Source organism: Gluconobacter sp. P1C6_b, from assembly GCF_018811945.1.
Lineage (GTDB): Bacteria > Pseudomonadota > Alphaproteobacteria > Acetobacterales > Acetobacteraceae > Gluconobacter.
Genome location: NZ_JACRVU010000012.1, coordinates 1 through 56230, shown reverse-complemented (window position 1 = coordinate 56230; position 56230 = coordinate 1). Strand labels below are relative to the sequence as shown.

The 56230-nt window shown below is 59.6% G+C and carries 55 protein-coding genes and 1 pseudogene (1 of these 56 cut by a window edge); 30 read left to right on the top strand and 26 right to left on the bottom strand.

Annotated elements, in window-relative coordinates:
• From KP701_RS09900 to KP701_RS09890, 3 genes are all read right to left on the bottom strand, one after another.
• Positions 1 to 706: the 5' portion of an ABC-2 family transporter protein gene (locus KP701_RS09900; protein ID WP_215747056.1), read on the bottom strand. The gene continues 119 nt to the left of window position 1, outside the view; the window shows 706 of its 825 coding nt (coding positions 1–706); the start codon lies at positions 704 to 706; its stop codon lies off the left edge, out of view.
• Positions 703 to 1683, bottom strand: a complete 981-nt coding sequence (locus KP701_RS09895) for an ATP-binding cassette domain-containing protein (protein ID WP_215747055.1) — start codon at positions 1681 to 1683, stop codon at positions 703 to 705. Before KP701_RS09895 ends, KP701_RS09900 begins: the two co-directional genes overlap by 4 nt.
• 106 nt (positions 1684 to 1789) lie before the next feature.
• Entirely contained in the window at positions 1790 to 2218 is a 429-nt protein-coding gene (locus KP701_RS09890; protein ID WP_215747054.1) for an Lrp/AsnC family transcriptional regulator, read from the bottom strand.
• 121 nt (positions 2219 to 2339) lie between these two features.
• Between KP701_RS09890 and KP701_RS09885 the strand changes: the two genes are divergently transcribed.
• Positions 2340 to 3416: a saccharopine dehydrogenase C-terminal domain-containing protein gene (locus KP701_RS09885; protein ID WP_215747053.1), complete on the top strand. Its 1077-nt coding sequence runs from the start codon at positions 2340 to 2342 to the stop codon at positions 3414 to 3416.
• A gap of 6 nt (positions 3417 to 3422) precedes the next feature.
• On the opposite strand, the gene KP701_RS09880 is transcribed toward KP701_RS09885, so the two are convergent.
• Positions 3423 to 4475, bottom strand: coding sequence for a YeiH family protein (locus tag KP701_RS09880; protein ID WP_371818946.1), 1053 nt, complete (start codon positions 4473 to 4475; stop codon positions 3423 to 3425).
• Between the two features lie 111 nt (positions 4476 to 4586).
• Here KP701_RS09880 and KP701_RS09875 point away from each other — a divergent pair, with 111 nt between their 5' ends.
• Complete coding sequence (locus KP701_RS09875) at positions 4587 to 5501, top strand: LysR family transcriptional regulator (RefSeq protein ID WP_215747051.1); 915 nt, start codon at positions 4587 to 4589, stop codon at positions 5499 to 5501.
• 54 nt (positions 5502 to 5555) lie between these two features.
• On the opposite strand, the gene KP701_RS09870 is transcribed toward KP701_RS09875, so the two are convergent.
• Together KP701_RS09870 and KP701_RS09865 are read right to left on the bottom strand one after the other, a co-directional pair.
• Entirely contained in the window at positions 5556 to 5762 is a 207-nt protein-coding gene (locus KP701_RS09870; protein ID WP_024717199.1) for a cold-shock protein, read from the bottom strand.
• Positions 5763 to 6034: 272 nt separating this feature from the next.
• Positions 6035 to 6694, bottom strand: coding sequence for a TetR/AcrR family transcriptional regulator (locus KP701_RS09865; protein WP_215747050.1), 660 nt, complete (start codon positions 6692 to 6694; stop codon positions 6035 to 6037).
• A 339-nt stretch (positions 6695 to 7033) separates the two neighbouring features.
• Here KP701_RS09865 and KP701_RS09860 point away from each other — a divergent pair, with 339 nt between their 5' ends.
• The 14 genes from KP701_RS09860 to KP701_RS09795 all read left to right on the top strand — a co-directional run bounded on the left by KP701_RS09860 (position 7034) and on the right by KP701_RS09795 (position 23960).
• The gene (locus KP701_RS09860; protein WP_215747049.1) at positions 7034 to 8530 is read left to right on the top strand and encodes an aldehyde dehydrogenase family protein; all 1497 of its coding nucleotides are present in this window, start codon (positions 7034 to 7036) and stop codon (positions 8528 to 8530) included.
• Entirely contained in the window at positions 8530 to 10125 is a 1596-nt protein-coding gene (locus KP701_RS09855; protein WP_215747048.1) for a GMC family oxidoreductase, read from the top strand. Before KP701_RS09860 ends, KP701_RS09855 begins: the two co-directional genes overlap by 1 nt.
• 117 nt (positions 10126 to 10242) lie before the next feature.
• Entirely contained in the window at positions 10243 to 11814 is a 1572-nt protein-coding gene (locus tag KP701_RS09850) for an acyl CoA:acetate/3-ketoacid CoA transferase (protein WP_215747047.1), read from the top strand.
• A 40-nt stretch (positions 11815 to 11854) separates the two neighbouring features.
• Positions 11855 to 13117, top strand: coding sequence for a glycerate kinase (locus tag KP701_RS09845; RefSeq protein ID WP_215747046.1), 1263 nt, complete (start codon positions 11855 to 11857; stop codon positions 13115 to 13117).
• Between the two features lie 110 nt (positions 13118 to 13227).
• Positions 13228 to 14370: an acyl-CoA dehydrogenase family protein gene (locus KP701_RS09840; protein WP_062495289.1), complete on the top strand. Its 1143-nt coding sequence runs from the start codon at positions 13228 to 13230 to the stop codon at positions 14368 to 14370.
• Complete coding sequence (locus KP701_RS09835) at positions 14367 to 15134, top strand: 3-ketoacyl-ACP reductase (RefSeq protein WP_215747045.1); 768 nt, start codon at positions 14367 to 14369, stop codon at positions 15132 to 15134. Before KP701_RS09840 ends, KP701_RS09835 begins: the two co-directional genes overlap by 4 nt.
• A gap of 8 nt (positions 15135 to 15142) precedes the next feature.
• Positions 15143 to 16294 (top strand): dihydrodipicolinate synthase family protein, encoded by a 1152-nt coding sequence (locus KP701_RS09830; protein ID WP_215747044.1) that lies wholly within the window; start codon positions 15143 to 15145, stop codon positions 16292 to 16294.
• Positions 16294 to 17151, top strand: coding sequence for a sugar phosphate isomerase/epimerase (locus KP701_RS09825; RefSeq protein WP_215747043.1), 858 nt, complete (start codon positions 16294 to 16296; stop codon positions 17149 to 17151). Before KP701_RS09830 ends, KP701_RS09825 begins: the two co-directional genes overlap by 1 nt.
• A gap of 14 nt (positions 17152 to 17165) precedes the next feature.
• Positions 17166 to 17927 (top strand): electron transfer flavoprotein subunit beta/FixA family protein, encoded by a 762-nt coding sequence (locus KP701_RS09820; protein WP_215747042.1) that lies wholly within the window; start codon positions 17166 to 17168, stop codon positions 17925 to 17927.
• Entirely contained in the window at positions 17927 to 18853 is a 927-nt protein-coding gene (locus KP701_RS09815) for an electron transfer flavoprotein subunit alpha/FixB family protein (protein ID WP_215747041.1), read from the top strand. Before KP701_RS09820 ends, KP701_RS09815 begins: the two co-directional genes overlap by 1 nt.
• Positions 18854 to 18896: 43 nt before the next feature.
• Positions 18897 to 20546, top strand: a complete 1650-nt coding sequence (locus tag KP701_RS09810) for an electron transfer flavoprotein-ubiquinone oxidoreductase (protein WP_252345534.1) — start codon at positions 18897 to 18899, stop codon at positions 20544 to 20546.
• Positions 20547 to 20654: 108 nt separating this feature from the next.
• Positions 20655 to 22055, top strand: coding sequence for a sugar porter family MFS transporter (locus KP701_RS09805; protein ID WP_215747040.1), 1401 nt, complete (start codon positions 20655 to 20657; stop codon positions 22053 to 22055).
• Positions 22056 to 22123: 68 nt separating this feature from the next.
• Positions 22124 to 23143: a type I glyceraldehyde-3-phosphate dehydrogenase gene (gene gap / locus KP701_RS09800; RefSeq protein ID WP_215747039.1), complete on the top strand. Its 1020-nt coding sequence runs from the start codon at positions 22124 to 22126 to the stop codon at positions 23141 to 23143.
• 97 nt (positions 23144 to 23240) lie between these two features.
• Positions 23241 to 23960, top strand: coding sequence for an NUDIX domain-containing protein (locus tag KP701_RS09795; RefSeq protein ID WP_215747038.1), 720 nt, complete (start codon positions 23241 to 23243; stop codon positions 23958 to 23960).
• Here KP701_RS09795 and KP701_RS09790 read toward each other — a convergent pair whose 3' ends face one another.
• Positions 23961 to 25586, bottom strand: coding sequence for an inorganic phosphate transporter (locus tag KP701_RS09790; protein ID WP_215747037.1), 1626 nt, complete (start codon positions 25584 to 25586; stop codon positions 23961 to 23963).
• A 308-nt stretch (positions 25587 to 25894) separates the two neighbouring features.
• Between KP701_RS09790 and atpD the strand changes: the two genes are divergently transcribed.
• The 11 genes from atpD (at position 25895) to KP701_RS09735 (ending at position 35362) form a co-directional block, all read left to right on the top strand.
• Positions 25895 to 27355, top strand: a complete 1461-nt coding sequence (gene atpD, locus KP701_RS09785) for a F0F1 ATP synthase subunit beta (protein ID WP_215747036.1) — start codon at positions 25895 to 25897, stop codon at positions 27353 to 27355.
• Positions 27352 to 27768: a F0F1 ATP synthase subunit epsilon gene (locus KP701_RS09780; protein WP_215747035.1), complete on the top strand. Its 417-nt coding sequence runs from the start codon at positions 27352 to 27354 to the stop codon at positions 27766 to 27768. The genes atpD and KP701_RS09780 overlap by 4 nt, the downstream gene beginning before the upstream one ends.
• Positions 27765 to 28055, top strand: a complete 291-nt coding sequence (locus KP701_RS09775) for an AtpZ/AtpI family protein (RefSeq protein WP_215747034.1) — start codon at positions 27765 to 27767, stop codon at positions 28053 to 28055. The genes KP701_RS09780 and KP701_RS09775 overlap by 4 nt, the downstream gene beginning before the upstream one ends.
• Entirely contained in the window at positions 28048 to 28362 is a 315-nt protein-coding gene (locus KP701_RS09770; RefSeq protein WP_215747033.1) for an ATP synthase subunit I, read from the top strand. Before KP701_RS09775 ends, KP701_RS09770 begins: the two co-directional genes overlap by 8 nt.
• The gene (locus KP701_RS09765) at positions 28359 to 29060 is read left to right on the top strand and encodes a F0F1 ATP synthase subunit A (RefSeq protein WP_215747032.1); all 702 of its coding nucleotides are present in this window, start codon (positions 28359 to 28361) and stop codon (positions 29058 to 29060) included. The genes KP701_RS09770 and KP701_RS09765 overlap by 4 nt, the downstream gene beginning before the upstream one ends.
• The gene (locus KP701_RS09760; RefSeq protein ID WP_215747031.1) at positions 29057 to 29302 is read left to right on the top strand and encodes a F0F1 ATP synthase subunit C; all 246 of its coding nucleotides are present in this window, start codon (positions 29057 to 29059) and stop codon (positions 29300 to 29302) included. Before KP701_RS09765 ends, KP701_RS09760 begins: the two co-directional genes overlap by 4 nt.
• Positions 29303 to 29306: 4 nt before the next feature.
• Positions 29307 to 30041: an ATP synthase F0 subunit B gene (locus KP701_RS09755; protein ID WP_215747030.1), complete on the top strand. Its 735-nt coding sequence runs from the start codon at positions 29307 to 29309 to the stop codon at positions 30039 to 30041.
• Entirely contained in the window at positions 30028 to 31551 is a 1524-nt protein-coding gene (locus KP701_RS09750) for a F0F1 ATP synthase subunit alpha (protein WP_215747029.1), read from the top strand. Before KP701_RS09755 ends, KP701_RS09750 begins: the two co-directional genes overlap by 14 nt.
• Positions 31548 to 32423 (top strand): F0F1 ATP synthase subunit gamma, encoded by an 876-nt coding sequence (locus KP701_RS09745; protein ID WP_215747028.1) that lies wholly within the window; start codon positions 31548 to 31550, stop codon positions 32421 to 32423. Before KP701_RS09750 ends, KP701_RS09745 begins: the two co-directional genes overlap by 4 nt.
• A 71-nt stretch (positions 32424 to 32494) precedes the next feature.
• On the top strand, positions 32495 to 32662 hold the full coding sequence (locus KP701_RS09740) for a hypothetical protein (RefSeq protein ID WP_165919968.1): 168 nt from the start codon (positions 32495 to 32497) through the stop codon (positions 32660 to 32662).
• 222 nt (positions 32663 to 32884) lie between these two features.
• Entirely contained in the window at positions 32885 to 35362 is a 2478-nt protein-coding gene (locus KP701_RS09735; RefSeq protein WP_215747027.1) for a phosphocholine-specific phospholipase C, read from the top strand.
• 12 nt (positions 35363 to 35374) lie between these two features.
• Here the strand turns inward: KP701_RS09735 and KP701_RS09730 are convergent, their stop codons facing one another.
• The 10 genes from KP701_RS09730 to KP701_RS09685 form a co-directional block, all read right to left on the bottom strand.
• On the bottom strand, positions 35375 to 35656 hold the full coding sequence (locus tag KP701_RS09730) for a hypothetical protein (protein ID WP_215747026.1): 282 nt from the start codon (positions 35654 to 35656) through the stop codon (positions 35375 to 35377).
• A complete protein-coding gene (locus tag KP701_RS09725; protein WP_215747025.1) occupies positions 35653 to 37116 on the bottom strand; it encodes a PepSY domain-containing protein in 1464 nt (487 codons plus the stop codon). Before KP701_RS09725 ends, KP701_RS09730 begins: the two co-directional genes overlap by 4 nt.
• Complete coding sequence (locus KP701_RS09720) at positions 37113 to 37415, bottom strand: hypothetical protein (RefSeq protein WP_252345533.1); 303 nt, start codon at positions 37413 to 37415, stop codon at positions 37113 to 37115. The genes KP701_RS09725 and KP701_RS09720 overlap by 4 nt, the downstream gene beginning before the upstream one ends.
• A complete protein-coding gene (locus tag KP701_RS09715) occupies positions 37399 to 39588 on the bottom strand; it encodes a TonB-dependent siderophore receptor (RefSeq protein WP_215747023.1) in 2190 nt (729 codons plus the stop codon). Before KP701_RS09715 ends, KP701_RS09720 begins: the two co-directional genes overlap by 17 nt.
• A 185-nt stretch (positions 39589 to 39773) precedes the next feature.
• Complete coding sequence (locus tag KP701_RS09710) at positions 39774 to 40547, bottom strand: SDR family NAD(P)-dependent oxidoreductase (RefSeq protein ID WP_215747022.1); 774 nt, start codon at positions 40545 to 40547, stop codon at positions 39774 to 39776.
• A gap of 18 nt (positions 40548 to 40565) precedes the next feature.
• A complete protein-coding gene (locus KP701_RS09705) occupies positions 40566 to 41669 on the bottom strand; it encodes an ABC transporter ATP-binding protein (protein ID WP_215747021.1) in 1104 nt (367 codons plus the stop codon).
• 53 nt (positions 41670 to 41722) lie between these two features.
• Positions 41723 to 42550 (bottom strand): carbohydrate ABC transporter permease, encoded by an 828-nt coding sequence (locus tag KP701_RS09700; RefSeq protein WP_041112346.1) that lies wholly within the window; start codon positions 42548 to 42550, stop codon positions 41723 to 41725.
• A gap of 1 nt (position 42551) precedes the next feature.
• On the bottom strand, positions 42552 to 43475 hold the full coding sequence (locus KP701_RS09695) for a carbohydrate ABC transporter permease (RefSeq protein ID WP_215747020.1): 924 nt from the start codon (positions 43473 to 43475) through the stop codon (positions 42552 to 42554).
• A gap of 27 nt (positions 43476 to 43502) precedes the next feature.
• Positions 43503 to 44831 (bottom strand): sugar ABC transporter substrate-binding protein, encoded by a 1329-nt coding sequence (locus tag KP701_RS09690; protein WP_215747019.1) that lies wholly within the window; start codon positions 44829 to 44831, stop codon positions 43503 to 43505.
• A 78-nt stretch (positions 44832 to 44909) separates the two neighbouring features.
• A complete protein-coding gene (locus KP701_RS09685) occupies positions 44910 to 46556 on the bottom strand; it encodes an FGGY-family carbohydrate kinase (protein WP_215747018.1) in 1647 nt (548 codons plus the stop codon).
• Positions 46557 to 46839: 283 nt separating this feature from the next.
• Here KP701_RS09685 and KP701_RS09680 point away from each other — a divergent pair, with 283 nt between their 5' ends.
• Together KP701_RS09680 and KP701_RS09675 are read left to right on the top strand one after the other, a co-directional pair.
• Positions 46840 to 47610 (top strand): SDR family oxidoreductase, encoded by a 771-nt coding sequence (locus KP701_RS09680; protein ID WP_215747017.1) that lies wholly within the window; start codon positions 46840 to 46842, stop codon positions 47608 to 47610.
• Between the two features lie 131 nt (positions 47611 to 47741).
• Positions 47742 to 49085 carry a gluconate:H+ symporter gene (locus KP701_RS09675; RefSeq protein WP_215747016.1) on the top strand — a complete coding sequence of 448 codons (1344 nt, stop codon included), beginning with the start codon at positions 47742 to 47744 and terminating at the stop codon, positions 49083 to 49085.
• Between the two features lie 225 nt (positions 49086 to 49310).
• On the opposite strand, the gene KP701_RS09670 is transcribed toward KP701_RS09675, so the two are convergent.
• Positions 49311 to 49910, bottom strand: a complete 600-nt coding sequence (locus tag KP701_RS09670; protein ID WP_215747015.1) for a biliverdin-producing heme oxygenase — start codon at positions 49908 to 49910, stop codon at positions 49311 to 49313.
• 206 nt (positions 49911 to 50116) lie between these two features.
• Between KP701_RS09670 and KP701_RS09665 the strand changes: the two genes are divergently transcribed.
• Positions 50117 to 52441, top strand: coding sequence for a TonB-dependent hemoglobin/transferrin/lactoferrin family receptor (locus KP701_RS09665; protein WP_252345532.1), 2325 nt, complete (start codon positions 50117 to 50119; stop codon positions 52439 to 52441).
• Positions 52442 to 52698: 257 nt separating this feature from the next.
• Here KP701_RS09665 and KP701_RS09660 read toward each other — a convergent pair whose 3' ends face one another.
• The 8 genes and pseudogenes from KP701_RS09660 to KP701_RS09625 all read right to left on the bottom strand — a co-directional run.
• Positions 52699 to 53472, bottom strand: coding sequence for a hypothetical protein (locus KP701_RS09660; RefSeq protein ID WP_215747014.1), 774 nt, complete (start codon positions 53470 to 53472; stop codon positions 52699 to 52701).
• Complete coding sequence (locus KP701_RS09655; RefSeq protein ID WP_215747013.1) at positions 53469 to 54002, bottom strand: hypothetical protein; 534 nt, start codon at positions 54000 to 54002, stop codon at positions 53469 to 53471. Before KP701_RS09655 ends, KP701_RS09660 begins: the two co-directional genes overlap by 4 nt.
• A complete protein-coding gene (locus tag KP701_RS09650; RefSeq protein WP_215747012.1) occupies positions 53999 to 54553 on the bottom strand; it encodes a twin-arginine translocation signal domain-containing protein in 555 nt (184 codons plus the stop codon). Before KP701_RS09650 ends, KP701_RS09655 begins: the two co-directional genes overlap by 4 nt.
• Entirely contained in the window at positions 54546 to 54848 is a 303-nt protein-coding gene (locus tag KP701_RS09645) for a hypothetical protein (protein WP_215747011.1), read from the bottom strand. Before KP701_RS09645 ends, KP701_RS09650 begins: the two co-directional genes overlap by 8 nt.
• 120 nt (positions 54849 to 54968) lie before the next feature.
• On the bottom strand, positions 54969 to 55301 hold the full coding sequence (locus KP701_RS09640; protein ID WP_215747010.1) for a hypothetical protein: 333 nt from the start codon (positions 55299 to 55301) through the stop codon (positions 54969 to 54971).
• Between the two features lie 90 nt (positions 55302 to 55391).
• Positions 55392 to 55694: a hypothetical protein gene (locus KP701_RS09635; protein ID WP_215747009.1), complete on the bottom strand. Its 303-nt coding sequence runs from the start codon at positions 55692 to 55694 to the stop codon at positions 55392 to 55394.
• Positions 55695 to 55696: 2 nt separating this feature from the next.
• A complete protein-coding gene (locus KP701_RS09630; RefSeq protein WP_215747008.1) occupies positions 55697 to 55921 on the bottom strand; it encodes a hypothetical protein in 225 nt (74 codons plus the stop codon).
• Positions 55922 to 56119: 198 nt separating this feature from the next.
• Positions 56120 to 56230: pseudogene (locus KP701_RS09625) on the bottom strand (IS5/IS1182 family transposase); the annotation flags it as partial.

Sequence of the window (56230 nt, the reverse complement as noted above, 5' to 3'; positions counted from 1 at the left end):
TGGGCGTTCCGAGATAGATGCGGATGGGGATGTCCGTAATGCCGGCGAAAGGCTGTGCGAGCAGGAAAGGCCGGATCCAGTCGGGGTAGAGCGGCAGAGGTAGCAGCATTCCCGACAGCAGGACGGCGAGTGGGGTTCCAACGGCATAGCTCCCCAGAGGCGAAAGGGTACGGGCCGTGAGGATATTCCACCACATGACGATGGTCGCGGAGAGCAGGGCGCCGAGTGCGATGGAGACAAGGGCCAGAGTTGCGGAGATAAGGCTGGCGGGTCCGGCAAGGCTCCAGGCGCCGAGCCCGACAAGCATCGCGAGAGGACCGGCCACGCAGGCCAGCAGGACAGCGCGGGGGACGGCATTGCCCAGCAGTCGCGCCAGGCTGGCGGAGAGCCACCAGTTCCACATATCGACCGGACGCAGGAGATCATAGACGATGGCGCCTGTGCGGGCGGCGTCTCCGATGGCGGGCAGGCATCCGAGCGGCAGCAGCGTGAAGAGCGACTGCTGGATCCAGGTGTAGGTCATGGCCTGCCGCAGTGAGAGCGGAGCCTGCACATCCGGCGCGGCGTGGTACACCGAGGCGTAGGCCATCAGCGTCACGGCGCCGAACCACATCTGCGCCACCAGTCCGGCGACGACAGCGATGCGATATCGCAGCCCGATCTTCCATTGCAGACCGAAGGCCGTGAGATAGGGGCGCAGGCTCATGCGGCGTGATCCGCGTAGAAACGCGTGATGATCTCGTCAATCGAGGGGCGGCTGATCCGCAGATCATCGAGACCGGGCAAATGGCCGACATGCGCGACGAGGGCCGGGGCCGGGATCTGGCGCGGGTCGAAAGTGATCGTGAGGCTGCGGGGCTCTCGCGCGGTTTCGCTGGCGCCAGCGGGAAGAGTCAGTTCGGGAGGCGTGTCATGGAAATCAAGTTCGAGAATGCGCTCTGACAGCGTCGTGGTGCGAAGATCCTCGAACGGGCTGTCCGCAAGAATACGACCATGACCGATGACGATCACACGTTCTGCGAGCGCTTCGATATCGTGCATGTCATGGGTTGTCAGCAGGACGGTCGTCCCCCGGTCCCGGCAGAGTTCATGCACGAAGGCCCGGACGGCGAGCTTGGATGGCGCATCCAGGCCGATCGTGGGTTCATCCAGAATGAGGATGTCCGGATCATGGATGAGAGACGCCGCAATTTCGGCGCGCATTCTCTGCCCGAGCGAAAGCTGGCGGACGGACTGGTCCATGATTCCGCCCAGATCCAGCGCATCGGCCAGACGGGCGCGGTTGCGGGCAAAACGCTCCGGTTCCACGCCGTAGATGTCGCGCAGCAAGGCAAGGCCTTCCGCGACCGAAAGATCCCACCAGAGCTGGGTCCGCTGCCCGAACACGACGCCGATCCGTGCCACATGGGCGATGCGGTTCGTCCAAGGCACCAGACCATTGACCTGCACCTCTCCCGACGTGGGACGCAGGATGCCGGAGAGAATTTTGATCGCCGTCGATTTTCCTGCGCCGTTCGGACCGATGAAGCCTGCGATCTGGCCTTTCGGGACTGAAAAGGAAATCCCGTCCAGCGCGACGATATCACGGGTTTTCCCCCGCCAGCTGCCTCCTTCGCGGATCCGGTAGGTTTTGCGAAGGTTGCTGACCGTAATGGCGTCGGGAGGGGAAGGGGGCGTCTGCATCAGGGCTCCGTCATGAGCGGTAAACATCTGTTTTGTGAAGAGTGGACAGCGGTCAATATTGAAAGCAAGACGTTTCTGAAGAAGGACGATGGGCTGGTCGGCTGGTTCAATACCCTTTTCGAAAGCGCGTCGAGAGGATGATGGCGGAGACGGTCCGCTCCACGCCTTCCATCTGCCCGATATCGTCGATGGCGCGATTGATGCTTTCGGTCGTCGTGGCTCCCAGCAGCGCAATCAGGTCCGAGGCGCCGCTGACCGCATGCAGTTCCCGCAGTTCGGGCAGTGTTTTCAGATCCCGCTCCACTTTCTGCCGGTGGCGCGGTGTGAGCACGATCGAGACATGGGCGCGCACCAGATCCTCGTCCGGATTTTCGAGAAGCGTATAGCCCCGGATCCGTCCCTGCCGCTCCAGACGTTCCATGCGCCCCTGCAGAGTCGTACGGGAGATCCCCAGCCTGCGGGCCAGCGCGGCTGTGGGGGTTCGCGCATTGCGGCGCAGGATATCAAGAAGAGCCTGATCGATCGGATCCGTCATTCTGACTGTTATAGACAGCAATCTGCCGTTGGAAATGGCTTTTTGCCGTCACGCTGCCGCTTGTGATCCGTCGGCGCAGCCCCCGATCCTGTCCGTAACACTTCCGGAACAGGATATGATCATGAAGCAGGTTACGGTTGCAGGTGCGGGCAAGATTGGTTCAGCCATTGCGGAGCTTCTTCATCACGGCGGCTATGGTGTGACGCTGCTTGACTGTCACGCGGAGTATCTCAACAGCCTCAAACTGCCCGAAGGGATTGCCCGCAAAACAGCCGATATCGCGCAGGGGCTTGATCCGGATCTGCTCAAAGGGCAGTTCGCAGTCCTCTCCGCGCTTCCTTTTCATCTGACGCGGACTGTCGCGCGGGCCGCCGCCGCCGCAGGGGTGCATTATCTGGATCTCACCGAGGATGTGGCGTCCACCCGTGCTGTGAAGGCGCTGGCCGAGGGCGCGTCGCATGCGTTCATTCCGCAATGTGGTCTGGCGCCGGGCTTTGTTTCGATTGCCGCGCATGATCTGGCAGGACATTTCGATGAGATTGATACGATCCGGCTGCGTGTCGGGGCGCTGCCGCGTTTTCCGTCTAATGCGCTGGGATATAACCTGACCTGGAGTACGGAAGGCCTCATCAACGAATATATCGAACCCTGTGAGGCGATCGTGGATGGGAAGCGTATCCTCGTTCCTGCTCTTGAGGGTATGGAGAGCCTGGGCGTCGATGGCGTTCTTTATGAGGCTTTCAACACGTCCGGCGGTCTTGGCTCGTTGTGTGAAACCTATGACGGCCGGGTCCGGGAGCTCAATTATCGCACCATGCGATATCCGGGCCATCGCGATATCATGAAGGTTCTTCTGTCCGATTTGCGTCTGTCGGAACGGCGACATATCCTTCAGGATATCCTGACCCATGCCATTCCCGGCACGGCTCAGGATCTGGTGGTGCTGTCGGTTATCGTGACGGGACTACAGAATGGCCGGCAGCAGCAGGAAACGCTGGCCCGGACCATTCACGCGCAGGAGTTCATGGGCGGATACCGCACTGCAATTCAGCTTACGACGGCAGGGTCCATCTGCGCGGTTCTGGACCTGCTGGCGGAAGGCAGGATTCCGTCGGCAGGCTTTGTCCGTCAGGAAGATATTCCGCTGTCCGCCTATCTGTCTAACCGCTACGGGCGGGTCTACCAGCCGCAGGACTGAACTGCTTCATGCGCAGTCCAGGAGCCGGACCAGCAGGATGCTGGCACCCAGAAGACCGGTCAGGGACATCACGACTGTCAGGACCAGTGGTCGTCCCGCCCGGAAGACGGAGCGGATATCGATCCCCAGACCCAGTGCGGCCATGGCCAGAATGGTCAGGAATGTGGCGGTCTGGCTGAGGGGAGGGATGCAGGTTTCGGGAATGACGCCCAGGGACCGGACGATGATCATCGCCATGAAGCCTGCGATATACCACGGGACGAGGCGAAACAGCCTTGGCGTTTTGCCTGTTTCGGATGGTTTCAGCGGCTGAGTCCGGGCGTGTTTGCGACGAATCTTCAGTGACAGAACGGCGCAGACCGGGCCCAGCATGAGAACGCGCATCAGCTTGACGAGCGTTCCGACATGCAGGGCGGCGGGGCCGAACGGAGCGGCCGCGGCCATGACCTGTGGAACTGCATAGACCGTCAGCCCGGCGACGGCACCATTGGCGATCCCGGACATATTCAGCAAGGGAAGGAGGACAGGCAGCCCCAGAACGACCGCCAGACCACCTGCTGCGGTGAAGGCGATTGTCGCGCCGACGTCCTCCTCTGATGCCTGAATGGCGGGGGCGGCAGCCATGATTGCGGAGTTGCCGCAGATGGAATCGCCACACGCCACGAGCAGGGTCTGATTCCGCGACAGACCATTCATCCGTCCGGCCCAGCAGGTGAAGATCATGCTGAAAATCACCATCCCCAGAACGGCGAGCAGGATTTCAGGTCCGGCAGACCAGACGGCCTGAAGGCTGAAAGTCGTGCCCAGAAGGACGATCGCAATGTTGAGGAGTGTTTTTGAGCAGAACCTGATTCCGCAATTGAAGGCGCCTGCGGGTTTGCGGACAGACCGCAGGATGACGCCCAGAATGAGCGCGATATTCAGGGTCTCCAGAAAGGCTTTTCCGGCCAGGATCCGTTCCACGTCCTCAAGACCGTAAGCCGCAAGCGCAATACCGATGCACAGAGCCGTTCCCGGAAAGCGGGACACGAGGCCTCCCGCAGGCGATATAATCTTCACGATATGCTCTCCTTGATCGTGAAGATTTAGGGAAAGAACAATCAATCAATCCAACGCATAAATTTCATGATTCCGATCAGAAAAATCGATTGATTGTGCTATCCATCGCGCATGACCCTTGATCAGCTCCGTCTTTTCATCGCCGTTGCCGAACGCGAACACGTCACTGCTGCAAGCAGGGCAATGAACGTCACCCAGTCCGCGGTCTCGGCGGCTATTGCCGCTCTGGAAGAGCGTTACGGCGTCAGGCTTTTTGATCGGGTGGGACGGGGCATCCGGCTGAGTGAGGCGGGATGTCTGTTTTTGCCGGAGGCCCGTGCTGTCGTCGCGCAGGCGGCTGCGGCTGAAAACGTTCTGGATGAGATCAGCGGGCTGAAGCGCGGAACGCTCCGCGCGGTGGCGAGCCAGACCATCGCTGCGTACTGGATTCCGTCCATTCTGGTGGCTTTCCGCAGAAAATATCCGCAGATCACGGTCGAACTGGCCGTCAGCAATACCGAAGAGGCCGCGAAGAAGGTCCGGGAAGGGGAGGCTGAACTGGGGATCGTGGAAGCAATTGTCGATGATCCAGCGCTCGCGCAGTGGCCGCTGGGAAAAGACCATCTGACCATTGTGCAGGCGGACGCCGGGATTCCTGAGCATGCTGACAGGGAATGGCTGCGCAAACAGGTCTGGGTAATGCGGGAGCCGGGATCGGGGACGCGGGCCACGCTGGAACACTACCTCCGGCGTCTGGGGATCGCGCCAGACGAGCTGAATGTCAGTCTGGTCCTGCCATCGAACGAGAGTGTGCGAACTGCCGTGGAGGCAGGGGCGGGGATTGCTGCGCTGTCATCGCTGGTGGTTGCCCCGGCGCTGCGGGCGGGGACGCTTCATGCGGCGTCAGAGGTGCCGGAAAGCCGCTTTTTCTATGGGCTGAGGCATAAAGAGCGTTACAGAAGCCCCGCTGCCGATGCATTTGTGGAGATGATCGATCTTGCAAACAGGGGGCATGGGTCGCAGCCGGAAAGTGGACGCCAGACATGAAAAAAGCCGCCCTTGCGGGCGGCTTCCTGCACATCGAAATGTACATCAGGGCAATCAGATTGCCTTGATGCTCACTGCCGACGTTTTGCCGTTGCGGCCAGACTCGAGCTCGTAAGAGACATGCTGACCTTCGTTGAGGGTGTGCATTCCGGCGCGCTCGAGTTCAGAGATGTGAACGAACGCATCCTGGCCACCGTTGTCAGGCTGGATGAAACCAAAGCCCTTGGTGGAGTTAAACCATTTTACGGTGCCTGTTGCCATAACGAGGCTCCTTTTTAACAATAGCAGTCGTGCACAAGATACGCACGAAATCATAACTCTTAAGGGGAACGAATGACGCAACATGCGTCGAAAACCCACTTAGGAGCACCTGCCGACATCAGATAGACGTTAACTCGACCGCGGATGCAAGAGAAAAATCTCAGGCAGAGCATTATAATTGTAACCGGAATTCAATATTTTCCTTACGCGGACCATAAATTGTCCCTGAATTCAGGGGTATGAGACTGTTTGTTTGTAAGAAAAACCGTACCTTAATTCTTGCAGACCAGACGGCATATCGTTTCGATATTAAAGGAAATTCTTTCTTCAAGCGCTTCGGGAGCTGTAAAATTCCGCTCGAAGATTACCGATCCTGTGAAGCGGTTCGTGAAATAATAATAATTGATCGAGGCGATCGTAATGTTCAACTGGGTTGCGTCGATGCCATCGCGGAAGACGTTTTCCCGAACCCCCCGATCCAGAAGGGACTGGATGCGGCGGACGAATTTCTGACTGATCGTCTTCAGTGTGGGCGAGTTCCGGATATGGGCGGCCTGACAGAGGTTCTCGCTGTTCACGAGGGTGATGAACTCGGGATTGGCGATATAGTATTCCCATGTGAAACGGACGAGCGTTTCGAGGGCTGTCCTGGGGGGCAGGTTCTCCAGATCCAGTCTGGTCTCTTCCTCCCGGATGTTGAGATATTCCCGCTCCAGGACGGTGCGGAAGAGGCCATCCTTACTTTTGAAATAGTGGTAGAGCATCCTCTTGTTGGCCTTGGCATCGAGGGCGATCGTATCGACCCGCGCGCCTTCAAGCCCGTTTCGGGCAAACTCCTTCTTGGCCGCTTCGAGAATGCGTAATTTTGTGGCCTCAGCGTCCCTGACACGCTTTTTCGTAGAGGAGGACGCTCTGCTTTTTTCAAGGGGCATCAGGGGCTTGTTCCGCTCTCAGTAGGGGCGCTCTTTCTGGGGGAAACCGCCCCAAAAGAAAAGTGGATCATAAAATCACACTTAAAGTACGAAAAAATATCAACGTAACGTGATTTCATGCTGGCGTACCCCTGCGATATGTGTAAGTAACTATACGGTGCGTTACGCGTTAGGAAGTTGGAACCCGAGCGTCTGTGGTCAAATGCAGGTGAGGGTCGTCCGTGATTAAGAATTGCATGTTGTAATATCTCTCGGGGTTTCGAGTTCATAAGAGTAAAACCGGGCTGTTCATCGAAAAAAAAAGGGATGGCAGTGCCATAGTCAGCAGGAATAATTCTCATGAATGTTGTCTCAAAGACAGTATCTTTACCGTTAAAGCCGCGTGAGTTCCGATTCTTTATTGATGGAGAATGGCGCGCAGGTAAGGATTTTTTTGATCGTTCCTCGCCGGCTCATGATGTTCCCGTCACCCGTATTCCACGCTGCACCCGTGAGGACCTTGATGAGGCAGTCACTGCTGCACGTCGTGCTTTCGAGAACGGAAGCTGGTCGGGCCTGGCGGCCGCGGATCGTGCGGCAGTTCTTTTGAAAGCAGCGGGCCTTCTGCGAGAGCGCCGCGATGATATCGCTTACTGGGAAGTTCTGGAAAACGGGAAGCCCATCAGCCAGGCGAAAGGCGAGATCGATCACTGTATCGCCTGTTTCGAGATGGCGGCCGGCGCTGCACGGATGCTGCATGGTGATACGTTCAACAATCTGGGCGAGGGGCTGTTCGGCATGGTCCTGCGTGAGCCCATCGGTGTGGTCGGCCTGATTACGCCGTGGAACTTTCCGTTCATGATCCTGTGTGAGCGCGCTCCGTTCATTCTCGCATCCGGCTGCACGCTGGTCGTCAAGCCTGCCGAAGTCACGAGCGCCACAACTCTTCTTCTGGCGGAGGTTCTTGCCGATGCCGGGCTGCCGAAAGGTGTCTTCAATGTTGTGACAGGCACGGGGCGCACGGTTGGTCAGGCCATGACCGAGCACCAGGATATCGACATGCTGTCCTTTACGGGGTCGACGGGCGTCGGCAAGTCCTGCATTCACGCGGCGGCTGACAGCAACCTGAAGAAGCTGGGCCTTGAGCTTGGCGGCAAGAACCCGATCGTCGTATTTGCTGACAGCAACCTCGAGGATGCGGCCGATGCCGTCGCCTTCGGGATCAGCTTCAACACCGGGCAGTGCTGTGTGTCGTCGAGCCGTCTGATCGTTGAGCGGTCCGTGGCCGAGAAGTTCGAGCGTCTTGTCGTGGCGAAAATGGAGAAGATCCGCGTTGGCGATCCGTTTGATCCCGAAACGCAGATCGGCGCCATCACGACGGAAGCGCAGAACAAGACCATTCTGGACTATATTGCCAAGGGCAAGGCGGAAGGCGCGAAGGTGCTTTGCGGCGGCGGCGCCGTCGATTTCGGCAAGGGGCAGTATATCCAGCCCACGCTTTTCACGGATGTGAAGCCTTCGATGGGCATCGCACGTGACGAGATTTTCGGACCGGTTCTGGCGTCCTTCCATTTCGATACCGTCGATGAAGCGATCGCGATTGCCAATGATACGGTTTACGGTCTGGCCGCATCGGTCTGGAGCAAGGATATCGACAAGGCGCTTGCCGTGACCCGTCGTGTTCGCGCCGGCCGCTTTTGGGTGAACACCATCATGAGCGGTGGCCCCGAGACGCCGCTGGGTGGCTTCAAACAGTCGGGCTGGGGCCGCGAGGCCGGTCTGTACGGCGTCGAGGAATATACGCAGATCAAATCTGTCCATATCGAAACTGGCAAACGTTCGCACTGGATTTCGTAATGACGAGCGGTTTTGATTACATTGTTGTCGGTGGCGGTTCGGCTGGCTGTGTTCTCGCAGCCCGCCTTTCCGAAAATCCTTCCGTCCGTGTCTGTCTTATCGAGGCAGGCCGGCGGGATACGCATCCTCTGATCCACATGCCGGTCGGTTTCGCGAAGATGACCACGGGGCCGCATACCTGGGATCTTCTGACGGAGCCGCAGAAACATGCGAACAACCGCCAGATTCCCTATGTGCAGGGCCGGATTCTGGGCGGCGGATCGTCCATCAACGCGGAAGTCTTTACGCGGGGACATCCTTCCGATTTCGACCGCTGGGCGGCGGAAGGTGCGGATGGCTGGAGCTTCCGGGACATCCAGAAGTACTTCATCCGGTCGGAGGGTAATACAATTTTGGCAGGAGACTGGCATGGTACGAACGGACCGCTCGGTGTGTCCAACCTTGCAGAGCCGAACCCGACCAGCCGTGCCTTCGTGCAGAGCTGTCAGGAAATGGGGCTGCCCTATAACCCTGACTTCAATGGTGCAACGCAGGAAGGTGCAGGCATCTATCAGATGACCATTCGGAACAACCGGCGCTGCTCGACGGCTGTGGGGTATCTGCGTCCGGCTCTGGGGCGGAAGAATCTGACGGTTGTGACGCGGGCGCTGGTGCTGAAGATCGTCTTCAACGGGACGCGGGCGACGGGTGTACAGTATATCGCCAACGGAACCCTGAATACCGCCGAAGCGAGCCAGGAAATCGTTGTGACGGCCGGAGCGATCGGAACGCCAAAGCTGATGATGCTGTCAGGCGTCGGGCCTGCCGCGCATCTTCGCGAAAATGGCATCTCCGTCGTGCAGGATCTGCCGGGCGTAGGCGAGAATCTTCAAGATCATTTCGGTGTGGATATCGTAGCGGAGCTCAAGACGGATGAAAGCTTTGATAAGTACCGGAAACTGCACTGGATGCTGTGGGCAGGTCTTGAATACACCATGTTCAGATCCGGTCCCGTCGCGTCCAACGTGGTTGAGGGGGGCGCGTTCTGGTACTCGGACCCGTCATCGGGTGTTCCTGACCTCCAGTTCCATTTCTTGGCGGGGGCAGGCGCTGAGGCTGGAGTGACGTCCGTTCCCAAGGGAGCGTCCGGGATTACGCTGAACAGCTATGTGCTGCGTCCGAAGTCACGCGGAACCGTCCGGCTGCGTTCGGCAGATCCGAGGGTCAATCCGATGGTCGATCCCAACTTTCTTGGCGACCCGGCCGACCTTGAAACCTCTGCGGAAGGTGTGCGTCTGAGCTACGAGATGTTCTCCCAGCCGTCCTTGCAGAAGCACATCCGGAAAACCTGCTTCTTTAGCGGTAAACAACCGACAATGCAGATGTATCGCGACTATGCCCGAGAGCATGGCCGGACGTCCTATCATCCGACATGCACCTGTAAGATGGGGCGGGATGACATGTCCGTCGTCGATCCGCGTCTGAAGGTTCATGGTCTTGAAGGCATCCGGATCTGTGATAGCTCGGTCATGCCGTCGCTGCTCGGTTCCAACACCAATGCCGCGACGATCATGATCAGTGAGCGGGCAGCGGATTTCATTCAGGGGAACGCCTGATCCGGGATATCCCCGTATCACCTGAAAACACGGAATAGCGGAAAAGTCTTGCTGCCCTGCTGGACTTTTTCATTCGAAATTATAGTAACTAACCAGTTAGATACAAGGCATTGCAAGATGACGAAAGTCAGGACAGCGACCGAGGCTGTGAGCCTCATCAGGGACGGAGCCATGGTTGCCGTCAATTCGTCCTCGGGGCTTCTGTGTCCCGACGCGGTTCTCGAGGCACTGGGACAGCGTTTCGAGGCCACGAAATCTCCTTCGAAACTGACGACCATCCATCCGATTGCTGCAGGTGACATGTTCGGGACCAAGGGCGTGGACCATCTCGCCCGTCCTGGCATGATCACGAAGATCATCGGCGGGTCCTATCCGTCCGGCCCGAGCAATGCCGAGCCGCCGCTGATCTGGCAGCGGATCCAGGCAGAAGATCTGGCCGCCTATAATGTCCCGTCCGGCGTGATTTTCGACATGCTGCGGGAAGGGGCGGCAAAACGTCCTGGCGTCCTGACCAAGGTTGGGCTGGATACCTTCGTAGACCCGCAGCGTGACGGCTGCGCGATGAATGAGACAGCACGGCTGAACCCGCTCGTCCGTCACATGGATTTCGAGGGTGAGGACTGGCTGTATTTTCCGGCGCTGCGTCCGGATGTCGCGATCATTCGCGGTTCCACCGCCGATGAGAACGGCAACCTGACCTTCGAGCAGGAAGGTGCGACGCTCGGTGCCATGGAAATGGCTCTGGCGGCCCATAACAATGGCGGTCTGGTGATTGCGCAGGTCCGTCGTGTGGCAGCGCAGGGCACGCTCAAACCGCATGACGTCAAGGTTCCGGGTATTCTGGTGGACGTGATCGTCGAGGCCCCGGAGCAGCTCCAGACCACCGCAACGGCCTACGATCCCGCCATTTCCGGCGAGATTTTCCGCCCGCTTTCCACATTCGATATTCCGGACTTTGGTCCGTCCAAAGTCATGGCCCGTCGCGTAGCGCAGGAGCTGAGACAGGGCTGGGCGGTGAATATCGGCTTTGGTATTTCCGCAAATGTCCCGCGTATCCTGCTGGAGGAAGGACGTCACGGCGCTGTAACCTGGGTGATCGAACAGGGTGCCGTGGGTGGTATCCCGCTGCTCGACTTCAAGTTCGGCTGCGCCAGTAACGCTGAGGCTTTCGTGGCCTCGCCCCATCAGTTTTCCTATTTCCAGGCAGGTGGTTTCGACTGCTCCCTGCTGTCCTTCCTTGAGATTGGACAGAACGGTTCGGTGAATGTCAGCCGTCTGGCCGCCACACCGCATCGCACGGCGGGAGCCGGGGGGTTCGTTGATATTACGGCGCGGGCCAGGCGCATCATTTTCTCGGGCAATTTCAATGCCGGGGCGAAGATGCATATCGAGGGCGGCCGTCTGGTGATCGATAGGGAAGGCAAGATCGCGAAGATTGTGCCCGAAGTGTCGCAGGTCAGTTTTTCTGGCGGACGTGCCACCGAAACCGGCCAGGAGATCACGTATGTGACGGAGCGTTGCGTTCTGAGGTTGCTGGATGGCAAGCTGACGGTCACTGAAATCGCGCCGGGGATCGACTTGCAGCGTGACATTCTGGATCAGGCGACCGCTCATCTCGAGGTGTCGCCCGACCTGAAGGAAATGGACGCGGCCCTGTTCCGTGATGAGCCCATGGGACTGACCCTGTGACCTTTACCCCCAGCGCCAGACGGACAGACAGGAACTGACCATGATGCTTGAGGACCGCATGTTTCTGACAGGACTCTTCGACGCCGCCGTTGGCGCGGCCGAGCCGGAGCAGATCCTGGAGGCACATCTGCCCGAGCCCCCGAAGGGCCGGACGGTTGTGGTTGGTGCCGGTAAAGGGGTGGCTCAGCTGGCGGCGGCTTTCGAGCGGGTCTGGAGAGGGCCGCTCAGCGGCGTGGTGGTCACACGTTACGGGAATGTCTGCCCGACGCAGTTTATCCGTGTGATGGAGGCTTCGCATCCGGTGCCGGATGAGGCGGGTCTGAAAGCTACGGACGCGCTTTTCGAGACGGTCAAGGGGCTGGGACCGGACGATCTTGTTGTGGCGCTCATCTGTGGGGGCGGGTCGGCTCTGCTGCCATCTCCGCCGCCGGGCATGACGCTTGAGGATGAGGCCGAACTGAACCGTGTCCTGCTGGCGTCCGGCGCACCGATTTCCGTTATGAATAGCATCCGCAAGCAGGTGTCGGGCATCAAGGGCGGCCGTCTTGCGGCCGCAGCCGCTCCGGCAAAAGTCGTCTCGCTGGTAGTCTCGGATGTTCCGTTTGACGATCCTGCACAGGTGGCTTCCGGACCTACCGTGCCAGATCTGGGAACGCGGGAAGATGCCCGTCGTCTGGCAAAGACATGGAAACTGCGTCTGCCCGAAAAAATCCAGTCCTGGCTTGAGGGCGAAGAAGGCCGCGCACCACTGGCAACCGATCCGGTGTTCAGCAGGAATGAAGTGCGTGTGATTGCCTCGGCACATCTGTCGCTTGAAGCAGCGGCGGAGAAGGTACGACAGGCCGGGATCTATCCCGTGATCCTGTCGGATGCGATCGAAGGCGAGTCCCGGGACGTCGCCAAGGTTCATGCCGCGCTGGTGCGGGAAGTCATCCTGAGGGGACGCCCTTTCCGGCGGCCGGTCGTCATTCTGTCAGGCGGTGAGACTACCGTAACCATACGCGGGCAGGGAGGCCGGGGGGGGCGCAATACCGAGTTCCTTCTGGCTTTTGCGCTGGCGGCGGAAGGCCTGCCGTTTTCGGCTCTGGCGGCGGATACCGATGGCATTGACGGTTCGGAAGACAATGCCGGTGCGTTTGCCGATGGCGTCAGTATGGAGCGCCTGAGGGAAAAGGGGTTCAACCCGACCGATCTTCTGATGGAGAACGACGCCTATACCGCGTTCGAGGCGCTGGGAGACCTGTTTGTTCCGGGGCCAACCGGGACAAATGTCAATGATTTCAGAGCCGTGCTGGTTCGTTAGGAGCGGCTCGGAAAGCTTCAATAATGATTGATCGGTGAGTGTGGCGAAAGCCGTAGTTTTTAACAGATTTTCTGGTAACCATCCAGTTAGTTACTTATGTGGAGTCGGCTATGTTTCTGAACGAAATGCAGGAAGAGGTCCGCGAAACGACACGGTCTTTCGTGGATAACGTCATCCGTCCCGCCGCCGAGGCGCTGGACCGTGAGGAGCGCTTCCCGGCAGAGATTTATGAAGAAATGGGCAAGCTGGGCCTGTTCGGCATCGCTGTGCCCGAGGAACTGGGCGGACCGGGTTTTGATACGCTGACCTATGCGGTCGTGATGGAAGAGCTGTCCCGTGGCTATGCCAGCGTGGCCGACCAGTGCGGTCTGGTGGAACTGATCTCCACACTTCTGGTCCGTCACGGAACGCCGGAACAGCAGAAGATGCTGCCCGACATCCTCTCCATGAAGCGCAAGGTCGCTTATTGTATTACGGAGCCCGAGGCTGGCACGGATGTCTCCGGTATCCGCACGACGGCCGTGCGTGACGGGGATGGCTGGGTTCTCAACGGCGGCAAGATCTGGATCCACAACGCGCCGGTCGCTGATACCGGATTTGTTCTGGCTCGCACCGACAAGGAAGCGGGCAACCGCGGCATGTCCATCTTTATCGTGGACCTGCATGCCAAGGGTGTCGAGCGCGGTCCCAAGGAACACAAGATGGGCCAGCGGGCGAGCCAGGTCGGTGCTCTCGACTTCTCGGATGTCCGTCTGGGGAGCGATGCGCTGCTGGGCGAGATGAACCGTGGCTTCCACATGATGATGAGCGTGCTTGACAAGGGGCGCGTTGGCATCGCGGCTCTCGCTGTCGGTATTGCACAGGCGGGTCTTGAAGCGGCAGTGGATTATGCCGGAACGCGCAAGCAGTTCGGCAAGCATATCTCCGAGTTTCAGGGCGTGCAGTGGCTTCTAGCTGACATGGCCAAGGACATTGAGGCCGCACGCCTTCTGGTCCATTCGGCGGCTACGAAGATCGACCGCGGGCAGGACGCCACGCGCTCATGCTCCATGGCCAAGTGCTTTGCCGGTGACATGGCGGTGGCCCGGACGGCCGATGCCGTGCAGGTCTTTGGTGGTTCGGGCTACATCCGTGGCTTCGAAGTCGAGCGTCTGTACCGCGATGCCAAGATCACCCAGATCTACGAGGGCACCAACCAGATCCAGCGCATGATCATCGCGCGTGAACTGCTCCGCAAGGGCGCACGGGCATGAGACAGGTCGCTCTCGTCACCGGTTCCTCCCGGGGCATCGGTTTCGCTGCGGCTCAGGCTCTGGCGAAACGGGGCTTCGCTTTAGCGGTCAATGGACCGTTCGATGACGAGGAACTGCGTTCGGCTGTCAGCCGTCTGTCCGAAACTGGAGCATCCGTCATGGCGCTCCCGTTCGACATCACGGATCTCTCCATCCATGCGGAGCGGCTGGCGCAGGTCGAGGCCGAACTTGGGCCGCTGACGACGCTCGTGAACAATGCTGGCGTCGGCGTTCTCCAGCGTGGCGACCTGCTGGACGTGAGCGAAGCGAGCTGGGACCGCTGCCTGACGGTAAAAACCAAGGCGCTGTTCTTTCTCTCGCAGGCCTTTGCGAAGCTGCTCCTGTCGCGGTCGCGACCCGAGAACGTGTTTCATTCCATCGTGAATGTGACGTCGTCCAACGCTACCGCCGTGGCGGTCCAGCGCTCCGAATACTGTGCGTCCAAGGCGGCTGCGGCGATGGTGTCCAAGGCTCTGGCCGTACGGCTCGGCCCGGAAAACATCGCGGTCTATGATGTTCAGCCCGGCCTGATCGCCACGGATATGACGGCAGCCGTGATCGAGCAGTACCGTCAGCGCGCCATAGACGGGCTGACCCTGCTGCCCCGCGTCGGCGAACCCGAGGACGTGGGCGGCATCATCGCGACCCTCGCTTCGGGCGGACTTCCCTACACCACAGGCCAGGTGATTTCGGCAGATGCCGGAATGCTTGTGCCGCGTTTCTGAGAACGGTCATGAAAATCATTCTTCCCGATGAAACCGGCCGGAAGACGGACTATCACCTGATCGGAACACCGGCGCCGACAGGAACACTGGACCGCAATCCGGCGCGGATCGTCTATTCCGCAGCCCATGTCGTCGCCAATCCCTATACGGCGAAGGACCCATCTGGATCTGGCGCCATCGACTGGGACAAGACGATGGCGTTCCGCCGCCACCTCGCGGATCTTGGGCTCGGCATCGCCGAAGCGATGGACACGGCCCAGCGTGGCATGGGTCTGGACTGGCCGATGGCGCTGGAACTGATCCGCCGGACGAAAGCTGAACTGCCGGACGCCGATGTGGTCAATGGCTGCGGAACCGATCATCTGGACCCGGTAGATGTGCGCGACGTGGATGCGGTTATCCGCGCCTATCTGGAACAGGTCGAAGCCATTCAGGCCGTCGGTGGCCGGATCATCCTGATGGCCAGCCGGGCACTGGTCCGGGTGGCAAAGGGGCCGGAAGACTATCTGCGCGTCTACCGCGAAGTCCTTTCCGCCTGCGATGAACCAGTCATCCTACACTGGCTCGGTGAGGCGTTCGACCCCGCTTTGGCCGGATACTGGGGTACGAACAGTTTCGATCAGGCGCTGGAAACCGTGCTGGAAATGATCGGGCAGAACGTCTCCAAGGTGGACGGTATCAAGATTTCCCTTCTGGACAAGGAAAAGGAAATCCGGATGCGCCGTCTGCTTCCGGCAGGCGTGAGAATGTATACCGGGGATGACTTCAACTACCCGGAACTGATCGAAGGCGACGAGCAGGGCTTCAGCCATGCGCTTCTGGGGGTGTTCGATCCGCTGGCGCCACTGGCCGCTTATGCGGTGAGCAAACTCGGTGAAGGCGACAAAGCCGCTTTCCGCGCGGCGCTGGACCCCACGGTTCCGCTGGCCCGGGTGATCTTCAAGGCGCCAACCCAGTATTACAAGACAGGTGTCGTGTTCTTGGCCTGGCTGAACGGCTTTCAGGATCACTTCATCATGCTGGGTGGTGCGCAGTCCATGCGGCCACTGCCGTATTTCACGGACATTTTCCGGCTGGCGGATGGCTGCGGGCTGCTCCGCAATCCGGAACTGGCCGTCCGGCGCATGAAGTCGCATCTGTCGCTCTATGGGGCCGACTGATGCGCGACTTCACCCACGATCATTCCGCGCTGGCCCTGAACACCGCGACCCTCGGCCACAATATGCCGGGGGCAGGGGCCGGATGGTCTGCTGAACGGACGATCGACGCCTGTGCCGAGCGTGGCATCGGCGGTATCGTCTTCTGGCGGCCGGAGCTTCAGGGCCGGGCTTCAGCCATCGGGCAGCATGCCCGGCAGGCCGGAGTGGAGGTCGTGGGGCTGTGCCGTTCGCCGTTTCTTGTGGGGCCTCTCGCACCTCATGGACGGCAGGCGGTCGTGGATGATTTCCACCGTTCCATCGATGAGACTGCCGATCTGGGAGGCAAGATCCTGACCATCGTGGTGGGAGGCGTGGAGCCCGGCACAAAAGGGGTCAGGGAGAGCCTCGATATTGTCACGGATCGCCTATCTGAGGTGCTGGATTACGCGTCTGAACGGGACGTCAAGCTGGCTCTGGAGCCCTTGCATCCGATGTATGGCGGGGACCGCTCCTGCCTGCCGACGCTGCGCGATGCCCTGGATATCTGCGATGCCCTCAATTCCGACAGGCTGGGTGTGGCGGTCGATGTCTATCACGTGTGGTGGGACACCGATCTCCCGCGTCAGCTCGAACGGGCAGGGAAGCGCATCATGGGATTCCATCTGTGTGACTGGCTGGTTCCCACGACGGATTTTCTTCTGGATCGCGGGATGATGGGGGACGGCGTGGCAGACCTGAAAGGCCTGCGCGCGGGTGTGGAACGCGCGGGATATGACGGGTTCTGCGAAGTCGAGATTTTTTCTGCAAACAACTGGTGGAAGCGCGATCCGGCCGAAGTGCTGGATGTGATGATACAGCGCTTCCGCGATATCTGCTGAGAACGGAGAGTATCATGAAGATCCTCGTCCCTGTGAAACGGGTCGTCGACTACAACGTCCGCATCCGCGTCCGGCCGGATGGGTCTGGTGTCGATCTGGTGAACGTCAAGATGTCCATGAACCCCTTTGACGAAATCGCGGTCGAAGAGGCCATTCGTCTCAAGGAAAAGGGCGTGGCGACCGAAGTCGTCGTCGTCTCCATCGGTGTTGCGCAGGCGAAGGATACGCTGCGAACCGCTCTTGCGATGGGCGCGGACCGGGCCATTCTCGTGACAGTAACCGACGATGTGAATGTCGATCTGGAGCCGCTTTCGGTGGCGCAGATCCTGAGCAGGGTCGTTGCGAACGAACAGCCCGGCCTCGTGATCGCAGGCAAGCAGGCGATCGATAACGACATGAACGCAACCGGGCAGATGCTCGCCGCCCTGCTGGGCTGGGGGCAGGGCACATCCGCTTCGTCTGTTACGATCGAGGATGGTTCGGCACTGGTCACACGTGAAGTCGATGGCGGTCTTCAGACCATTAAGCTGAAGCTACCGGCCGTAGTGACGACGGACCTGCGCCTCAACGAACCCCGTTATGTGGCGCTGCCCAATATTATGAAGGCCAAGAAGAAGCCGCTTGAAGAGGTGTCGCTTGCGCAGCTCGGGGTCGAAGTCCGCCCGCGTCTCACAGTTCTTAAGACGGTCGAGCCTCCCCAGCGCCATGCTGGTGTGAAGGTTGGGTCCGTCGATGAGCTGGTGTCGAAACTGAAGAATGAAGCAGGAGTCCTCTGATGTCTGTTCTGCTACTTGCCGAAGTCAATGACGGTCGCCTCGGGACAGATACTGTCGCCAAGGCCCTGACGGCGGTTGTCACGCTTGGAGATGTGCATGTTCTCGTCACGGGTGAGAACTGCGCGGCTGCTGCCGACGAGGCGGCGAAGCTGGCAGGCGTGTCGAAGGTTCTTCTGGCGGATGATGCGTCTCTGGCGCACGGGCTTGCCGAGCCTGTCAGCGCGCTGATCGTCTCACTGGCCAAGGATTATAGCCACATCGCCGCTGGTGCGACGGCGTTTTCCAAGAACGTTCTGCCGCGTGTTGCTGCGCTGCTGGATGTGATGGTCCTGTCTGAAGTGACAGCCGTGCAGGCCGCGGACACATTCGAGCGGCCAATCTATGCTGGCAATGCGATCCAGACGATCCGTTCTTCCGATCCAATCAAGGTCTTCACGGTCCGCACAGCGGCCTTCACGGCGGCGCAGAATGGTGGAAACGCTTCTGTTGAAGCCGTCACTATCCCGGCCGATCCCGGCCTGTCGCAGTGGGTTGAGGACAAGACGGTCGCCTCCGAACGTCCGGACCTGACCTCGGCGAAAATCATTGTCTCTGGTGGTCGCGGGATCGGATCGAAAGAGAACTTCGATACCATCACGACCCTTGCGGACAAGCTCGGCGGGGCAGTTGGTGCAAGCCGTGCGGCTGTGGACGCCGGATATGCGCCCAATGACTGGCAGGTCGGTCAGACGGGCAAGGTCGTGGCGCCGGATCTTTACCTCGCGGTCGGCATCTCGGGCGCCATCCAGCACCTCGCGGGCATGAAGGACTCCCGCATCATCGTGGCGATCAACAAGGACGAGGACGCGCCGATCTTTCAGGTCGCCGATTACGGACTGGTTGGAGACCTGTTCACCATCCTGCCTGAACTGACAGCAAAGATCTGACCATGCGCAGCCTCGGTATCACCTTCGGACAGGGAGAAGAGTCATGACGGTCATTGAACGCGAAAGCATGGATTATGACGTCGTCATCGTCGGTGCCGGGCCCGCAGGCCTGTCCGCTGCCATCCGTCTCAAGCAACTTGACCCGGACCTGTCCGTCGTCGTGCTGGACAAGGGATCCGAGGTTGGCGCCCACATCCTCTCCGGTGCGATTATTGATCCATGCGCGCTGAATGTCCTGCTGCCGAAATGGCGGGAAATGAACGCGCCGATCACCGTGCCGGTGGAAACGGACAGCTTCTATGTCCTGGGCGAGAAGGGGCAGACGCGTCTGCCCAACTGGCTCATGCCGCCTTTCATGAACAATCATGGCAACTACATCGTCTCGCTGGGAAATGTCTGTCGCTGGCTTGCCGAAACGGCAGAAGGGCTGGGCGTGGAGATCTTTCCCGGCATGGCGGCCAGTGAGCTTGTGTATGGCGAGAAAGGCGAAATCCGGGGTGTGGTCGCTGGTGAGTTCGGACGGAATGCGGATGGCACGCCGGGCGAGAATTACGAACCGGGCATGATCCTGGCGGGAAAGTACGTGCTGATCGGCGAGGGGGCACGGGGATCTTTAGCGCTACAGATCATGAGGCATTATGGCCTGTCGGATGGCAGGGATCCGCAGAAGTTCGGGATTGGCCTGAAGGAAATCTGGGAGGTGGACCCGGCCCGGCATAAACCGGGCACGGTCGTTCACACTATGGGATGGCCTTTGGGGCGCAATGCGGGTGGAGGCGCGTTTGTCTATCACCTCGACAATAATCAGGTCTGTGTCGGGTTCGTCGTGCATCTGAGCTACGAAAACCCCTATCTCGACCCGTATCGTGAGTTCCAGCGTTTCAAGCATCATCCGCTGATGGCGGGTCTGCTGGAAGGCGGGAAGCGGATCGCCTATGGGGCGCGCGCGATTTCCGAGGGCGGATGGCAGTCCATTCCGAAAGTCGTTTTCCCCGGTGGTGCGCTGCTGGGCTGTTCTGCGGGGCTTGTGAATGTTCCGCGGATCAAGGGCAGCCACAATGCCATCTATTCGGGGATGCATGCGGCAGAGGCCGCTTATGCAGCGATCCGGGATGGCCGGAGTGGTGATGAACTCACCGCTTATGAAACCGCACTGAGGGAAGGGCCCGTTGGCCGGGACCTCAAGCTTGTCCGTAACGTCAAGCCGCTTTGGGAGAAGTACGGGCTGGCGGGCGGGATTGTACTGGGTGGTCTGGACATGTGGACGGCGTCGCTGACCGGAGCGCCTTTGTTCGGGACGATGCATCATCACAAGACGGATGCTGCGTCGACGGGGAAGGCGGCGGATTTTTCGCCGATTGTCTATCCCAGGCCGGATGGAAAGCTGAGCTTCGACCGGACGACCAATGTGGCGTTTTCGTTCACCAATCATCACGAGAACCAGCCCTGCCATCTGAAGCTCAGGAATGCTGACATTCCGATCGCGGTCAATTTGCCGGTTTATGCCGAGCCTGCGCAGCGTTACTGCCCGGCCGGGGTTTACGAGATTGTCGAGGACGCGGGGAAGCCACGTTTTCAGATCAATTTCCAGAACTGCGTGCACTGCAAGACCTGCGACATCAAGGACCCGTCCCAGAACATCGTCTGGACGCCGCCGCAGGGCGGGGACGGGCCCAATTACCCGAATATGTAAGTTTTGTAGGCCAGATCAAAGTAACGGTATCCATGCAGAACTCGGAATTCATGGCTGCCGAAGTGTTTCTTCCGATCACAGAAGAAGACCAAGAAAAGGAACACGGTTATGAGTGACGTTGGCGTCGTACAGAGCGTTCCGCGCGTTTCACTCAACGGCAGAAGTGCCCTCGTAGCCACACTGGCTGCGGTGGCAGGTCTGATGTTCGGGCTGGATCTGGGTGTCATATCCGGAGCGCTGAAATTCATCGGTATCGAGTTTCAGGTCAATGATTTCGGCAAGGAGTGCATTGTCTCCGGCATGATGGTCGGAGCAGCACTCGGGGCCCTGTTTGGTGGACGGCTGTCTTACATTCTGGGCCGCAAAAAGCTGCTGATCATCTCGGCACTGCTTTTCATTTCCGGGTCGGCACTCTGTGCGCTGGCGCCTTCCGTTCCGGTCCTGATCGCGGGACGTGTGGTCCTCGGACTGGCAATCGGCGTCGCGAGCTTTACCGCTCCACTCTATATTTCGGAAATTGCGCACCAGCAGCATCGCGGGGCCCTGATTTCCGTCTATCAGCTCATGATCACAGTAGGCATTCTGGTCGCGTTCATCTCCGATGCGCTTCTGGCCTATTCGGGATCCTGGCGCTGGATGCTCGGGATCGTGGGCGTCCCGGGCGTATTGTTCCTTATCGGCGTCCTGTTCCTGCCGGACAGCCCGCGCTGGCTGGTTCTGCGGGGGCGGCATGATGAGGCGTTCGACGTCCTGCACGGCCTGCGTGGCAATGACGCGCATGCACGGGACGAGATCGTCGAAATCCGCGATCAGCTTGCACAGGCAGACGGCGGATATACGCTTTTCAAGAAAAACCCGAATTTCCGCCGGGCGGTTTATCTGGGTGTGGCCCTTCAGGCGATCCAGCAGTTCACCGGCATCAACGTGGTCATGTACTACGCGCCGCATATCTTTGAGATGGCAGGTTTCGGCACCAGTGCTGCCCTGTGGGGCACAGTGATCGTGGGGCTGGTCAATGTGCTCTCCACGTTCATCGCCATTGGATATGTCGATCGCTGGGGCCGTCGGCCCATGCTGATTGCGGGTTTTATCATGATGGCGCTGGGCATGTTTACGGTCGGAATGCTGCTGTATTTCGGCACGGGCAACAGCGACCTGGCGCGTTACGCGGCTGTTGCGATGCTGCTGTGCTTCATCGTCGGGTTTGCATTTTCCGCCGGGCCGCTGGTGTGGATCCTGTGCTCCGAAGTGCAGCCCATGAAGGGACGTGACTTCGGCATCGGGTGCTCGACCTTCACAAACTGGGGCACCAACATGATTGTTGGTCTGACCTTCCTCTCGCTTCTGACGACACTGGGAAGTGCCCAGACTTTCTGGCTCTACGCCTTGCTCAATCTCATCTTCATTTTTGTGACAATGAAGTTCGTGCCGGAAACCCGTGGCGTATCGCTGGAGCAGATCGAGCGGAATCTCATGGCCGGCAAGCCCCTCAATCGTATCGGCCTGTAAGCGCAGGCCTTCCCCTCATTCACAAAAGGACAGGCCCTGACATCGGGGCATCAAACGGAGACGGTATCGTGGCAGTCAAGATCGGGATCAATGGATTTGGACGTATCGGGCGTCTGACCTTGAGAAGTATTATCGAGAGCGGACGGACCGACATTGTTCCCGTTGTCATCAATGGTCCAGGCAGTGTCGAGGACAAGGTTCATATGCTGGTCTATGACAGCATTCACGGACGGTTTTCAGGGAAGGTCCATCTTGAAGGCGATCAGCTGAGGATCGAAGCGCATGGCCGCAGCTACGGACCGATCCGTATTTCCTCGGAGCGTGAGCCGGGGGCGGTTGCGCTTGATGGCGTGGATGTCGTTATGGAGTGCTCCGGGCTCTTTACGTCGAAACAGGCTGTGCAGCCTCTGTTGCAGGCGGGAGCGCGAAAGGTTCTCGTCTCCGCTCCGGCAAGTGATGCGGACGCGACGATCGTGTATGGCGTGAACAATGATGCACTCAAACGGGATATGACGGTTGTCTCGAATGGGTCGTGCACGACCAACTGTCTGGCGCCGCTGGTAAAGGTTGCGGACGAGGCGTTCGGCGTCAAATGCGGTTACATGCTGACGGTCCATTCCTATACGGGCGATCAACAGATCGTGGATCGCCGGCATCGCGACCTGAGGCGCGCACGGGCGGCCGGTCAGAACATGGTCCCGACGTCCACGGGGGCGGCCAAGGCGATCGGTCTTGTCCTGCCCCATCTTAAAGGACGGCTGGCCGGATCTTCGCTTCGGGTGCCGACACCGAATGTCTCAATGGTGTCGCTCGATTTCGTGCCGTCGCGCGCTCCGTCATCGGTGGATGAAATCAACGCTGCCTTCCATGAGGCGTCCGTGGGGGCTCTTGCTGGAGTTCTGGACTACAGCGATGGCATGCTCGTCAGCAGCGATTTCAATCACAGCGCGGCATCTTCCAGTTTCGACGCGACGCAGACCGCGCTGATCCGGGATGGCGAGATGATCCATATCTGTAGCTGGTATGACAATGAATGGGGCTTCTCGAACAGGATGATCGATACCGCGGTTCTCATGGGGAGCCTGTAAGGGCGGTAGGGTGCCTCATCTCCTCGGAGTTGCTTCGACAGGCATTATGGAAGACGGTTCTTCTGGTGCCTGAGAAGCAGGAATGAGAGATCGGATCATGACGCAGCAGGATGTTCCAGTCCATTTTGGGACGGGCATATCGTTGGAGCTTCGGGAAAAAGTCCTGAACGCTCCACAGTTTTCAGGCTGGATCGCAAAGACCCGGTCCAGTTTCGATCTCTGCTCCGTTCTTGTCCGTGATGTGCTGATGTTCGGCTCGCGCGTTGGTTTTGTGGTTGTTGAGGCCGATGCGTGGAACGAAGAAGCGAAAATGCCCTGCTTTGCCGTGCTTCGGGCCCCGACGGTCTCCATCATGCCGGTGGTGACTGTGAAGGAGAAGCCGGCCGAGCGTTATGTCGTTCTGGTGCGTGAGGCGCGGCTACCGGTCGGGCAGATGGTGACGGCTTTACCGGCTGGCGTGATTGACGGGGAGGCCGCTGAAGTGGCCGCTCTTCGCGAACTGCGCGAGGAGACGGGACTGAACCTCACAGCTGGCAGGCCTTACAGACTGCGTGAGACGCCGGTTTTTCTGTCGCCCGGTGGGAGTAGCGAAGAGATGATGCTTTACGCCGTGGACATCGTTCTCACACGGGCGGAAATGGACGGGCTGCTTGATCGGAAGGGTGGGCTGGCGAATGAACACGAGCACACGACAGTCTGTGTCGTTCCGCTGAAAGACATGCCGCGTCATACGCCGAATGCCCATTGTCTGCTGAGCTGGCATCTGTACCAACAGCATTGTGCGGATCTGAAATCCGCACAATGCGTCAGAGGTTGATCAGAAAATCTGACGGAACAGGACGTACAGGATCCCTGCAATCGCCATTGCGGCGGGCAGGGTCGTGACCCAGGCCAGCGCCATGGAGCGCAGGGTGGCGAACTGAACGCCCGACCCGTTGGCAGCCATGGTTCCGGCGACGCCGCTGGACAGGATATGCGTGGTGGAGACGGGCAGGCCGTAGCCTTCTGCAAGACCAATGGTCGTCATTGCCACGATTTCGGCCGATGCGCCCTCGGCGTAGGTCATGTGGGTCTTGCCGATCTTTTCACCAACCGTCACGACGATACGCTTCCATCCGACCATCGTGCCAAGGCCCAGGGCAATGGCGACGGAGACCTTGACCCAGAGCGGAATGAAGCGGGTGCCGTGATACAGTTCGGACTGGAAGGATTTGAGGGACTTCTTTTCCGCAGGGGTAAAGTCCTGAGCTTCTCCCATGACGCGGATGGCGTCAGCGACCAGATACATGTCCGTACGGACGTTCGGGACGGCGGCTGCAGGGACGGCCTTCATGGAGCCGTAGGTCTTGACCGAGGCGGAGATGTCGTCGCTGAGGATGGCCAGGGCGTCATAGGTTTCGGGAGACGCGATGGACTTGGCGCGCAGACCAGCGCCCACGATCTCGCGGGCATTTTCGGCCGTCAGAGCTGTGGGCTCCTTCGGAGCATGGGTGAGGAAGATCTTTTCTGCTTCCGATGACGACTGGATGAAGGCCGGCATGGCGCTTTCAGGCATCGCTCGGTTCAGCGCATAAGCCGTGGGGGCCGCGCCGATCAGGATCAGCATGATCAGACCCATGCCTTTCTGTCCGTCATTGCCACCATGCGAGAACGAAACGCCCGTGCAGGTGAAGATCAGCAGCGCGCGGATCCAGAGCGGCGGCGGGGTGTCGCCCTCGGGAGCCTGATAGAGCGCTTTGTTGCGGACCAGAACCTTCATGACGAGAAGCAGCAGTCCGGCCATGACGAAGCCGCAGATCGGGCTGAAAAGGAGGGCGGAAAAAACCTTCTCGACCTGTCCCCAGTCCACGCCCTGAGTAGCCGCCCCTGTCGGTGACATCAGCTGGTTGGCCAGACCGACGCCCATGATCGATCCCACGAGAGCGTGGGACGAACTGTTGGGAATACCAAAGGCCCAGGTGACGAGGTTCCAGACGATGGCCGCGATCAGCAGAGCGAAGATCATGGCATACCCTGCGCTGCTTCCAGCCTGAAGGATCAGCTCCACGGGCAGGAGCGTTACGATGCTGTAGGCCACCGCGCCAGTGGAGATGGCGACGCCGAGGAAGTTCCAGAAACCGGACCAGATGACGGCCACGAGCGGCGGCAGGCTGCGGGTGTAGATGACGGTTGCGACCGCGTTGGCCGTGTCGTGGAAGCCGTTAACGAACTCAAAGGCCAGCGCGATGATCAGGGCAATGCCGAGCATCACGAACGTACCTGTCGCGAGGGCACCTTCACCAACCGAATGCATGTCCTGAAGGATGCTGAACGCGGCAAATCCCAGAGCGCCGATCAGCACGATAAAGAAAAGTGCGACATGAAGGGGCTTGTTGCCTCCATTCATATCGGGGCGCGACGGGGCCGGGATCTCCGCGGGGGAGCCTAGGGTCGTTTCAGACATCACTGATCCATGGTTTGTTTACCTTTCCTTAATTTATTGGAGCGCCCAGACGGATGCGACTGCAGAAACATGATCGTTTTGCGACAGGCGATTTGATTTCAGCGTCGTGCGGACATGGTCTTGCCTGACCGTCGCAGGACGTTCAGTGTATATGGACATGAATGGCGACACTGTGATGAGGGATCTATTATCATTTTATGAATCCGCTCACTGTCTCCGCGCAAATATCGACGTCTCGGAGACGCGGGTTTATTGAGGAGTGGCAAAAGAGGGCTGCCCTGCGATACGGCGCGCTCAAAGGAGACTAAATGAACCTGCCAGCGGTTACTCCGGCGAAATCCGACACGGTTTCTCTCATGGGAGAGATCATTGCCGTGCGCGAAGCTGTGGTGGATGTGCGGTTTGCGGCAGGTCATCTTCCTGAAATAAATTCGGCGCTCGAAGTCGCATGGGACGGTGGGGCTCCGCTGATCCTTGAGGTTCACAGCCATCTCGATCCCCGGACGGTCAGGGCTGTTGCCCTCATGTCCACGTCCGGACTGGCGCGGCATGTGATGGTGCGTGCGACGGGGGAGGCGCTTCGTGTGCCTGTGGGTGAGGCTGTTGTCGGCCGGATGCTGGATGTCACGGGTATTCCACGTGATAACGGCCCGGCTCTGCCGGCGGATGTTCCGCGGCGCGCGATCCACAGTGACCCGCCCGCCATGCAGACCGAGAACGCCAGCACGGATATCTTCGAGACCGGCGTGAAGGTTCTGGACCTGCTCACGCCGCTTGCGCATGGTGGCAAGGCGGCGATGTTTGGCGGAGCAGGCGTTGGCAAAACGGTTCTGACCATGGAACTGATTCATGCCATGGCCGCGAAATACCAGGGGCTGTCGATCTTTACGGGCGTGGGCGAACGCAGCCGCGAAGGGCATGAAATGCTGTCCGACATGAACGGATCGGGCGTGATCAGGCATGCGGTTCTCGTCTACGGTCAGATGAACGAGCCGCCGGGCGCGCGCTGGCGGGTTCCGCTCACGGCTCTGGCGATTGCTGAATATTTCCGCGACGAGCAGCGTAAAAACGTCCTGCTGCTCATGGACAACATCTACCGCTTTGTTCAGGCCGGAAGCGAACTCTCCAGCCTGCTGGGTCGTCTGCCATCGCGGGTGGGCTATCAGTCCACGCTTGCGACGGAAGTCGGTGCGGTGGAAGAGCGTATCACGTCCGTGGCCGGGGCTGCAGTCACTGCCATCCAGACCGTTTACGTCCCCGCCGATGACTTCACGGATCCGGCCGTGACAGCCATTGCAACACACATGGACAGCCAGATTGTGCTCTCCCGGGATCTCGCGGCGCAGGGTTTCTATCCGGCGGTCGATCCGCTGGCGTCTTCTTCAGTGCTTCTCGATCCGCTGGTTGTGGGAGAGGCGCATTGTGAGATCGCTGAACAGGTCCGCGAGGCCTTGGCCAGACTGAAATCCCTTCAGGATGTGATTGCGCTGCTGGGGGTTGAGGAACTGGGCTCCGACGATCGTCGCACTGTCACACGGGCGCGGCGGCTTCAGCGCTTTCTCAGCCAGCCCTTCACAGTGACCGAGAAGTTCACCGGGCAACCGGGGCGCAGTGTGAGCCTGACCGACACTCTGGCGGGCTGCCGGGCTATTCTGGATGGCGAGACGGATGAGTGGGCCGAGAGTTCGCTCTACATGGTCGGTACACTGGACGAGGCGCGGCAGAAAGAGCAGGCGGCGCGGAAGGCCGCAGCCGGGGCGGCCGTATGAAGCTGCGGATCATCACGCCCCTGACGGTGGTTCTGGACGAGCCTGATGTCGTGTCGGTCCGGGCTGAGGACGACAGTGGAAGTTTCGGCATTCTGCAGGGGCATGCGGATCTGGTGTCCAGCGTGATTCCGTCCGTCGTGATCTGGAAGCGTCGCGACGGGAGGCCGCATTACTGTGCCGTGCGGCAGGGTGTCCTGACCGTGACGGAGAAGGGGAGGATGGTTGAGATCGCAACCCGCGAAGCCGTCTGCGGGGACGACCTCGAAACGCTGAAAACCCTCGTGCGTCAGCATTACGCGGCCCTTGATGATGCGCGCAGAAATGCAAATGTTGCATCCGTCCGTCTTCAGCTGGACGCGGTGCAGCGGATCGGAAATGGCCTGTGGTCCGAAGCGGGGAGCCTCTTGCCATGAAAGATGACAGCCCCGAGGCTGACGAGATGGAAGCCGCCATTCGGCAGCGCATGAACCGCCAGCGCACAGGCGAGACGGACGGAGACGTCAACGTCACGCAGCATCTTGCCCGGATTGGTGTCCTTGGCTGGACGATCATCACGCCGCCTCTTGGCGGGCTTCTGCTGGGACGGTGGCTGGATCACTGCTGGGGCACGGGGGTCGCCTTCTCAGCCGTCCTGCTCATGGCCGGATTTGCGGCGGGTGGCTGGAGCGCCTGGAAATGGATGAGTCATCCCCATGACTGAAAAAGAAATTCTCACGTGCCTTGGCTGGCTTCTGGCGGGGCTGCTTGCCGGAAGTATTCATGTGGCGGCCCTGTGGGTCAATGTGCAGTTCCTGATGACGTCCTCAAGGCGCCCTGTGGCCATAGCGATGCTGCTAGGGCGTTTTTTGCTGCTGTGTGGGCTGCTTTATCTTGCCGCGCGAAGTGGAACCGCCCCGTTCCTCTGGGCGACCTGCGGTGTTCTTGTGGGGCGACCGCTTGTTCTTCGGATCATGAAGGCCCGCACTGATCCCGGCTTCAGGACCGGCGAAGAGGGACCGTTGCAATGATGTCGCCGCTTTCAAGCCATATCCTGTTCCATATCGGCCCGGTTCCGGTGACGCAGCCTGTGGTGACGACATGGGGGATCATGGTCGTCCTTACGCTCGGGGGCGCCTGGATTTCCCGCACCCTGACCTCTGGCCGGCCCGGTCGGCTCCAGACGCTACTCGAACTGGGTGTCACGGCGCTTGACCGGCAGATCCGCGAGACCATGCGCACCGAACCTGCGCCATACCGGTCTTTCGTGGGCACGCTTTTCCTTTTCATCCTTGTGGCCAACTGGTCTTCGCTCGTGCCTGGTGTCGAGCCACCTACGGCCATTCTGGCAACGGATGCGGCACTGGCGATCATCGTCTTTCTGGCCATCATTATTTTCGGCGTCCGTTCTGGGGGTGTCACGGGCTATCTCCGCAGTTTTTTATGGCCCAGCGTCGTCATGGTGCCTCTCAACCTGATCGGGACGGTCACGCGTACCTTTTCGCTCATGGTCCGGCTGTTCGGGAATGTCATGGCCGGTGTTTTCATCATCGGGATCGTCCTCTCCCTTGCCGGACTGCTCGTTCCCATTCCTCTCATGGCGCTCGATCTCCTGACGGGAGCCGTGCAGGCATATATTTTCGCCATTCTCGCCATGGTCTTCATCGCTGGCGCGCTGACCAGACCTACCGCGCCTCAATCCATTAAAAATACAGGATCCTGCTCATGAACTGGCTCGCTCTGGCAAGTATCGTCTCCGCCGCGATGGCGGTGTCAGTCGGCTCGATAGGGCCGGCGCTGGCTGAAGGGCGGGCTGTTGCCGCCGCCATGGATGCCATTGCGCGTCAGCCTGAATCCGCAGGAACCATTTCCCGGACGCTGTTTGTGGGGCTCGCCATGATCGAGACCATGGCCATTTATTGCCTGGTCATTGCCCTGCTTCTGCTTTTCGCCAACCCTTTGCTGAAGTAATCCGGTGACAGTCGACTGGTGGACAATCGGGCTGCAGGTCATCAACGTCAGCATTTTGATCTGGCTGCTTTCCCGGTTCTTCTGGCGCCCGATCTGCGCCGTTATCTCCCGCCGTCAGCAGGAGATCGCAGCCCGGCTTGCGCAGGTCACGGACGGGCAGACGCAACTCGAAGCGGACCGCGCCGCCATCAAAGAGGCACGTAGCGGCTTCGAGCAGGAAAGAGCCCGCATCGTGCAGCAGGCCCAGCAGGAAGCGCAGAGCGAAAGACAGGCCATTCTGGCAAAGGCCCAGCAGGATGCGGCGGCTCTGGAGGCCGGCGCAAAGCAGAGTATTGCGCAGGAAGAGGCGGAAAATCAGGCCCGCTGGCGGTCAGACGCGGCGACCTTGTCCTGCGATATTGCAGGGCAGCTTCTGGCGGAGACAGGCTGCTGCCGTCCGGCAAGAGAAACGCTCTTCGACAGACTTCTCAAGGCGATTGCGACACTTCCCGACCGGGAGCGGCTCAGTCTGCGCGATGGCTTCACCTTTGCCACGGCAACAGCACCGGGGCCTGATGAGCGTCAGGCGTATGAGAATGCCCTGATGACTGCGGTGGGTGAGCATCCCGCCATTACGTGGACCGTCGATCCTGCTCTTGTGGAAGGATTTGCCGTGAAAACGCCTTATCTGACCGTGGCGTCGAACTGGCAGGCCGATCTGGTTCGTATCAGGGAGGGTCTGTCTCATGCCGGACACTGATCAGGCTGCCAGCTGGCTGGCATCGGCGCGGTCCAGCCTGACGGATATTTCGGTTGGGCCTCAGACGGACCGGATGGGGCGGGTCGAAGATATTGGCGACGGGATCGCCCTGATTTCCGGTCTCCCCGATGCGAAGCTGGACGAACTGCTGTCTTTCGGGAACGGCCGATACGGTTTTGTGCACGGTCTGGAGGAAGACAGCATCGGCTGCATTCTTCTCAATAATGAAGGCACGATCGAAGCCGGTGATGCCGTTCAGGGAACCTCCGGTGTCGTGAGTGTGCCGGTCGGGCCGGGGCTTCTGGGGCGGGTGGTGGATCCGCTGGGACGCCCACTCGATGGCAAAGGGCCGGTTGAGGCGGAGACCTGGTTTCCGGTCGAGCGGCCTGCTCCGGCCATTATCGACCGTGAACTCGTGACGGAACCCGTTCAGACGGGGACGCTGGCGATCGATACGCTTTTCCCCATCGGGAGGGGGCAGCGGGAACTCATCGTCGGCGACAGGGCGACCGGAAAAACCACAATCGCGGTCGATGCCATTCTGGCCCAGAAATCCAACGACATGATCTGCGTCTATGTCGCCATCGGGCAGAAGACCTCCAGCGTCCAGCGTGTCATTGAGACGATCCGGACGCGGGGCAATCCGGATCGATGCATCATCGTGGTGGCACGTCCGGCGGAAGCGCCTGGCCTGTGCTGGATAGCGCCTTTCGCGGCCATGAGCATGGCGGAATATTTCCGGGACCAGGGAGAGCATGCTCTCCTCGTCATCGACGATCTGTCCAAACATGCCGCAACCCATCGGGAGGTCTCCCTGCTTACCGGAAGGCCCCCGGGGCGCGAGGCCTATCCGGGGGATATCTTTTACGTACACGCGCGTCTGCTGGAACGTGCTGCGAAGCTCTCGGCTGCGAAAGGGGGCGGCTCCCTGACGGCGCTGCCTGTTGCGGAGACGGAAGCGGGAAACCTCAGCGCCTATATTCCGACGAACCTCATTTCCATAACCGATGGTCAGATCGTCCTGAACCGTACGTTGTTCGATCAGGGACAGAAACCGGCCGTTGATGTAGGTGTGAGCGTCAGCCGTGTGGGTGGTGCCGCGCAGTCCCCCATCCTGCGCTCGTCGGTTGGGACGCTACGGCTGGATTATGCGCAGTTCACTGAACTCGAAACTTTCACGCGTTTCGGGGGGCTGCCGGATACGCATGTCCGGCAGCAACTGGCGCGGGGCGCGTGTATCCGTGCGATCCTGCGTCAGGGGCCACACGCGCCACTGGATCTTCTGCAGGAAGTGGCGCTCGTCACAGCTTCGCAGAATGGTCTTCTGGATGGCGTGCCGGCAAAAAATATCCGGACCATCCAGAGCGGTCTGGGCGATTATCTGTGGGGTAACGCGGCTGAGATATCGACGGCGATAGAAAGTGGGGGCGTTCTTTCCGCGGAGCAGAAAGAGCGTTTTGTGGAGTGTCTGCGGCAATATGTTGAGCCCCGGGTTTCAGGCCCCTCATGACGGAGCGGCTGCAGGAGGTCACGGCCCGGATTGGTAACGTCAGGGAACTGGGCGGCATTGTGGATTCGATGCGCAGCCTCGCAGCCGTACGGGTGGAACAGGCCCATCGGGCTACGCTTGCGGTCGAGACGTATGCCGGGACCATCCAGGATGCTCTGATCCGTATCGCTCCGCTCCTTCCCGTGGCTCGGGACGGGCAGTCGTCACGGGAGCCGGGAAAGACAGGCGCGATTGTTTTCTGCGCCGAGCAGGGGTTTGCGGGGCTGTTCAGCGAGCATGTTCTCGATGCCCTGCAGGAGGATGAGAAAGAGCATCTCTTCCTGATCGGCACCCGTGGCAATGCCATTGCCCGCTCCAGAGGGATCAGGGCGGAGTGGACGGCGCCTGCAGTTCAGAACCCGGAAGCGGTTCCCACGCTGGCTGACAGCATCACGAAGGAAATCGGACGGCAGGTTGTCGCCGGGGCGCTGACGCATGTCAGCGTCATTGTCTGCCAGTCCTCGGGGCAGGAGAAGGCGACCGTGAGCCGGCAGTCGCTTTTCCCGCTGGACCCGGCACTGGTGCGTGAAACAGTGATGTCCGGGCCCGTCCCTCTGTTGAATGTTGCGCCGCAAAAGCTCATGACCGATCTGGTGGCGGACTATATTTTCTCCTGGCTCTGTCTTGCGGCACTGAAATCCTTTGGGGCGGAAAATCAGGCCCGGAGCGAGCGGATGACAGCCGCGCATCATGAAATCACGCGTCAGCTCGGATCCCTGGAGCAGCTTCAGAGAACCGTCCGGCAGGAAGAAATCACGTCCGAGATCATAGAACTCGTCTCCGGCCCGACGCTGGCGAAACTCAAACGGTTCAACCGCTATTCCCGGACCTGAAATCATAAGAAGGAACTGAATGCGGGGAGTGCCGTTCTATGGAGCCTGACATTCTTCCAAGGACAGTCCGTATGCGTAAATCAATCCTGCTTCTGCTGGCTCTTTCGGTCTCCTGCGTGACCCTGACAGCATGTGAGCATCACCGGACATTCGGGGAAAAGGTTCGTGACACCGTCGATCCGCCGAAAGGCCCGGTCGAACGCGCAGGCCGCTCCGTCGATCGCTCACTGGGCAACTAAGGACTGCCGCGCACCGGTTTTTGTGCGTTTTGAGAAAATGATCACTGAACGGGCGTATGGTCGGCAAAGCGACCTGCGCCCGTTCGCCGTTTTCGGCCAGGTGACGTTTTCATGAAGTTTCGGGATTGCGGGATGAATTAGGAGCGGGAGACGACTATTCATCCGGGGCTATTTCTCTAGTCTGTCGCAGTACGCGGCCTCAGGTCCCAGGCAACGGTTGATATGTCCACTCGCAGAACCTTCCTCAAATATGCCCTGTTCGGTGGTGCCGCAGCCGCAACGGATGGGCTTCCGGCCGCCGTCCGTCGCGCTTATGCCATCGCGCCTGATCCGGGTACGACATATCTGAATGCCGAGCATGTCGTCATTCTCATGCAGGAAAACCGCTCTTTCGATCACATGTTCGGAACGCTGGCCGGTGTTCGTGGCTTCAATGACAGGCGCGCGATCCGTCAGAAGAACGGCAGCTCCGTTTTCGTGCAGTCCGGCAAGAGCGGGGAGACCTATGCACCGTGGCGTCTGAACATTCACGATACGAAGGTCACCTGGATGGGCTCGATCCCGCATTCGCGGGACAGTCAGGTCGATGCCTGGAACGGGGGGCATCACGACCGGTGGATTGACGTCAAGCGGCCTCACAAGAAGGAATATTGGCAGTATCCGCTGACGATGGGGTATTATACCCGCGAGGATCTGCCGTTCTATTACGCTCTGGCCGATGCATTTACGGTCTGTGACCAGAACTACTGTGGCGTCATGTCCAGCACGACGCCCAACCGTCTCGTCTTCTGGACCGGGACCGTGCGGGACCAGCAGAACACCGCCTCAAACGTTTACATGCGGAACCCCGAAATCCTGGAAGGTGGCATGACCTGGACGACCTTTCCGGAGCGGCTGGAGAAGGTCGGGGTGTCGTGGAAGTTCTATCAGAACGAACTGAGCCAGACGGGCGGCATGTCTGCAGCAGAGCGATCCTGGCTGTCCAATTTCGGCTGTAACGTGCTGGAGTGTTTTGACAGCTTTAATGTCAGCTCCAATCAGGGCTTCGGGGCCTGGATCGCGGAGCGGATCAGGGAATGTTCGGAGCATATCAATCGGCTTGAAAACCTTGAGATGCTGGTCTCGGGGGAGCGGAGCGAGCAGCTTGTCGAGGCGAAGGCCCTGATGGAGGTTCTGAAGAAGCGTCAGAAATCCGCGAAGGGATTTGAGAATCTGACGCCCGAGGAGCGCGCGCTTTTCACGAAGGCCTTTGTGATCAACAGCGGCGACCCCGATTATCGCAGCCTTGAAGAACTGGCCTTTGTGGGCGACCCGGATGCGAAGGGGATGAAGGCGCCGAAGGGAGACGTGCTGTACCAGTTCCGCAAGGATGTACGGACAGGGCAGCTTCCGGCCGTTTCCTGGATGGCGGCGCCCGAGCATTTCTCGGACCACCCGACATCGGCCTGGTACGGGGCCTGGTATGTGTCGGAAGTCATGAACATCCTGACCGAGAATCCCGAGGTCTGGAAGAAGACCATTTTTATTCTGACCTATGATGAAAATGACGGGTATTTCGATCATGGCTGTTCCTATGCGGCGCCCGATCCGCAGCGCCCGGAAACGGGGCGCTCTTCCGCTTCGATCGGGGCGGACGGGCTGGAATACACGACTGCCGGGGACGAGGTTCGCCGGGGCGTTCCCGAACGGCTCGCACGGAGTGGCCCGATCGGGCTCGGCTTCCGGGTGCCTATGGTGGTGGCGTCTCCGTGGAGCCGGGGTGGGCTGGTCAATTCGCAGCTTTTCGACCACAGCTCGACACTGCGGTTTCTGGAGCATTTCGTTGAAAAGAAGTTCGGCACGCCCGTCCGGGAAACCAATATTTCCCCGTGGCGCCGGGCCATCTGCGGCGATCTGACATCCTGCTTCCATTCTCATGACGAGGTTGCACCGTCCCTGAGCTATCTGGACCGTAACACGCATCTGAAGGCTATCGAGGATGCGCGAAACCGTCCCATGCCGGGTGGTTTCCGCTCGCTTTCTGCAGAGGAGATCGCAGCGCTGAAAGATCAACCGGCTCTGCTGCGGCAAACCGTGCGGCAGGAAAGCGGAACGCGTCCGGCCTGTGCGCTGCCTTATGAGCTCTACTGTGATGGCGGTATCGATGTGGAGCACGGGCAGGTCAGCCTGAAGCTGGGAGCAGGGCAAAGCGTTCATGAAGAGCGGGCGGCCGGCGCGCCATTCAATATCTATGATTATCGCAATGGCGGTCGTGATATGCAGGCGGGAACCTATGCCGTAGCGGCGGGGGATCTGATGGATGTGACGCTTCCGGCTGCTGACGGTCTGTATGATGTCGCGGTTCATGCGCCTAACGGGTTCTACCGGGCTTACCGGGGGCATGCTGATCGGGTCGCGCTTCGCTCGGCCTGTCGTTATGACGTTGGCGGCAAAGGGAAGGGGCCGGGGATCGTTCTTTCCCTGACCAATGCTGGAAAGGCACCGCTGACGGTTCAGTACCGTGTCGGAGAGGCTGGCCCCCTGCGGACGGTAGTCCTCAAAGCCCGGGGGCATCAGGAGATCCGGCTGGATCTGTCAGCCAGTCATCAGTGGTACGACGTGACGCTGACGTCGCCCGAAGATCCGGATTTCAGGCATGTTCTGGGTGGCCGGATGGAAACGGGGAAGATCACGCTCACCGATCCGGCGATGGCCGGGTAAGCGTCTTCCGGCTCATGGTCGTGAGCTGCGTTCCCGGAGGGAGCAGGCGAGTGTTGCGACCATGATTTCGGGACCGGCGAGCAGGATCCATTCGATCATGTTCAGGATGACGGTCCCGTCGGAAACGGCCTGAAGGACGAGGCTGAGGAGCAGAACTGCGGCGGCGCATGATTTCAGGACGCGTCGCCGCTGCGCAGTCAGGCAGTCATGCCAGAAGACCCGGTTGCCGCGATGAGAAGCGACAACGAACAGCAGCATGGCGGACTGTCCGCACAGAACGGAAATCCAGCTCATGCCAGGAGCCCGGCTTTTCGTATCCTGTGATACGTCGCAAGAGCGAAAGATGCTGACAGGATAAGGGCTGTCATTCCAACGCCTGCGATGATGCTGCCGTGCCATGGCAGACTGACCAGCGCGATCAGAAGACATGCTGCAGCATTGCCGGCCAGAAGCTCAGTCCAGGTCCGCTCCGGGTTGCGGAACAGCGTGTAGGCCAGCGTGATCCCCCAGACGATGAAGAGGGTGGTCACTTCCCATCCGGCGCGATGCGGCATCGTCACCGAGAGAAGGCGGTTGGCGATGAAGAAGGATGCGAAGGCGAGAGGCGTGCCCATCAGGACGCCCACATTCAGGCGTGCGACCATCCTGTGTCCCAGATGATGCGGGCGGCGCAGGCGCTTGAGTGTCCATAGATGCATGCCGCTGCCGATCAGCACCGCGAGCGCCAGTCCGGACAGGAAATAGAGCCAGCGTGTGATCCAGGGCGCAAAACGCGCGACATGCAGTCCGTACAGGAACGTATAGGCCCGGATGACGGGGCGTTTTTCGATATGTTCCCTGAGGATGTGGCCTGATGGACCATCGAAAGTGATGATCTGCGATGACGTGCTGACGTTGTGGCTGTTACCCGCGATTACCGTGACGAGGGACGCCTGATCGGACGGATTGAAGACGTAGATCTGTTCAAGACCCGTGCCACCGAAACGCCTGTCAGCCTCCTGCAGCATGGGCAGGATTGGTGCGAGATGACCCGTATGGCCGCTTGCGGGGCGGGAATAGAGCGCGGGATTGAGCTCCATGTAAGAGGCGGTGACATCGCTCCGATAGAGAGCCTGCGTGCTCCACGGAAGGAGGAGTGTTCCAAGGGTGACCGCGCCCGTGAGGGAAATCATCAGATGGAAAGGCAGCGCGGCGACACCGAGCAGATTGTGCATGTCCAGCCAGCTTCTCTGTCCGCGTGAGGGACGGAAGGTAAAGAAGTCCGCGAAGATGCGGCGATGGATTATGATGCCGGTGAACAGCGCGACAACGAGGGCCAATGCGGCGAGGGCTGCAATCAGACGTCCCCAGGGATAGGGAAGCTGAAGCTCGAAATGGAAGCGGTAGAAGAACTCACCACCCAGCGTGTCCCGGATGCCATCGGGGCTGCCTGTTGCGGGATCAAGAGCGCGCTGGATGTAGCTGCCTTTTGTGTCCGGCCACAGGGCTGTTGCAAAGGAGCAGAGATCGGTGGCGCTTCCGACATACCAGGCGCTGGCGGTGGATGCGTTGCGGCTCAGCCAGTCCAGGGCATGGGCGTCTGTCACGAGGGGATCGGAGACAGGCCCGGAAAGTTCGGGTCGGGCCCAGAGGCTGATTTCCTGTCGGAAGACGCTCAGAGCGCCGGACAGGGCGATGGCAAACAGCACCCAGCCCGTGACGAGACCCAGTGTCGTGTGCACTACGGCCATGGAGGTGCGGAAGGTCCCTTTCATGGGCGCCAGCCGCCGAGGAGGGCCAGCACACTCAGGAGACAGGCTGCAGGAATCAGAAGGGCCAGTAGCCGTCCGATACGGGCGACTGCGAATGATGCCATGAAAATGACAGGCCAGAGGATCAGGCCGAGAAGGATCCCGGCCATGGCATTGTCCGCTCTGGACAGGGGAAGCCATAACGCAAGGCAGACACCGCCCAGCGCGGAGAGGGCGTAACCAAGCGGCAACGCTACGACGAAGCGCAGGGCGATGTCGTAGCGCCCGGGTCTTCCGGGGAGTGGTTTACCAGCTGAAGCCAATATTGGCCTGCGCGTTGCGGCGCTCTCCGTAATAGCAGAATTCCTGACCGTAAGAGGCATAGCTCAGGCAGTTGGCAATGAAGTTCTTGTCAAAGAGGTTGCGGACGCTCGCGCCCACATTCCAGCCATGCAGACTGCGGGAGAGGTTGGACAGGTCGTAGCGTACCGATGCATCGAACACGGCATATTGCGGCACCCAGACACTCCCGTAAGACGCTTCACCACCATAGGATTTATTGGAATAGCGCATGCCGCCGCCGAAGCCGAGGCCCTTCGCGGGGCCGGACGGCATCGTATAGAAGGCGAACAGCGAAGCATTGCCCTTTCCGGACTGGATGAGGGGCTTGCCGGTTGAGTCGTCATGAACCTTCTGGATGCTGACGGCTGCTGTCAGCACGAGATTGTGGAACGGCTCGGCATGGGCCTCGAACTCGAAACCGTCCGAGTGGACCAGTCCGCTTTCGGCGCTATAGCCGGTGTTGCCGATGCCGACGAGGACATTGGTCTGCTCGATATGGAAGCCTGCTGCCGTCAGGAGCAGGGAGGTGCCCGGGAGCTGATATTTCAGGCCGCCTTCAAGCTGCTTGCCGAGCGACGGATTGGCCTGACGCACGGTCTTTCCACCATCCGTCGAGACGCTGCCGGACTGCGGCTGGAAGGATGTCGAGTAGCTGATATACGGCGCCAGACCGAAATCGAAATGGTACAGACCCGAGGCGCGCCAGGTAATCTGGCTCGGGCTCTGGTTGGTCGTCGTGTTGTACATGTTGTCGGTCTGATGGGAGCGGTACCAGTCGTTCCGGATGCTGCCTGTCAGGATCAGGTGACGCCAGTGGATTTCGTCCTGTCCGTAGATGCCCGCCTGGTGGGAGTCAGTGTTGTAGTTCACCCAGGGAGACGGAGTAGGAATGGCCATCTGGGAGTTCGGATGGAACACGTTCAGGTCCGGCGCAGAGCCATAATAGCCGACTTCCGAGGCGCTCTGCTGCATGTAGTCGAAGCCGAACATCATGGTGTGACGCAGCGGTCCGGTCCGGACATGGCCTTTGAACTGGCTGTCAAATGTCAGGTTGTGTGTATGTTCGTTGGTGGCGATCGCCGAGCGGGCCAGTGTGTCATCCGAGACGTAATAGCCACTGTCATAGACGCTGCGGTACTGGGTCTTGATGTCGTCGTAGCGGCCGCGCGTACTGAAGCTCCAGTCGCTGTTGAAGCGATGGTTGAAGATATAGGTGATTGCACCATGACGGCGGTTGTATTTTTYAAACGATGAATCGCCGTCGTAGAAATTGCGTGGCAGATAGCCGAAAGGTGCCCGCTTGAGCGAGCCGACCAGCGGAACGCCGCCATAGGTGCCGTTTTCCGGATCGTACTGGTAGTTGCCGAGGATCGTCAGCGTTGTCGGGCCGTCGCCACCGAAGGTGAAGGACGGGCTGATGGAGAAGCGGCGGCTTCCCGTGCGGGCGAGCTGGCTGTGCTGGCCGTTGATGGTGCCATTGACGCGGTAACGGACGAAGCCGTTATCCGTCACAAAGCCACCGACATCGGCATCCACGCGATACAGGTCGAACATGCCACCGGTCGCATTGACGCTCCCGTAAGAGCGCTGGTCCGTGGCGAGCTTGCTGGACAGCGCGACGAGGCCGCCGGGGCTGGACTGGCCGTAAAGGGCCGATGCCGGGCCCTTGAGGATTTCGATACGATCCAGGCGCGAGGTGTCGGTCTGCGCCACAGCATAGCCGGTCGGGCTGTCCTGAAGCTTCAGGCCATCGAGGAATGTCGGGACGGAAAAGCCGCGCAGGGCGAACTGGTCATAACGTGTTCCCACACCGCCGCCACGGAGATCGGCAGTGATGCCCGCGGTATAACGCACGGCCTGATTGAGGTTCAGGACGTTACGGATGTCCATTTCGTTGCGCGTGATGACCGTGACCGACTGGGCGGTTTCGATCAGGGGCGTGTCGGACTTGGTTGCGGAAGAGGCGAGGGTCGAAGCCCTGCGTGCGTGGACTTCAAGCTTTTCGACCGTTTTGGCCTGCGTGCCGGTTGTGCTGGTTTTCTTCGTACCCGAGCGCGGCGGCTGTTCGGGAGGGACGTTCTGGTCGGCTGCGAAGATTTCTCCACTCATGACGAGGGAGAGGGGTATCGCGTAAAGAATTCTGCTGCGGTGCATACCCGACCTCAATGACTGTGCGTGTTGGCGCGTGATCAGAGGCTGGTATCGATATTGCGAGTTAGTTGCAAGTAGCGTCAGAAGAAAATGAAACTTTGAAAGATTTCTTCATTAAGTGACCGAATGTTACGGTATTTTGCTAAAAAGGGATCCGGGCGCAGTGATGGCACCCGGATCGTCCTTGTTCACCAGACGGTGAAGCCCGCATCCACATTCACGATGGCGCCGGTCATGAGGCTGGCTGCGTCGGACGCCAGAAACTGCACGACGGAAGCGACTTCGTCGGGCTGGCCTACGCGGCCCATCGGGGTTCCGGCGATCCAGGCGTCGTAGAGTTCCGGCTTTTCCATTCCGAAGCGGGTGAGCGTCGTTTCAATATAGGTGGGGGCAACGGCGTTGGCGCGGATGCCGTGGGGGGCCCATTCGGCGGCCAGCGAGCGGATATACTGGTGAACGCCGGCTTTCGACGCATTATAGGCCGCCTGCTGCTGCGGGCGGTTGACGATCAGGCCGGACATGGAACCGATTGCGACAATGACGCCCTGTTTCTGTTCGAGCATGATGCGCCCGACGGCCTGACAGGAGCGGAACATGCCATTCAGGTTGATATCGACCTGCTTGAGCCACTGGCCGTCGGTCATGTCCTCGGCCTTGACCTCGGAAATGCAGATGCCGGCGCAGGCGACCAGGATATCCACGCGGCCTTCCTGTTCATGAACGCTGCGGACAGCGTTCTGCACGCTTTCGGTGTTCGTGACGTCCATGACGACGCAACTGACATCATGGCCTTCCACGCGCAGGTCTTCGACGGCTTTGGCGGCCATGGCTTCGTCGAGATCGGCGATGATGACGCGGGCGCCAGCCTCGGCCAGTGCGGTGACGCAGGCCAGGCCGATGTTCTGTGCGCCACCGGTGACGATGGCGACGCGGTTATCGAGGCGGAGTTTTTCCATGTACATGAGATGCGGTTCCTAAGATCAGGCAGCGAGCGGGTGGCGGTGGCAGGCTTCGAAGGCCAGGCCGTCAGGGGCAAAAAGGTGGCAGTTCCGTGGGGGAAGGGTCAGGCTGACGCGGGTTTCGACCTCCGTCAGGACCGCCCCATCCGTCTGGACGACGATGATTTCCCCGTCCGGCATGCGGACATGGACGAGTGTGATGGCACCAAGGCGTTCGACGACTTCCACGACGCCGCTGTTTGGCCCCGAGGATGCCAGCTCGACATGTTCGGGACGGATGCCGACCGTCACCTTTGTTCCGGGCAGAAGGCCGGGGGATGTCACGGGCACATAAAGGATCGAGCCGTCGCGAAGCTGGACGCTGGAGCCTGCGGAATCTCCGCCCTGGAAAATGGCCGGGAAGAAGTTCATGGGCGGCGAGCCGATGAAGCGGGCCACGAAGAGGTTGCGGGGGTGGTGGTACAGTTCGAGCGGGGAGCCGATCTGTTCGACCACGCCTTTCTGCAGGACGACGATCTTGTCCGCCATGGTCATGGCTTCGACCTGATCATGCGTCACATAGATCGTGGTGGCGCCCAGCTTGCGGTGAAGGGCGGAGAGTTCCACGCGCATCTGGCCGCGCAGGGCTGCATCCAGGTTCGAGAGCGGCTCGTCGAACAGGAAGACTTTCGGGTTGCGGACGATGGCGCGACCGATGGCGACGCGCTGGCGCTGGCCGCCGGAGAGCTGGCCGGGTTTGTGATGCAGATAGGGTTCGAGCTGAAGCGTGCGGGCGACGTGCTCGATCTTCTCGCGGCGCTCGGCTTCCGGCATTCCGGCCAGTTTGAGGCCGAACTCCATATTTTTGTAAACGTCCATGTGCGGGTAGAGCGCGTAGGACTGAAAGACCATCGCCAGACCGCGCTTGCCGGGTTCCACGTCGTTCACGCGCTGCCCGTCGATCAGGAGATCGCCGGATGTGATGTCCTCAAGGCCCGCGATCATGCGCAGGAGCGTGGATTTTCCGCAGCCTGACGGGCCGACGAAGACCACAAATTCGCGCTCTTCGATCGAGAGGGAAATCCCCTTGATGATTTCTTCCGTAAGGTAGGTCTTGCGGAGGTTCTTGAGTTCGACAGTCGCCATGGGTCAGGCCCCGTTTATGCAGAAATGTTGAGTGGAGTGAGCCGGGATCCGCATCATTTAACGGCTCCGAAAGTCAGGCCGCGAACCAACTGCTTCTGGCTGATCCAGCCAAAAACGAGGATCGGGGCGACGGCAAGGGTGGATGCCGCAGAGAGCTTGCCGAAAAACAGTCCTTCAGGAGAGGAGAAGGAGGCGATGAAGGCTGTCAAGGGAGCGGCGTGCGAGGATGTCAGGTTCAGGGACCAGAAGGCCTCGTTCCAGCACAGGATGAGCGACAGCAGGGCCGTGGACGCGATGCCGGGCAGGGCGAGCGGCAGCAGGACCATCGTCATTTCCTGCCAGCGCGTGGCGCCGTCCATCCGGCCTGCTTCCAGAATGGGGGCAGGGACTTCGCGGAAGAACGTGTAGAGCATCCAGACGATGATCGGCAGGTTCGTCAGCATGTCCACGACGGCCAGACCGGTGCAGGTGTCGAGCAGATGCGTATTGCGCGCCAGCAGGTAGATCGGGACCAGCACGCCGACGGGCGGCAGCATGCGGGTCGAGAGCATCCATAGCAGGGTCCCGCGTGTACGCTTTGAGGGCAGGAACGCCATCGAATAGGCCGCCGGGACGGCCAGGGCGACGGCAATTGCCGTCGCGCCAACCGAGACGATTACCGTATTGAGCGCGAAGTGCCAGTAACTGGCGCGCTCGAACACTTCGCCGTAACTGCTCAGCGTTGGCATGAAGAACAGCTTCGGCGGCGTGGAAATGGCCTGAACCTCGCTTTTGAAGCTCGTCAGGATCATCCAGAAGATCGGGAAGAACAGCCAGAGCGCGATGCCCCAGCCGAGGATGGTGACGCCGATCCGGGTGCTGGTTTTGGTCTTGAGCGCCATGTCAGGCCTCCAGATTGCGGGCTACGGCGCGCACCAGAAAGATCGCAACGATATTGGCGATGATGATTGCAATCACACCACCGGCCGAGGCGCCACCCACGTCGAACTGTAGCAGGGCGCGGGAATAGATCAGATAGGCCAGATTGGTGGAGGCCACGCCGGGGCCGCCGGCAGTCGTAACGGAGATTTCGGCGAAAATCGTCAGCAGGTAGATCGTCTCGATCATGACCACGACGCTGATGGCGCGGCCAAGATGCGGGAGAATGATGTAACGAAAGCGTGCGATCGGACCCGCGCCATCCATGCGGGCGGCTTCGCGCTGTTCACCGTCGAGCGACTGCACGGCCGTCAGCAGGATGAGGACTGCGAAGGGCAGCCATTCCCACGCGACGATCATCATGACGGTCAGGAGCGGAAAACGCGCCAGCCAGTCGATCGGCGTAAGACCCACAGCCCGCATCATGGCGGAATAGACGCCATAGATCGGGTGCAGCATCAGGTTCTTCCACAACAGCGCCGAGACTGTGGGCATGATGAAGAACGGGGAGATGACCATGATGCGGGCAATGCCGCGACCGAAAAACTCCTGATCGTACAGGACGGCCAGCAGCGTTCCGCCTCCGACACTGATGAGCAGGACGCCCGCAACAAGTATGAACGTGTTCAGCAGCGAATGCAGGAAATCGGGATCGGTCAGCAGGTACCAGTAATTGTCGATCCCCGCGAAGCCGTGCAGCGTGGGGTCAACGAGGTTGTAGTTCTGCACCGAGTACCACAGCGTCATGACGAGTGGGACGATCGACCACACCAGAAGAAGCAGGACGGACGGAGAAAGGAGCAGGAGACCTGTCCTTTTCCCGCGTACTTTCGTCTGGTTCAGAGCGGTCGCTCCGGCGGGTGGGCTGTGTTCGAGTACGGCCTGCATGGTATTCCTAGCCTTGATCGGGCAGCGTTATCGCGCGCGGCCGGACTGGCGGAGCGCGCGGGTGATCGACGCCTGGGCGGAGGTCAGGGCCTGATCGACGGTCATCTGGTCGGACAGGGTCGCGGCAACGGTCTGGCCGACCTGTGTGCCGATGGCTTGAAATTCCGGGATGCCGACGAACTGTGCACCGGTATAGGGACGGGGCTGGGCGGTCGGGCCATTCGGATCAGCCGTCTTGATGGCGTTCAGCACGAAGGAGGCGAAGGGGGCTGCCTTGACGTATTCCGGCGCGGCATAGGTGGAGGCGCGGGTTCCCGCAGGAACGGCGACCCAGCCTTTCTGTGCGGCGACCAGTTTGACGTAATCCTTGGACGTGGCCCATGTGATGAAGGTCTGGGCATCCGCGCTCTGATGGGAGCTGACGGGGACGGCGAGGCTCCAGCTCCACAGCCAGGTCGGGCCTTTGCCATAAGGGCCTTTGGGGGAAGGGGCGAAACCGACCTTGTCGGCGACCTGGGACTGTTTGGGATCAAACAGCAGGCCGCCTGCGACGGTAGAATCAATCCAGATCCCGCAATGGCCGCTGGCAAACAGGGCCAGGTTCTCGTTGAATCCATTGGAGGTTGCGCCCGGAGGGCCGTCAGCTTTCAGAGCCGAGACATACCAGTTCAGGGTCGCTTTCCACGCATCGGATGTCATGGTCGGCTTCCAGGACATGTCGAACCACTGAGCGCCGAACGTGTTCGCGAGCGACGAGATATACGCCATGTTCTCGCCCCAGCCGGGCTTGCCGCGCAGGCAGATGCCGTAGACCTGATTGGTCTTGTCCGTGATCTTGTCGGCGAACTGACGGATCTGGTCGTAGGTGGGCGCGTCCGGCATCGTCAGACCGGCCTTCTGGAACAGGTCCTTGCGGTAATAGGTCATGACGCTTTCGGCATAGAAGGGCAGGGCATAGAGCTTGCCATCCGCGGTCAGGCTGTCGCGCACGGTCGGAAGAATATCGTTCACGTCATAGGCGGCGTCCGGCTTGATTTCGGTGAGCCAGCCCTGTTTGGCCCAGATCGGCACTTCGTAATTGCCGATGGTCACGACATCGAACTGACCGGTTTTCATGGCGATATCGGTCGTGACGCGCTGACGCAGGACGTTTTCTTCCAGCGTGACCCAGTTCAGGTGAATGTCCGGATGGGCTTTTTCGAACTCGCTCGAAAGCTGCCGCATGACGATCATGTCGCCGTTGTTGACGGTGGCGATCGTCAGCGTTCCGGCAGCTTCGGCGCTCGAGAGAGCGGAGCCCGTAAGCAGAAGGGCGAGCGTGCAGATGGCTGTGCGTGTGGCTTTGAGACGGGACATGGAAATCGGCCTCTGGAAAGGGATGGTGATGCGTTTCGGTGGGCGGGGAATGGCAGAACGGGTCGGACGGCTGTGCCGTCAGGCGGTGTTCTCCTTTTCCAGAATGTCATGCATCTGCTGACGCCAGGTGAGCTGCTGCGAGAGCATGTCGTGCGTGATGCTGCGCTTGGCGGCGTGATACGCAGCGAGGCGCTGGTCGGGGATGATCTCGTCTCCCGCGTGGCTCATTCGCGCCATGGCCTGTCGCAGATCGGTGTATGTTCCGCTCGCGACCGCACCCAGGATGGCGGCGCCCAACAGGACGGAATCCGGCTCTGCGGGGAGCAGGATGCGGCATCCGGTCGCGTTGGCATGTTCGCGCAGGAAGATCGGGTTTTTGGTGCTGCCACCGGTCGCGAGAATGGTGTCGATCCGGTAACCCTGCGCGTTGAGGGCCTCGATGATGTCTTTCGTGCCGTAGGCGAGGCCCTGCAGGGTGGCGAGGTACAGCCGTGCCAGATCATCGACCGTGTCGGACAAGCGGAGGCCACTGATCATACCAGTCAGGTCAGGATCGGCGTGAGGGGAGCGATTGCCGTGGAAATCCGGCAGCACATGCAGATCGGCGGTGATCGTTCCTGGCAGCTTGTCGCGTTCCAGAGCTTCGATCCGTCTGTTCAGGAGAGCATAGACGCTGGTTCCTGCGTCTTTGGCTTCCTGCCGGAGGGCGGAGCCAAAGGTGTGACTGGAAATAACGAAGTCGATCAGCGCACCTGTAGCGGACTGGCCCGCTTCGTTCAGCCACATCTCAGGGACCATGGCGTTCCAGTAAGGGCCCCAGACACCGGGCACGAAACGTGCGTCTTTCGACACGGCCATGTGACAGCTCGACGTCCCGCAGATCAGCGATATTGATCGCTCAAGTTGTTCATCCGAGAGAGAGTTTTCGGTGTTCAGCCCGAACAGACCAATGCCCCCGGCATGGGCGTCAATGGCGGAAACGCCAACGGGGATACCGGGTGGCAGTCCCATTTCCTCGGCGGCTTGAGCGTTCAAGCCGCCATCGACAAGACCGCCGAGGGGACGAATGTCGTTCCCGATGCGACTGAAACCGTCGCGTGCGAGGTCTTCAAGTCCAATGGACTGGAAATATCCTTCGTCCCAGCGGTTCTCGTGGGCGAGATAGGTCCATTTGCACGCTGTCGAACAGGCCGAACGTGACAGCGAACCGGTGGCGCGCCATGTCAGGAAATCGGGAAGATCGAAGAAATGGGCCGCCTGTTCATAGACCTGCGGGAGATGGCGCTTCAGCCAGAGCAGTTTCGGCGTTTCCATTTCGGGAGAAATCGTACCGCCAACATAGCGTAGCACGTCCTGGCCACTGCTGTTGATTTCGCGCGTTTCCTCAAGAGCGCGATGGTCCGCCCAGAGAATGATATCCTGTCCCGGTGCTCCGTCGGGATCTACCGAGAGACCCTGACCATCGCCACCAAGGACGACGAGGGAACAGGTTGCGTCGAAACCGATGCCAATGACCTGTCCGGGTTCGTCAAGCATGTCCAGCGCGCTGCGGGTCGCCTCGCAGACGGCAGCCCAGATATCCTGTGAGGATTGCTGGGCATAACCGGGGCGCGGTGTCCATGTCTGGATTGGCCGGACGGATGAGGTTTTTTTAAGTCCTTCAAGCGTGAAGAGACCCGCCCGGGCACTCCCTGTTCCAACATCAATTCCCAGAACCAGATCCATAGAATCACACCCAGATCTCAAAAAGCACAGACGGGACATGAGAAGAGACATGCCTGCCGTCCGCTTAACGTTTGTTCGTAATGGAATATAACATCCGAACATCACAAACTATCGTTATGTATGTTACATATAGCCTTCTTGCTGTCCAGAAGAGGGCTGGAAGTTTTTCTGACAAAAGTTGATTGCTCATCTGAGAGCGCGCAATGCGCACGCGGACTTGTGGAGCAATGGCGGGTTCAGGCTGCTAGGAAGAGCAGAACCGTGATTTTGAAGGCTGACAGATATGTCCCATCCCGATCTTTTCTCTCTCTCCGGTTCGCGCGCCCTTGTGACAGGGGGGTCACGGGGAATTGGTCTGACGCTGGCAAAGGGGCTTGCGCGCTACGGGGCAGAGGTCGTCCTGAATGGCCGGAATTCTGAAAATCTGGACTCTGCGCAGTCCGGGTTCGAGGCGGAAGGGTTAAAAGCCAGCACGGCGGTTTTTGATGTGACGGATCAGGATGCGGTGATTGAGGGCGTCGCGGCGATCGAGCGTGACAGGGGACCGATCGATATCCTGATCAATAATGCCGGGATACAGCGCCGTGCGCCTCTGGAGGAGTTTCAGCGCAAGGACTGGGATGATCTGATGTCAACTAATGTCAACGCGGTTTTCTTCGTGGGGCAGGCGGTGGCACGGCATATGATTCCGCGCGGACGGGGTAAGATCGTCAATATCTGTTCTGTCCAGAGTGAACTCGCCCGTCCGGGAATTGCGCCCTATACGGCGGCCAAGGGAGCGGTCAAAAACCTGACAAAAGGTATGGCGACGGACTGGGCCAGGCACGGACTTCAGATCAACGGGCTGGCGCCGGGGTATTTTGCCACGGAAATGACCGAAAGGCTCGTGGCGGATGAAGAGTTCACGGAGTGGCTGCGCAAACGAACGCCGGCAGGACGGTGGGGACAGGTTGAGGAACTGGTCGGAGCAGCAGTATTTCTGTCTTCACGCGCCTCAAGCTTCGTCAACGGGCAGGTTCTGATGGTTGATGGCGGGATAACCGTATCGCTGTAGTCTTTCTGCTGATGGCTCTGTTTCAATTTATCAGAACTGTGTTAGGGGGCAGTGTCTGTCGGGTTTGTGATGGAATGGTTTTCGATGAGATGGCTTCTTATGTCGGAACGCCACAGGAAAGTTGACACTTGATGAACTCCATCTTTGCCATCTCGATTGCGACCGCGGCCATTGCGGCGGTTGTCATCCTTATCGCCCGGTTCCGGATCAACCCGTTCATCGTCCTTTTTTCTGTCTCGATCCTGCTGGCCCTCGTTGCAGGTATGCCTGCTGACAAGGTCGTGGGGTCGTTCGAGGCGGGGGCAGGGCATGTGCTGGGGCATGTCGGAACTGTCATCGCGCTTGGCACCATGCTTGGGAAAATGCTGGCGGAGTCCGGTGGTGCCGATCGTATCGTCCTGACGATCTCGACCCTTTCGGGCCGTCGGCATGTTGACTGGGCCATGATGCTGATCGGCCTTTTGGTCGGCCTTCCCGTATTTTTCGAAGTCGGTTTTGTGCTTCTGATCCCGCTGGCATTTGTTCTGGCGGAGCGGACGCAGACGCCTTTACTGCGTGTCGCTCTCCCCATGGGGGCTGCGCTGTCCATCACGCATGCCCTTATCCCTCCGCATCCGGCTGCGCTTCTGGCGCTGAGTGCCTATCATGCCGATATCGGCAAGACCATTCTGCTGGGCATTGTGATCGGAACGCCGATTGCTGTGATTGCAGGGCCAGTCTTCGGACGGTTCGCTTCAGCAAGAGTGACCCCCGAAGGGGTCAATCCGCTGGCAAAGCAATTCGTGAACAGTAAGCCGCCAGAAAACCTTCCGGGGTTTGGCATCACGGTTTTCACAGTGCTGTCTCCCGTGATTCTGATGCTGGTCGGTTCGATGGCAGACCGCGTTGCCGCGCCTCATACGACCGTCAATAATATTCTGCATTTTGTGGGCAATACGGATATTGCTCTTCTGCTGGCGACGGTCCTGTCATTTTATGTTCTGGGCCACGCACGGGGTTTTTCGCGAGAGACCGTTCTGCGATTTACGAATGAGTGCCTGGGGCCGACCGCCCTGATCATGCTCCTCGTAGGGGCAGGGGGCGGTTTTGGGCGCGTTCTCGTCGATAGCGGAGTTTCACGATCCATCACGGATACGGCACTTGGCGCTCACGTCCCTCTGCTGGTTCTGGCCTGGATGCTCGCTGCCATTGTGCGTGTCGCCTGCGGATCTTCCACCGTTGCGATGGCAACGGCATCAGGGATCGTGGCCCCCATTCTTGCGCGCTCAACAGGTGTCTCGGCCGAGTTGATGGTTCTGGTAACGGGAGCAGGCTCGGTCGCTTTCGGGCCAATGAATGACGCAGGATTCTGGCAGCTGAAGGAATATCTAGGCCTGACAGTTCCGCAGACCCTCAAGACATGGTCCGTTCTGGAAACACTGATCGCAGTCTGCGGCCTCGTCTTCTGCATGATTGCTTCGATATTTATTCATTAAGCCCTCCCACCTGTCCGAGTGGTGGGCGCAACAGGGATTGAACCTGTGATCCCTACCATGTCAAGGGAGATTGAAACCCTCAAAAAACGGCAGTTTTCTGAGGGTTAAAGGAAGGCCTGCAAGGCGAGTGCACGGATTTTGCACGTCACATCAGCGTACTTCTCAGATTTTCAACCTTCAACTGAGCAGAAAGATTGTAGCGACAGACCTCTGGAAGCACTGACGTTATGGGGCGGCATTTGAGGATGCAGCAGCACGCTTTTCGGGACCCTCGAGATATCTCCTGACCTGCCTGAAGGCGTCCTGAGCTCCTTGGATGCAGAGCGCAGGATCCAGTTCCGGCGCATGATCAATGGCTGCACGAAATCTGTTCCATGATGATCCCCGGCCTTCTGGATCCGGGGCGAGATGTCTGGCCCCGAAGCTCGGTGTAAAGCCAATTTTCTGCGCAAGCTTTATGAGAAAACCGGCTCCGAGCTTGGAACCTTCCCCAACATACAACCATCCGGCCGCAACGGAGACGTCCTCCACAGGCAAAAAGGTTTGGTGTGGCGGAAGAGGTTCGCCAAGATCGTTCAGATCTTCCTGAAGCATTGCAAAGCGGTTTCTGGCTGTAAGATCCGGAATGATGCCAGCGAGCACTTCATTGCGGTACAGGGGGTCAAGATGCCGGTGAAACCGATACTGCAGGAGCACAAAGTCGCGATAGCCTTTGGTCGTGGCAAACATGTTCCGCGACATGATGCTCTGGTCCAACGTCTCATGCGTTGATGTGGTCGCTTCCTTGAGGTGGCGCGACAGGGGACGTGTGTTCGTTTCGTTCATCAGGCTACGGGCCTTTCGATAGTATGCCGCTCACTGAATGGGAGGCCGCAATTTAAATGCCCATCGATCCGATGTGATCAGGAAAATACGCTCATTTTGTTGCGAACGATAATCATAAGCAACAAGGGTGAATTCTGATTGACGGGCGCTTTTTAAGGACCTTACATGCGAGCGATTCTTATTTGCAATTTCTGAGGTTTCCCGCAATGCCAAGGTTCTGTCCACGACCACGTCGCGTCTTTTTTTCCTATATGCTGGCGACCACAGCACTGGCCTGCGCCTACATAACACCTGCCGTTGCGGCCTCGGTGACTACCGATCCGAAGGCGTCCAAATCTGCGGTTTCAGAACCCACCTCCAAAACCAGCGCAAGTACACCAACGTCTCCACAGGTCTCGATTGCCCTGCCGGCCGTGAAGGTGAAGGGGGCGCAGGACATCATTGATTCGATGAAATTCGATCCTGATGCAGATCACAGCTCCGTCGGCATGGCCGGGGTCCTTACGACAACCACCACTTACAAGACTTTTCGTGACCGGCAGATCGACAGCCTGGAAGATTATTCCCGGCGTGTGGATGCGTCCGTAAATTACAGTGCCGGGAATTCCAGCATCAACATCCGCGGCCTTGATCAGAACCGCATCCAGACAACCATCGATGGCGTTCGCATGCCCTGGGCGAATGATGGGGCCTATGCCGGGTCGTTCAGTACCGCGCAGGGCGGTGTCAGTGCCTTCGATTTCAATTCTCTTGGCGCCATTGATGTGGTCAAAAGCGCCGATTCCAGCTTCTTCGGCACCGGTGCTCTCGGCGGCGTCATTGCGCTTCGGACTTTGGATCCGGAAGACGTCCTCAAACCGGGAAAGGCGTTCGGTGGCATCACGAAGCTGACCTATAACGGCTCCGCTGAAGCAGCTCTCCTCGATCAGGCTTTTGCGGCCCGATACAAGAACACGGTTTTCCTGCTTCAGGGCGGCTATCAGAACGGAAGCGAGACAGGCAACGAAGGAAATATCTACGGTTACGGGCGTACCCGAACCGCTAAAGATCCTGCCAGCTACAGCCAGGGCAGCTTCCTTGGAAAAATCCGTCACTATTTTGAGGGCGGCCACCGGATCGGTCTGACTGGCGAATGGTTTGACCGTAATTATAATGAACGAACACGCACGTCTGAATCCACGGCCACTGACCACTATACGACCAAAAGCGAAAATCAGCGTTCGCGTGTCTCAGGCAATTACGATTACCAGGGCGAAACGCCGACTTCCCTCTTCAGTGAGGCTCATCTCCTCGCATATTGGCAGCAGATCAAGACGGATACCGATATTCTCAACAACGATACTGCCAAGGCTTCGACCTATAGCCATGAGCATCTGACGCTGCCGGTGCAGTCCTATGGAGTGAAAGGTTCAGCCACCAACAACGTCTTCACCGGTCCACTCCATCACGCCATTACCTATGGCGGTGAAGTTTTCCTGACCGATACCTACCAAACCCAGACTGGCCAGCAGGCGACATCCAGTCCATACCTTCATGACAATTTCTCGGACATGCCCAAGGTTCATGGCACTGATCTTGGCGCACTGGTGCAGGATCGTATCGGCATGGGTGCGAAGGAATGGTTTCATATCACCCCCGGTTTCCGGTTCGACTACTTCCAGCGCGATCCTCACAATACCGCTTCCTATCAGGCGAACTCGGGCTACACCGGTCTGCCGCATGGAGCTCATGGCTCCCATTTTTCTCCCAAAGTGCTGATTGAAGGTAAGGTTACGAAGGACCTGACACTATATGCCCTGTATTCACAGGCCTATCGTGCCCCCTCAGCCACAGAAGAATATCTGAATTACAGTACGGCACCCTTCTACCAGGTTGTCGGTAATCCCAATCTCAAGCCTGAAAGCAGCAAAGGCTGGGAAGTTGGTTTGAAGTATGGTGATTCCGAGCGTGGCGCCAACGTGTCGTTCTACGACAATTACTATAAGAACTATATCGACATGGATGGGATTACCGGATGCTCAGGTTATTACCTTTGCTACGGCTATACCAATCTTTCCCATGTCCGCATCTACGGCACTGAAGCCAATATTCACTGGGCCTTTGACAAGCACTGGCACACATGGGGCTCCTTTTCCTATACGGATGGACGCGATACCGACATGAACTTCCACCTTGCGTCGGTCGCCCCTTTCCGCGGAATTATCGGCTTCGGATACAAGACTGACCGCTGGGGCAGCGATCTGTCAGCCACATTCGCCACGCATCGAAACGACGCTAAATATCTGACCTCTACCGGAACACTGACCAGCCAGTGGAAGACACCGGGCTATGTCCTATTTGATCTGACCGGCTGGTACAGTCCTTCTTTCTACCGCCCGCTGCGCATTCAGGCCGGAATGTACAACATCTTCAACAAGGCCTATTACAACGCCGCATCGCTCCCTTACGGAGCATCGTCGTCATCTCTGTCTGAGCGCTACTACACGCAGCCCGGTCGCTCCTTCAAAGTCACTGCAAGGATCGACTTCTGAAACAGATCAGAAGTTCCGGACGACAGATGGAAACCCGCTGGGTCTATCCGACTGCTGGTCGATGTTCTTAGAGGCACTGAGGGTATGGGAGTACTTTTCGAAAAGTTTCTCATACCCCCACCTCGAACCCTTCCATTCGATTCCGCGCTCGTCCATCGAATTCACAGGATTGCGGGTCATTTTCCCTGCAGCTCTTGGGCCGAGCCGATCAAATGCCTCCGAGCAACGGGACGAGGATGATGGCGATTGCCAGTAGGTCACGCAGCACGGACTTCAGCCAACAGCGTGTCGAAGTCCTCGCCCGTCGGAGCCGTGCCGGGAACGCCCAGCCAGTTCTCCCGCGACAGCAGGCCATATGCTTCATCGGCAATCGCCGTGAACGTACTCCACGGCATGAAGGTCCGGGTCCCCCAGGTGTTGAAGAACACCCCGTCCGGGTTGTAGCCCACGAGCGCGATGGCATGTCCGCCAGCAGGCTTGAGCGCATCGCCGGAGAGCGTGTCCAGATCCCATGTCTCGCCCAGACCAAGCGACAGGAAACCCTGTGGCACCTGCACACCCGCCAGCACGCCGCCGAGGAACGCAATGCCCCGCCTGATGCTCGCCTCATCGGTCGGCTGGATCGAGCCGAACGCTGTCAGGTAGTCGAGCGTCTGGCCCGGACGCTGAAAGCCATCCTTGCGCCAGGCATTCAGTTCGTCCAGCAGGACCGTGCCATCATCGTTTGCGCCTGTGGCCGGATCGAAGCCGGTGACGGCAGCGTAGTTGTCCAGCACCATATCTGTGGAAAGCACGACCACTCCCTGCGCCGCCTTGGTCCAGGTCGCCACCAGCGCGGCATGGGCGGCGAAGGCGCAGCAGCCGAAGCGGTCATTGCCCCACATCTGATAGGGCACGTTCTGCGACCAGTCGCGTTCAGCCGGCACGACGGGCAATGCGTTCGCCAGCACAGGGGCGAGACGATAGGTGCGGTAATCGTGCTTGGGGTCTTTCTTGCCGAGGTAACGGCCGCTGACGAATGGAGCGCTCATACATGCACCTCTGGCGCCGGAACGATCACGGCGGGTTTCTGGAATGGAAGTTTCGGAGCCAGCCCTGCGGCTGCTCCCGTATTGAGAACACGCCCGGCTTCGAACAAATCGTTCAGGAGCTGCTCGCCCGTGACCAGGCGCTTCGATGTCGCGAACACGCCAGCGGCTGCCAACGCGTCATAGACGTATTCGAAACAGTAGGCATGGCCGGGTCGCTGAAGGGACTGGATCCGGAAGGCCCAGCCAGCCATCGCCAGAACGTCGTAAGACGTGCCGAGCATCGACTGGCAGTAAGCCAGCGCACGGACTGCCTCATCGTCCGTCAGCCGGATCGTGAAGACGTGCCCGGTCCGGGGCGGCATCCCGAAATCCGGATCGGCGGGACCGACCCCGACGATCTTTGGGAATGTCGCGCTGTAGATCGTTCCGTTCAGTTCGATCGTGCCATGGCTGTAATCGCTCTCAAGCCGCCAGCAGATGAGGCACCCGAAGGCATCCACCGGCGCATAGAGCCGAACCTTCGCGGTCACAGGGCGACGTGTAGGACGCGAAGAGCCTGCGCCTCCGTCATCGCTGGTGCGGACAGGGAAACCACGCCAAGCAGCCCCTCGAAGACCGAGACGATGGTCTTGAGAGCGGACAGGGCCGTGTTCGCATCCGACAGGACGGAACTCGACACCGTGGACGACGCACCGGTCAGAGCCGAAGACAGATCCGCAGCGACAGTCTGAAGATCCGCCAGCACGGAGTTGACCGCGCTCTTGATGGATGTGTCGTCATAGCTGACCGTAACGCTCGAACCGGCAGTGGATGCGAACGCTGCCAGAGCGGCCGAAAGCGCAGTCGAGGCCGTCTCGATAATTGCGATGGTTGGTGCGCCAACAGCCGAAGCCACGGCCGCGATCGACAGGATCGTCGAGACAGCATTGATGCCTGCCTGACCGTATGCCTTCACCTTGGCGACGTTGACCGTGATGGTCGTGACGTTGCCGGATTTCGTGACAGTGCAGGCACCGAGAGCGCCAATGGCCGTGCCTGCAAGGGCGGCCTTCAGGAAGCCGCGACGGGACGATTTATGCATTGGTCGTGGTCTCCGTCTGGATCGTGGAAGAATTGGTGTCCGTACTGGTGTCGGCCGTCAGCTTGGTCTCGATGGCGGTCACGGTGTCGGTGATGCCGTCGAAAGCCTTGGCCAGACCGGCATCAATGCCGGACAGGTTCAGGGACGGGTCGAGGCGCGGAACAAGCGTCTGGGCCAGCAGCGAAACAGCCGTGCCCACAAGGGTGAGGTCCTGCTTGACGGCATCGCTCTCATGCCTGCCTGCCAGGGTGGACACGAGCGTTTGCAGGGACGTCAGGGAATTTAGATCAGCCACAGGGGCCTCCAATAAAAAAGGCGCCCCGAAGGACGCCATGGACAGAGCCGGTCTGACAGCGCGGGCGCTGCCTCCTCCGGCAATCAGGATGATGGAGCCAGGGCCCGCACGAGGGCTCAGTCAGCCGGGCTCGGGAGGTTTGCCAGCCTTGGGGTGAGTCGAAGCTGGATCGAGACCGAGCTTGGCTGCCTCGATGGTACGACTGGCGTCGGCCGGGATCATCAGGGCCTTGGCATCGGGCTGGTAGGCGTTGGTGTTCCAGCCCCTGGACTGCGCCAGGGTGGAGACGGCCTTGTAGAGCAGCGCCAGTTTGCTGCCGGCCGCAGGCGGCTTCCAGAACCGCATCGCCAGAGCGGCCGCCGCGATCAGGAAAGTGAGGATCGAGACGACATCGCCCGCATACTGCGCAGGCAGCATCGGCAGGATCGTCTGGAACAGTGAGGTCCAGTCCATTTCAGGTCTCCGGATACGAAAAAACCGCCCGGAGGCGGCATGGTCGGGCGATAGCAACGCGCGATTGCGCGCGCCAAAAAGAATATCGCGTCAAGCAGATACTGCCCCATTCAGTAGATCTGTTGACCCACTGGCGTTCACCTTGGCCAAGATTGCAGCATAGACCTCGGCCTGGGTCGCGACCGTGATGTCGCTTACCCCCAGATCCGCGGCTGTGAAGGCGAAGAACCGCGTCTGCAACGGGGCGGATCCGGCGGCCTGGACTGCCGATGACACATATCCTCCGAGATACGCGTTGCAGGTTCCGCTACCGATGACGGCCTGCATTGAGATCAGGGACCAGTAAGCCGCCACGGCTCCAGTCGACATCGTCACACTTTTGGAAAGCGCCATGATCAAAATCCTTCAGCAGTGTATTCCAGCCCGAGCGCGGCTGAACTGGCATTGGCGAACTGGATCACAAACCCGGTGGATGTGATGTCGTAGAGGTAGGCTGCGCCGGCGGTCGTATCCTGGCCCAGGATGTTCCACTCGAGATGCGGCGCGCCTCCGGTGAAAATCGGATTTGTAGTTCCTGCACGCGTGGGAAACGTGACCGCGACCCTGAGTGAGCTGTCCATGGTGACATTCTGGGCAGTCTGCAGGACTTTGTAGCGTCCGGTCGTAGAAACTTCGCCGTAATAGATGGAGGGATCGAAGAACTGTTTGTTGATGCGATTGTCTGATGATTTTAGTTTTTTGGCGCTTTGATTGAGGGTTTCGGGGGTGACTTTCGCTCTGCGTTTTGAGCAGATCGCGGTCCATCGCCAGTGGGAGGACTACGCGCTCGCGTTCAATCTTTCGAGGAAGAGGAAGCGGCGCATGTTGTAGACAATATTGGCAAGGCCGATCCTCATGGTGGCCCGGGTGATACCGACAGTTCGGACGAA

What these genes read in the sequence shown, in the direction of transcription:
- KP701_RS09700 (WP_041112346.1), bottom strand. Translation starts at nt 42,550, where the DNA reads ATGGCGCTCAAGACCAAAACCAGCACCCGGATCGGCGTCACCATCCTC.
- KP701_RS09895 (WP_215747055.1), bottom strand. Translation starts at nt 1,683, where the DNA reads ATGCAGACGCCCCCTTCCCCTCCCGACGCCATTACGGTCAGCAACCTT.
- KP701_RS09770 (WP_215747033.1), top strand. Translation starts at nt 28,048, where the DNA reads ATGACTGAAAAAGAAATTCTCACGTGCCTTGGCTGGCTTCTGGCGGGG.
- KP701_RS09865 (WP_215747050.1), bottom strand. Translation starts at nt 6,694, where the DNA reads ATGCCCCTTGAAAAAAGCAGAGCGTCCTCCTCTACGAAAAAGCGTGTC.
- KP701_RS09745 (WP_215747028.1), top strand. Translation starts at nt 31,548, where the DNA reads ATGACGGAGCGGCTGCAGGAGGTCACGGCCCGGATTGGTAACGTCAGG.
- KP701_RS09660 (WP_215747014.1), bottom strand. Translation starts at nt 53,472, where the DNA reads ATGAGCGCTCCATTCGTCAGCGGCCGTTACCTCGGCAAGAAAGACCCC.
- KP701_RS09860 (WP_215747049.1), top strand. Translation starts at nt 7,034, where the DNA reads ATGAATGTTGTCTCAAAGACAGTATCTTTACCGTTAAAGCCGCGTGAG.
- KP701_RS09710 (WP_215747022.1), bottom strand. Translation starts at nt 40,547, where the DNA reads ATGTACATGGAAAAACTCCGCCTCGATAACCGCGTCGCCATCGTCACC.
- KP701_RS09635 (WP_215747009.1), bottom strand. Translation starts at nt 55,694, where the DNA reads ATGGCGCTTTCCAAAAGTGTGACGATGTCGACTGGAGCCGTGGCGGCT.
- KP701_RS09850 (WP_215747047.1), top strand. Translation starts at nt 10,243, where the DNA reads ATGACGAAAGTCAGGACAGCGACCGAGGCTGTGAGCCTCATCAGGGAC.
- KP701_RS09740 (WP_165919968.1), top strand. Translation starts at nt 32,495, where the DNA reads ATGCGTAAATCAATCCTGCTTCTGCTGGCTCTTTCGGTCTCCTGCGTG.
- KP701_RS09675 (WP_215747016.1), top strand. Translation starts at nt 47,742, where the DNA reads ATGAACTCCATCTTTGCCATCTCGATTGCGACCGCGGCCATTGCGGCG.
- KP701_RS09690 (WP_215747019.1), bottom strand. Translation starts at nt 44,831, where the DNA reads ATGTCCCGTCTCAAAGCCACACGCACAGCCATCTGCACGCTCGCCCTT.
- KP701_RS09825 (WP_215747043.1), top strand. Translation starts at nt 16,294, where the DNA reads ATGCGCGACTTCACCCACGATCATTCCGCGCTGGCCCTGAACACCGCG.
- KP701_RS09695 (WP_215747020.1), bottom strand. Translation starts at nt 43,475, where the DNA reads ATGCAGGCCGTACTCGAACACAGCCCACCCGCCGGAGCGACCGCTCTG.
- KP701_RS09765 (WP_215747032.1), top strand. Translation starts at nt 28,359, where the DNA reads ATGATGTCGCCGCTTTCAAGCCATATCCTGTTCCATATCGGCCCGGTT.
- KP701_RS09885 (WP_215747053.1), top strand. Translation starts at nt 2,340, where the DNA reads ATGAAGCAGGTTACGGTTGCAGGTGCGGGCAAGATTGGTTCAGCCATT.
- KP701_RS09810 (WP_252345534.1), top strand. Translation starts at nt 18,897, where the DNA reads ATGACGGTCATTGAACGCGAAAGCATGGATTATGACGTCGTCATCGTC.
- KP701_RS09820 (WP_215747042.1), top strand. Translation starts at nt 17,166, where the DNA reads ATGAAGATCCTCGTCCCTGTGAAACGGGTCGTCGACTACAACGTCCGC.
- KP701_RS09830 (WP_215747044.1), top strand. Translation starts at nt 15,143, where the DNA reads ATGAAAATCATTCTTCCCGATGAAACCGGCCGGAAGACGGACTATCAC.
- KP701_RS09840 (WP_062495289.1), top strand. Translation starts at nt 13,228, where the DNA reads ATGTTTCTGAACGAAATGCAGGAAGAGGTCCGCGAAACGACACGGTCT.
- KP701_RS09775 (WP_215747034.1), top strand. Translation starts at nt 27,765, where the DNA reads ATGAAAGATGACAGCCCCGAGGCTGACGAGATGGAAGCCGCCATTCGG.
- KP701_RS09705 (WP_215747021.1), bottom strand. Translation starts at nt 41,669, where the DNA reads ATGGCGACTGTCGAACTCAAGAACCTCCGCAAGACCTACCTTACGGAA.
- KP701_RS09805 (WP_215747040.1), top strand. Translation starts at nt 20,655, where the DNA reads ATGAGTGACGTTGGCGTCGTACAGAGCGTTCCGCGCGTTTCACTCAAC.
- KP701_RS09670 (WP_215747015.1), bottom strand. Translation starts at nt 49,910, where the DNA reads ATGAACGAAACGAACACACGTCCCCTGTCGCGCCACCTCAAGGAAGCG.
- KP701_RS09725 (WP_215747025.1), bottom strand. Translation starts at nt 37,116, where the DNA reads ATGAAAGGGACCTTCCGCACCTCCATGGCCGTAGTGCACACGACACTG.
- KP701_RS09815 (WP_215747041.1), top strand. Translation starts at nt 17,927, where the DNA reads ATGTCTGTTCTGCTACTTGCCGAAGTCAATGACGGTCGCCTCGGGACA.
- KP701_RS09685 (WP_215747018.1), bottom strand. Translation starts at nt 46,556, where the DNA reads ATGGATCTGGTTCTGGGAATTGATGTTGGAACAGGGAGTGCCCGGGCG.
- KP701_RS09730 (WP_215747026.1), bottom strand. Translation starts at nt 35,656, where the DNA reads ATGAGCTGGATTTCCGTTCTGTGCGGACAGTCCGCCATGCTGCTGTTC.
- KP701_RS09665 (WP_252345532.1), top strand. Translation starts at nt 50,117, where the DNA reads ATGCCAAGGTTCTGTCCACGACCACGTCGCGTCTTTTTTTCCTATATG.
- KP701_RS09835 (WP_215747045.1), top strand. Translation starts at nt 14,367, where the DNA reads ATGAGACAGGTCGCTCTCGTCACCGGTTCCTCCCGGGGCATCGGTTTC.
- KP701_RS09650 (WP_215747012.1), bottom strand. Translation starts at nt 54,553, where the DNA reads ATGCATAAATCGTCCCGTCGCGGCTTCCTGAAGGCCGCCCTTGCAGGC.
- KP701_RS09640 (WP_215747010.1), bottom strand. Translation starts at nt 55,301, where the DNA reads ATGGACTGGACCTCACTGTTCCAGACGATCCTGCCGATGCTGCCTGCG.
- KP701_RS09790 (WP_215747037.1), bottom strand. Translation starts at nt 25,586, where the DNA reads ATGTCTGAAACGACCCTAGGCTCCCCCGCGGAGATCCCGGCCCCGTCG.
- KP701_RS09855 (WP_215747048.1), top strand. Translation starts at nt 8,530, where the DNA reads ATGACGAGCGGTTTTGATTACATTGTTGTCGGTGGCGGTTCGGCTGGC.
- KP701_RS09875 (WP_215747051.1), top strand. Translation starts at nt 4,587, where the DNA reads ATGACCCTTGATCAGCTCCGTCTTTTCATCGCCGTTGCCGAACGCGAA.
- KP701_RS09780 (WP_215747035.1), top strand. Translation starts at nt 27,352, where the DNA reads ATGAAGCTGCGGATCATCACGCCCCTGACGGTGGTTCTGGACGAGCCT.
- KP701_RS09795 (WP_215747038.1), top strand. Translation starts at nt 23,241, where the DNA reads ATGACGCAGCAGGATGTTCCAGTCCATTTTGGGACGGGCATATCGTTG.
- KP701_RS09845 (WP_215747046.1), top strand. Translation starts at nt 11,855, where the DNA reads ATGATGCTTGAGGACCGCATGTTTCTGACAGGACTCTTCGACGCCGCC.
- KP701_RS09735 (WP_215747027.1), top strand. Translation starts at nt 32,885, where the DNA reads ATGTCCACTCGCAGAACCTTCCTCAAATATGCCCTGTTCGGTGGTGCC.
- KP701_RS09630 (WP_215747008.1), bottom strand. Translation starts at nt 55,921, where the DNA reads ATGGACAGCTCACTCAGGGTCGCGGTCACGTTTCCCACGCGTGCAGGA.
- KP701_RS09870 (WP_024717199.1), bottom strand. Translation starts at nt 5,762, where the DNA reads ATGGCAACAGGCACCGTAAAATGGTTTAACTCCACCAAGGGCTTTGGT.
- atpD (WP_215747036.1), top strand. Translation starts at nt 25,895, where the DNA reads ATGAACCTGCCAGCGGTTACTCCGGCGAAATCCGACACGGTTTCTCTC.
- KP701_RS09680 (WP_215747017.1), top strand. Translation starts at nt 46,840, where the DNA reads ATGTCCCATCCCGATCTTTTCTCTCTCTCCGGTTCGCGCGCCCTTGTG.
- KP701_RS09760 (WP_215747031.1), top strand. Translation starts at nt 29,057, where the DNA reads ATGAACTGGCTCGCTCTGGCAAGTATCGTCTCCGCCGCGATGGCGGTG.
- KP701_RS09890 (WP_215747054.1), bottom strand. Translation starts at nt 2,218, where the DNA reads ATGACGGATCCGATCGATCAGGCTCTTCTTGATATCCTGCGCCGCAAT.
- KP701_RS09750 (WP_215747029.1), top strand. Translation starts at nt 30,028, where the DNA reads ATGCCGGACACTGATCAGGCTGCCAGCTGGCTGGCATCGGCGCGGTCC.